Origin of the sequence: Nonomuraea sp. NPDC046570, assembly GCF_040645915.1 — a bacterium.
GTDB lineage: Bacteria > Actinomycetota > Actinomycetes > Streptosporangiales > Streptosporangiaceae > Nonomuraea.
The window spans coordinates 1-55,313 of sequence record NZ_JBEYZF010000016.1; the positions used below are offsets into that span (position 1 = coordinate 1).

General features: G+C 69.5%; 57 protein-coding genes (1 of these 57 running past the window's edge). 19 read left to right on the top strand and 38 right to left on the bottom strand.

The genetic code is table 11. The annotated features are described in order from the left end of the window. Positions 1 to 83: 83 nt before the first annotated feature. Entirely contained in the window at positions 84 to 350 is a 267-nt protein-coding gene (locus ABZ911_RS24180; RefSeq protein WP_358059885.1) for a hypothetical protein, read from the bottom strand. Positions 351 to 391: 41 nt separating this feature from the next. Beyond that, positions 392 to 871, bottom strand: a complete 480-nt coding sequence (locus ABZ911_RS24185) for a hypothetical protein (RefSeq protein WP_358059888.1) — start codon at positions 869 to 871, stop codon at positions 392 to 394. An 884-nt stretch (positions 872 to 1,755) separates the two neighbouring features. Between ABZ911_RS24185 and ABZ911_RS24190 the strand changes: the two genes are divergently transcribed. Both ABZ911_RS24190 and ABZ911_RS24195 read left to right on the top strand, forming a co-directional pair. Next, on the top strand, positions 1,756 to 2,598 hold the full coding sequence (locus tag ABZ911_RS24190; RefSeq protein ID WP_358059891.1) for a hypothetical protein: 843 nt from the start codon (positions 1,756 to 1,758) through the stop codon (positions 2,596 to 2,598). A 294-nt stretch (positions 2,599 to 2,892) separates the two neighbouring features. After that, positions 2,893 to 3,435, top strand: a complete 543-nt coding sequence (locus tag ABZ911_RS24195; RefSeq protein ID WP_358059894.1) for an SMI1/KNR4 family protein — start codon at positions 2,893 to 2,895, stop codon at positions 3,433 to 3,435. A gap of 254 nt (positions 3,436 to 3,689) precedes the next feature. Here the strand turns inward: ABZ911_RS24195 and ABZ911_RS24200 are convergent, their stop codons facing one another. Together ABZ911_RS24200 and ABZ911_RS24205 are read right to left on the bottom strand one after the other, a co-directional pair. Then, positions 3,690 to 4,889: an SMI1/KNR4 family protein gene (locus ABZ911_RS24200; protein ID WP_358059897.1), complete on the bottom strand. Its 1,200-nt coding sequence runs from the start codon at positions 4,887 to 4,889 to the stop codon at positions 3,690 to 3,692. A 467-nt stretch (positions 4,890 to 5,356) separates the two neighbouring features. Further along, a complete protein-coding gene (locus ABZ911_RS24205; RefSeq protein WP_358059900.1) occupies positions 5,357 to 6,799 on the bottom strand; it encodes a hypothetical protein in 1,443 nt (480 codons plus the stop codon). Between the two features lie 193 nt (positions 6,800 to 6,992). Between ABZ911_RS24205 and ABZ911_RS24210 the strand changes: the two genes are divergently transcribed. Continuing rightward, positions 6,993 to 8,252, top strand: a complete 1,260-nt coding sequence (locus ABZ911_RS24210) for a carotenoid oxygenase family protein (RefSeq protein ID WP_358059903.1) — start codon at positions 6,993 to 6,995, stop codon at positions 8,250 to 8,252. A gap of 11 nt (positions 8,253 to 8,263) precedes the next feature. Beyond that, complete coding sequence (locus ABZ911_RS24215; protein ID WP_358059906.1) at positions 8,264 to 9,154, top strand: GntR family transcriptional regulator; 891 nt, start codon at positions 8,264 to 8,266, stop codon at positions 9,152 to 9,154. Between the two features lie 48 nt (positions 9,155 to 9,202). Here ABZ911_RS24215 and ABZ911_RS24220 read toward each other — a convergent pair whose 3' ends face one another. The 4 genes from ABZ911_RS24220 to ABZ911_RS24235 form a co-directional block, all read right to left on the bottom strand. Then, entirely contained in the window at positions 9,203 to 9,577 is a 375-nt protein-coding gene (locus ABZ911_RS24220; protein WP_358059909.1) for a hypothetical protein, read from the bottom strand. 137 nt (positions 9,578 to 9,714) lie between these two features. Beyond that, positions 9,715 to 10,344, bottom strand: a complete 630-nt coding sequence (locus ABZ911_RS24225) for an HNH endonuclease family protein (protein ID WP_358059912.1) — start codon at positions 10,342 to 10,344, stop codon at positions 9,715 to 9,717. A 582-nt stretch (positions 10,345 to 10,926) separates the two neighbouring features. After that, the gene (locus ABZ911_RS24230) at positions 10,927 to 11,763 is read right to left on the bottom strand and encodes a hypothetical protein (protein ID WP_358059915.1); all 837 of its coding nucleotides are present in this window, start codon (positions 11,761 to 11,763) and stop codon (positions 10,927 to 10,929) included. 174 nt (positions 11,764 to 11,937) lie between these two features. Continuing rightward, positions 11,938 to 13,500, bottom strand: a complete 1,563-nt coding sequence (locus ABZ911_RS24235) for an alpha/beta hydrolase (protein WP_358059918.1) — start codon at positions 13,498 to 13,500, stop codon at positions 11,938 to 11,940. Positions 13,501 to 13,778: 278 nt separating this feature from the next. Between ABZ911_RS24235 and ABZ911_RS24240 the strand changes: the two genes are divergently transcribed. The 4 genes from ABZ911_RS24240 (at position 13,779) to ABZ911_RS24255 (ending at position 17,815) form a co-directional block, all read left to right on the top strand. Continuing rightward, positions 13,779 to 15,005 (top strand): histidine kinase, encoded by a 1,227-nt coding sequence (locus ABZ911_RS24240; protein WP_358059921.1) that lies wholly within the window; start codon positions 13,779 to 13,781, stop codon positions 15,003 to 15,005. Further along, positions 15,002 to 15,664, top strand: a complete 663-nt coding sequence (locus tag ABZ911_RS24245; protein WP_358059924.1) for a response regulator transcription factor — start codon at positions 15,002 to 15,004, stop codon at positions 15,662 to 15,664. Before ABZ911_RS24240 ends, ABZ911_RS24245 begins: the two co-directional genes overlap by 4 nt. A 62-nt stretch (positions 15,665 to 15,726) precedes the next feature. Next, the gene (locus ABZ911_RS24250; protein ID WP_358060399.1) at positions 15,727 to 16,554 is read left to right on the top strand and encodes a DUF72 domain-containing protein; all 828 of its coding nucleotides are present in this window, start codon (positions 15,727 to 15,729) and stop codon (positions 16,552 to 16,554) included. 64 nt (positions 16,555 to 16,618) lie between these two features. Continuing rightward, positions 16,619 to 17,815: a cytochrome P450 gene (locus ABZ911_RS24255; protein WP_358059927.1), complete on the top strand. Its 1,197-nt coding sequence runs from the start codon at positions 16,619 to 16,621 to the stop codon at positions 17,813 to 17,815. Between the two features lie 12 nt (positions 17,816 to 17,827). On the opposite strand, the gene ABZ911_RS24260 is transcribed toward ABZ911_RS24255, so the two are convergent. The 15 genes from ABZ911_RS24260 to ABZ911_RS24330 form a co-directional block, all read right to left on the bottom strand. Further along, positions 17,828 to 18,466, bottom strand: coding sequence for a GPP34 family phosphoprotein (locus ABZ911_RS24260; protein WP_358059930.1), 639 nt, complete (start codon positions 18,464 to 18,466; stop codon positions 17,828 to 17,830). 8 nt (positions 18,467 to 18,474) lie between these two features. Continuing rightward, positions 18,475 to 19,860 (bottom strand): APC family permease, encoded by a 1,386-nt coding sequence (locus tag ABZ911_RS24265; RefSeq protein WP_358059933.1) that lies wholly within the window; start codon positions 19,858 to 19,860, stop codon positions 18,475 to 18,477. 315 nt (positions 19,861 to 20,175) lie between these two features. Beyond that, positions 20,176 to 21,123, bottom strand: coding sequence for a hypothetical protein (locus ABZ911_RS24270; protein WP_358059936.1), 948 nt, complete (start codon positions 21,121 to 21,123; stop codon positions 20,176 to 20,178). A gap of 670 nt (positions 21,124 to 21,793) precedes the next feature. Further along, complete coding sequence (locus ABZ911_RS24275; protein WP_358059939.1) at positions 21,794 to 22,321, bottom strand: phage tail protein I; 528 nt, start codon at positions 22,319 to 22,321, stop codon at positions 21,794 to 21,796. A 3-nt stretch (positions 22,322 to 22,324) separates the two neighbouring features. Further along, complete coding sequence (locus tag ABZ911_RS24280; protein ID WP_358059941.1) at positions 22,325 to 24,298, bottom strand: putative baseplate assembly protein; 1,974 nt, start codon at positions 24,296 to 24,298, stop codon at positions 22,325 to 22,327. Continuing rightward, entirely contained in the window at positions 24,295 to 24,705 is a 411-nt protein-coding gene (locus ABZ911_RS24285) for a GPW/gp25 family protein (protein ID WP_358059944.1), read from the bottom strand. Before ABZ911_RS24285 ends, ABZ911_RS24280 begins: the two co-directional genes overlap by 4 nt. After that, on the bottom strand, positions 24,702 to 24,986 hold the full coding sequence (locus ABZ911_RS24290) for a PAAR domain-containing protein (RefSeq protein ID WP_358059947.1): 285 nt from the start codon (positions 24,984 to 24,986) through the stop codon (positions 24,702 to 24,704). The genes ABZ911_RS24285 and ABZ911_RS24290 overlap by 4 nt, the downstream gene beginning before the upstream one ends. Next, entirely contained in the window at positions 24,986 to 26,668 is a 1,683-nt protein-coding gene (locus ABZ911_RS24295) for a VgrG-related protein (protein WP_358059950.1), read from the bottom strand. The genes ABZ911_RS24290 and ABZ911_RS24295 overlap by 1 nt, the downstream gene beginning before the upstream one ends. Next, the gene (locus ABZ911_RS24300) at positions 26,658 to 27,413 is read right to left on the bottom strand and encodes a LysM peptidoglycan-binding domain-containing protein (protein ID WP_358059953.1); all 756 of its coding nucleotides are present in this window, start codon (positions 27,411 to 27,413) and stop codon (positions 26,658 to 26,660) included. The genes ABZ911_RS24295 and ABZ911_RS24300 overlap by 11 nt, the downstream gene beginning before the upstream one ends. A gap of 2 nt (positions 27,414 to 27,415) precedes the next feature. Beyond that, positions 27,416 to 27,853 carry a phage tail protein gene (locus tag ABZ911_RS24305; protein ID WP_358059956.1) on the bottom strand — a complete coding sequence of 146 codons (438 nt, stop codon included), beginning with the start codon at positions 27,851 to 27,853 and terminating at the stop codon, positions 27,416 to 27,418. A gap of 2,949 nt (positions 27,854 to 30,802) precedes the next feature. Continuing rightward, on the bottom strand, positions 30,803 to 30,961 hold the full coding sequence (locus ABZ911_RS24310) for a DUF6760 family protein (RefSeq protein ID WP_358059959.1): 159 nt from the start codon (positions 30,959 to 30,961) through the stop codon (positions 30,803 to 30,805). Further along, positions 30,958 to 31,368 carry a hypothetical protein gene (locus tag ABZ911_RS24315; protein ID WP_358059962.1) on the bottom strand — a complete coding sequence of 137 codons (411 nt, stop codon included), beginning with the start codon at positions 31,366 to 31,368 and terminating at the stop codon, positions 30,958 to 30,960. Before ABZ911_RS24315 ends, ABZ911_RS24310 begins: the two co-directional genes overlap by 4 nt. Next, positions 31,365 to 31,808, bottom strand: a complete 444-nt coding sequence (locus tag ABZ911_RS24320; protein WP_358059965.1) for a phage tail protein — start codon at positions 31,806 to 31,808, stop codon at positions 31,365 to 31,367. The genes ABZ911_RS24315 and ABZ911_RS24320 overlap by 4 nt, the downstream gene beginning before the upstream one ends. Before the next feature lie 15 nt (positions 31,809 to 31,823). Beyond that, positions 31,824 to 33,386 carry a phage tail sheath subtilisin-like domain-containing protein gene (locus tag ABZ911_RS24325; protein ID WP_358059968.1) on the bottom strand — a complete coding sequence of 521 codons (1,563 nt, stop codon included), beginning with the start codon at positions 33,384 to 33,386 and terminating at the stop codon, positions 31,824 to 31,826. Between the two features lie 178 nt (positions 33,387 to 33,564). Continuing rightward, entirely contained in the window at positions 33,565 to 33,960 is a 396-nt protein-coding gene (locus ABZ911_RS24330) for a RidA family protein (protein ID WP_358059970.1), read from the bottom strand. Positions 33,961 to 34,096: 136 nt separating this feature from the next. On the opposite strand from ABZ911_RS24330, the gene ABZ911_RS24335 reads away from it, so the two are divergent. Beyond that, a complete protein-coding gene (locus ABZ911_RS24335; RefSeq protein WP_358059973.1) occupies positions 34,097 to 35,071 on the top strand; it encodes a WYL domain-containing protein in 975 nt (324 codons plus the stop codon). Between the two features lie 19 nt (positions 35,072 to 35,090). Here the strand turns inward: ABZ911_RS24335 and ABZ911_RS24340 are convergent, their stop codons facing one another. The 4 genes from ABZ911_RS24340 to ABZ911_RS24355 all read right to left on the bottom strand — a co-directional run bounded on the left by ABZ911_RS24340 (position 35,091) and on the right by ABZ911_RS24355 (position 38,849). Then, complete coding sequence (locus tag ABZ911_RS24340; RefSeq protein WP_358059976.1) at positions 35,091 to 35,801, bottom strand: fasciclin domain-containing protein; 711 nt, start codon at positions 35,799 to 35,801, stop codon at positions 35,091 to 35,093. A gap of 125 nt (positions 35,802 to 35,926) precedes the next feature. Then, on the bottom strand, positions 35,927 to 37,651 hold the full coding sequence (locus ABZ911_RS24345; RefSeq protein WP_358059979.1) for a hypothetical protein: 1,725 nt from the start codon (positions 37,649 to 37,651) through the stop codon (positions 35,927 to 35,929). After that, entirely contained in the window at positions 37,648 to 38,229 is a 582-nt protein-coding gene (locus ABZ911_RS24350; RefSeq protein ID WP_358059982.1) for a DUF4255 domain-containing protein, read from the bottom strand. Before ABZ911_RS24350 ends, ABZ911_RS24345 begins: the two co-directional genes overlap by 4 nt. Then, positions 38,226 to 38,849 carry a response regulator transcription factor gene (locus ABZ911_RS24355; protein WP_358059985.1) on the bottom strand — a complete coding sequence of 208 codons (624 nt, stop codon included), beginning with the start codon at positions 38,847 to 38,849 and terminating at the stop codon, positions 38,226 to 38,228. Before ABZ911_RS24355 ends, ABZ911_RS24350 begins: the two co-directional genes overlap by 4 nt. A gap of 210 nt (positions 38,850 to 39,059) precedes the next feature. On the opposite strand from ABZ911_RS24355, the gene ABZ911_RS24360 reads away from it, so the two are divergent. Beyond that, entirely contained in the window at positions 39,060 to 39,482 is a 423-nt protein-coding gene (locus ABZ911_RS24360; RefSeq protein ID WP_358059988.1) for a hypothetical protein, read from the top strand. Between the two features lie 18 nt (positions 39,483 to 39,500). Beyond that, positions 39,501 to 39,773: a hypothetical protein gene (locus tag ABZ911_RS24365; RefSeq protein ID WP_358059991.1), complete on the top strand. Its 273-nt coding sequence runs from the start codon at positions 39,501 to 39,503 to the stop codon at positions 39,771 to 39,773. A gap of 6 nt (positions 39,774 to 39,779) precedes the next feature. Here ABZ911_RS24365 and ABZ911_RS24370 read toward each other — a convergent pair whose 3' ends face one another. From ABZ911_RS24370 to ABZ911_RS24395, 6 genes are all read right to left on the bottom strand, one after another. Continuing rightward, entirely contained in the window at positions 39,780 to 40,841 is a 1,062-nt protein-coding gene (locus ABZ911_RS24370; protein WP_358059994.1) for a helix-turn-helix domain-containing protein, read from the bottom strand. Between the two features lie 43 nt (positions 40,842 to 40,884). Then, positions 40,885 to 41,868: an alpha/beta hydrolase gene (locus ABZ911_RS24375; RefSeq protein WP_358059997.1), complete on the bottom strand. Its 984-nt coding sequence runs from the start codon at positions 41,866 to 41,868 to the stop codon at positions 40,885 to 40,887. Between the two features lie 149 nt (positions 41,869 to 42,017). Further along, complete coding sequence (locus tag ABZ911_RS24380; RefSeq protein ID WP_358060000.1) at positions 42,018 to 42,761, bottom strand: class I SAM-dependent methyltransferase; 744 nt, start codon at positions 42,759 to 42,761, stop codon at positions 42,018 to 42,020. 108 nt (positions 42,762 to 42,869) lie between these two features. Then, complete coding sequence (locus ABZ911_RS24385) at positions 42,870 to 43,403, bottom strand: hypothetical protein (protein WP_358060003.1); 534 nt, start codon at positions 43,401 to 43,403, stop codon at positions 42,870 to 42,872. A gap of 3 nt (positions 43,404 to 43,406) precedes the next feature. Next, positions 43,407 to 44,081 carry a pentapeptide repeat-containing protein gene (locus tag ABZ911_RS24390; protein WP_358060006.1) on the bottom strand — a complete coding sequence of 225 codons (675 nt, stop codon included), beginning with the start codon at positions 44,079 to 44,081 and terminating at the stop codon, positions 43,407 to 43,409. Positions 44,082 to 44,091: 10 nt separating this feature from the next. Further along, entirely contained in the window at positions 44,092 to 44,754 is a 663-nt protein-coding gene (locus ABZ911_RS24395; protein WP_358060009.1) for an AIM24 family protein, read from the bottom strand. 129 nt (positions 44,755 to 44,883) lie between these two features. Between ABZ911_RS24395 and ABZ911_RS24400 the strand changes: the two genes are divergently transcribed. Both ABZ911_RS24400 and ABZ911_RS24405 read left to right on the top strand, forming a co-directional pair. Continuing rightward, positions 44,884 to 46,104 carry an ion channel protein gene (locus tag ABZ911_RS24400; protein ID WP_358060012.1) on the top strand — a complete coding sequence of 407 codons (1,221 nt, stop codon included), beginning with the start codon at positions 44,884 to 44,886 and terminating at the stop codon, positions 46,102 to 46,104. Continuing rightward, complete coding sequence (locus ABZ911_RS24405; protein ID WP_358060015.1) at positions 46,101 to 46,898, top strand: MBL fold metallo-hydrolase; 798 nt, start codon at positions 46,101 to 46,103, stop codon at positions 46,896 to 46,898. Before ABZ911_RS24400 ends, ABZ911_RS24405 begins: the two co-directional genes overlap by 4 nt. Here the strand turns inward: ABZ911_RS24405 and ABZ911_RS24410 are convergent. After that, positions 46,895 to 48,130 (bottom strand): HAMP domain-containing sensor histidine kinase, encoded by a 1,236-nt coding sequence (locus ABZ911_RS24410; protein ID WP_358060018.1) that lies wholly within the window; start codon positions 48,128 to 48,130, stop codon positions 46,895 to 46,897. The genes ABZ911_RS24405 and ABZ911_RS24410 overlap by 4 nt on opposite strands. Then, complete coding sequence (locus ABZ911_RS24415) at positions 48,127 to 48,798, bottom strand: response regulator transcription factor (RefSeq protein WP_358060021.1); 672 nt, start codon at positions 48,796 to 48,798, stop codon at positions 48,127 to 48,129. Before ABZ911_RS24415 ends, ABZ911_RS24410 begins: the two co-directional genes overlap by 4 nt. Before the next feature lie 123 nt (positions 48,799 to 48,921). Between ABZ911_RS24415 and ABZ911_RS24420 the strand changes: the two genes are divergently transcribed. Continuing rightward, a complete protein-coding gene (locus ABZ911_RS24420) occupies positions 48,922 to 49,347 on the top strand; it encodes a hypothetical protein (protein ID WP_358060024.1) in 426 nt (141 codons plus the stop codon). Positions 49,348 to 49,446: 99 nt separating this feature from the next. On the opposite strand, the gene ABZ911_RS24425 is transcribed toward ABZ911_RS24420, so the two are convergent. Then, positions 49,447 to 49,959: a hypothetical protein gene (locus ABZ911_RS24425; protein ID WP_358060027.1), complete on the bottom strand. Its 513-nt coding sequence runs from the start codon at positions 49,957 to 49,959 to the stop codon at positions 49,447 to 49,449. A gap of 157 nt (positions 49,960 to 50,116) precedes the next feature. Here ABZ911_RS24425 and ABZ911_RS24430 point away from each other — a divergent pair, with 157 nt between their 5' ends. Together ABZ911_RS24430 and ABZ911_RS24435 are read left to right on the top strand one after the other, a co-directional pair. Beyond that, positions 50,117 to 50,647 carry a peptidylprolyl isomerase gene (locus ABZ911_RS24430; protein ID WP_358060030.1) on the top strand — a complete coding sequence of 177 codons (531 nt, stop codon included), beginning with the start codon at positions 50,117 to 50,119 and terminating at the stop codon, positions 50,645 to 50,647. 106 nt (positions 50,648 to 50,753) lie between these two features. Beyond that, positions 50,754 to 51,641 carry a rhomboid family intramembrane serine protease gene (locus ABZ911_RS24435; RefSeq protein ID WP_358060033.1) on the top strand — a complete coding sequence of 296 codons (888 nt, stop codon included), beginning with the start codon at positions 50,754 to 50,756 and terminating at the stop codon, positions 51,639 to 51,641. A gap of 46 nt (positions 51,642 to 51,687) precedes the next feature. Here the strand turns inward: ABZ911_RS24435 and ABZ911_RS24440 are convergent, their stop codons facing one another. Then, positions 51,688 to 51,933, bottom strand: a complete 246-nt coding sequence (locus ABZ911_RS24440; protein WP_358060036.1) for a cell division protein CrgA — start codon at positions 51,931 to 51,933, stop codon at positions 51,688 to 51,690. Positions 51,934 to 52,079: 146 nt separating this feature from the next. On the opposite strand from ABZ911_RS24440, the gene ABZ911_RS24445 reads away from it, so the two are divergent. From ABZ911_RS24445 to ABZ911_RS24455, 3 genes are read left to right on the top strand one after another with little or no spacing between them, the layout of a single operon-like run. Beyond that, positions 52,080 to 52,691, top strand: coding sequence for a class E sortase (locus ABZ911_RS24445; protein WP_358060039.1), 612 nt, complete (start codon positions 52,080 to 52,082; stop codon positions 52,689 to 52,691). A 1-nt stretch (position 52,692) separates the two neighbouring features. Then, on the top strand, positions 52,693 to 52,851 hold the full coding sequence (locus ABZ911_RS24450) for a hypothetical protein (protein ID WP_358060042.1): 159 nt from the start codon (positions 52,693 to 52,695) through the stop codon (positions 52,849 to 52,851). Then, complete coding sequence (locus ABZ911_RS24455; RefSeq protein WP_358060045.1) at positions 52,848 to 53,453, top strand: gamma-glutamyl-gamma-aminobutyrate hydrolase family protein; 606 nt, start codon at positions 52,848 to 52,850, stop codon at positions 53,451 to 53,453. The genes ABZ911_RS24450 and ABZ911_RS24455 overlap by 4 nt, the downstream gene beginning before the upstream one ends. Positions 53,454 to 53,618: 165 nt before the next feature. Here the strand turns inward: ABZ911_RS24455 and pknB are convergent, their stop codons facing one another. Continuing rightward, positions 53,619 to 55,313 carry the 3' portion of a Stk1 family PASTA domain-containing Ser/Thr kinase gene (pknB, locus tag ABZ911_RS24460; protein ID WP_358060048.1) on the bottom strand. The gene runs 156 nt beyond the window's last position, so the window shows 1,695 of its 1,851 coding nt (coding positions 157–1,851); its start codon lies off the right edge, out of view; the stop codon is at positions 53,619 to 53,621.

Sequence of the window (55,313 nt, forward strand, 5' to 3'; positions counted from 1 at the left end):
CGCCGTCATCTGGCACAACTGGAACACCGGCGCACCCGTGAAACGGTCCCTGACCGCCTACGATCACTAACCCGAATTTCACATCAGCGATCTAGGGGGTGGTTCCACCCGGCATCGTTCATGGCCCACAGGCCGGAGGCTCTGAGCGTGTCGTCCTCTCGCACCGCGGTTGCCTCGTCGAGCCAGCCCATGGCGAGCGACCGCTGATGGAACAGTTGGTAGGCGTCGTGCTCAGGATCATGCCAGGGGTGCGGGACCAGCTTGCCGTAGAGGGCAGCGAACATGGTGCCCGCGGTCCGACGGTCCGCGGGCACCATGCCCGGCTGTGCTGTGACGCCGCGCTCCGGCATGCTGGGTTCCCCCTTGTCTCACAGCTGCGACGTCCCTCACATTAGTTCACCAGGCAGTTGACGTTGGCTTGGTTCATCGGCCGCTCAGCGGTGTCGATCTCGCCGATCACGTCGACGTCCACGTGGTTACGCCACGACGTCAGCTGGGTGCCGTCGCAGTCGTGGCGTGCCACCGTACGGTTGCTGCTCCCGCCGCCGGGCTTGAGTTCCTTGACCGGCGAACACGCTTTCTGTCGCCAAGTGTTGTCCGTGTACCACTCATAGAGGCAGTTCTGCACGTTAGCACGGTCGTTGCTGCAGTTCCCCTTGTCCCACCACCCGTGACCGGACACCGCCACCCCGGTGCCGGATCGGTGCGGATTGTCCCTCCCACTGACCGGTGTGCAGCCGATCAGTGCTGTTTCCGAATCCGTTGTCGGGCCCTTGAGTGCGGGAATTACCCGGCCGGCGCACCAGGGTGTCGGAATGCCCCAGGCGCGCCAGCGATACCGGATGACCGGGATCGATGCCGCGTCCAGCAAGACGATTCCGTTGGCGGAGATCTCCCGGCCGTTGTTGAGCAGCCGGGTCCGTGTCTTCTTCCACGACAGGGTGTGTCCAGAAAACCCCGTACAGTCCCGAGACGGGCAAACACCCGCGCGAGTTGCGGCCTGGGGGCCGGTCTCGCGCGGGGAACCATGCGGGCCTGGACTAGGCACAACGTGACAGCACTACAGATCGTCGAGCGTGTTCTCATTCTGTCGGGGGCGCGCTCGACGACGCTGAGTCGCACGCTCTGTCGCCGCACGCTCCCGACGCCCCTGTTCTGCAATCTCCCGCGGACTCGGCACCCGTCGCCTCTCATGCCTGATCGCCAGTCGGATCGCCCAGTAGATGAGGAAGAACACCGCCACCGCGGGAACGACCCACGCCACTAAAACGAATAGGGCCTCAGCCATCCCAATCGCCATCTGAACCTCCGCGCAGGGGAGGACAAGCATGCCTGATCGGTCATTCAGCGTCCATTCCCAGGGCGGACCGAGCATGCTCCAAGAGAGGACGTGAGCCTTCGGCGGGGGCGATCCGGCTGCGGGATGATCGCCAAGGGAGTGCTCGTCACTGAGAGGTTGTAGATGGCCGAGGTGGGGCCTGATCATCCCGTCCAGCATCGACTGGAACGCCGCGGCGTCATGGCGCGGTGGACCCGGACACGGCTCATCACGCGGGCCGCCGCTCGCGCGCACGCCGACGACCCGCGCCGAACTCCGCGAACGGTCTCGACGTAGTACAGATTTCAAGCATCGCATGCTCGGCGCCGCCGTCCGCCACGAAGCGGAGCCCGATGGAATGCGCCCGTTACCATCTCGGTTGAGCTTCATCTTTCCGTTGAATGCATTAAAAGCTTAAGAGCAAGGACAAATGCCCCATGAGACGATGGGCTGCCCTGGCGGTCGCCGTACTGATCGCGTCCGTGCCGGTTGCCGCGAGTCCCGCCGCCGCGCAGGCAGGTGCTCCCGATCCGGCGCGCGCGCTCAAGCGGCAGTTCCGGAACGAGCATGGCGTTCGAATTTCCGAGACCAACCGCTACTTCTTCGGAAAGAAGTCGAAGGTCTCCGGGGGTGGGATCCGAATCATCGGTAACCTCCAGTTCGCCCCATCGGGTCCAGTGGCTGCGGATTTCACCTGGTGGGACCCGTCCAAGAAGTCGGGCCCGTACCGTGTGATCCGCGTCGGCAAGGACGTGTACGACGACAGTGCCATGCATCCCGGGCCGGTTCCGGAAGGCAGGAAGTGGGTCCGGTTCCCGAACAAGCACCGGGGACGCATGGGCCGGGACATGGCCCTGGATGCCAGCCTGCAGCCGATCAACGTGTACGACTCGTCGATGCTGAAGGCCGTGCTGAAGCGCTCGACGAGCAAGCCCGTCTCCGGCGGTTTCCTTTACCGGGGCACCATAAGCCACAAGGAGCTGAGCAAGGTTTCCAAGGGCGCCTTCATGAACTGGACCTCAGGTCAGCCCATCAACGGGAAGATCTCTTGGCAGCTCTGGGTCAACCGTGACGGTCTGCTCAAGCGCCTGATCACCACTGACACTGCGGGAGAGGGAAAGGATCCGCTGGTCAGGCGGAGCGACACGCGCTACACCGACTGGGGATCCCGCCTCGTCATCACCGCCCCGCCCGCCGACGAGGTCATCGATGAAGACGAGCTGTTGGAGTACATCAGCATGCAGAACCAGCCCATTCCAACAGACGCCAAGAACACTTAAGGCGCCCTGGCGGTCACCAGAACAGGCCCCGTGAGCAGCACGACCGGCTCGACCTGACGGTGCCATGGCTCGGCGCAGGCTGGCGGAGGGGTCCGGCCGGCGCAGCCCGTCCGCTCCCAAGCCAGCGAGACGAAACGCTCGACGATTGCAAACCACCGCAGCCAGTACGACAACCAGTGCGACGCGGTCGAGTTCGCCGAGGGGAGATGGTGCAGATGCGAGGCGGTCATCATCCTCCATTGCAGCAACGCAATCAGATCGGCTACCGGATGTGGAGTGGTTTAGTCTCTCAGGATGACGGACACACCTGGACATCTGGCCCTACCCATCGCCTTGGCCAAGGTGGCCAAGGTTGGCTTTGAGTGGGAGTGGGACGAAGAAACCGACGAGGCTCACGGTTGTGATTTCGAGCTATACGAACGGTTCGAGGCGCCGGAGAGGACCGCGTGGTGGTTTCGCCTGTGGACCGGCAACGAAGAGGTCGATGGCAGCGATTTCCGCTTTTTCGGCACTACCGGGGGAGGTGACTATGTCGGTTTCTGGCTTGTTCGGCCTGATATGTCAATCACCGAGCAGCCTGTCGTCTACCTCGGTTCCGAGGGTGAATGCGGCGTGATAGCTCGCGATCTCGGTGATCTGCTCCGGTTGTTTGCGGACGGTTTGGGCCCGGCAGAGGCATTCAGCGACCCAGATCGTGAGACGCAGCCAAACGAGGCATTCCAGGCGATCGCGGAGCGGTACGCGCCGGGGAGGCGTGGTTCTGCGGCGGAGATCGTGGCGGGGGCGCGAGAGGAGTTCCCGGGCTTCTCGGAGTTCATCAAAGCGATGTGCCGGTGAGTGAAGTCCGCGCCGTGGGCGCACGCAGAATGCCATGCATGTCAAGCCAGGCGATCCACGTCCGGCTGCGGCCCTGCCGAATGATGCCCCAAGGCCATGCCCGACAGCCCTCGTGCTGTAACAGCTGAGAAGTACAGCAACGCATCCACCGGCACACTCGGAGCAACCGGTAACAATCTCGCCGCCAAGTAGGCCCGGGAATCCCGAAGCTCCGGCGAGGGAGCCCACGGCCTGGGGATTATCGTTGAGCTCGATTAACTGGTGGCGATCGCGTCGAAGCGGGGCGCGTCGGTGGGGTATCCCCAGCGGCGGCACTCCCAGGCCATGCGCCGGGCGCGGAGCCGTAGCGCGGTCGGGGCGCGGTCGGCGGGAGACAGGTAGCTTTTCGATCCGAGTCCTCTCCCGAGCGGGGCGTCGGCGCGCAGGACTTCCTCGGCGGCCGAGGGGTTGCCGGTCAGCAGTCGCAGGAGGGCGCGGCGTACGTAGCCGAAGTCGTCGTCGGGGCAGTACGCGATGTGCTCCTCGGTCGCCGCACGCGCGTCGTCCAGCCGGTTCTGCGTCAGGAGCAGCTCGACTCGCAGGCGGCGCAGCCGCGCGCTGTCGAATGGCCAGCCGCACCGCGGGATCGCGTGTTCCACGATGGTCAGGGCGTCGGCGCCCCTGCCTTCCTCGCGCAAGAGCACGGCCTCCGCGAGCGCGATGCGCACCTCGTAGTCCGCCGGAGCGCCAACCGCGCGGGCTTGGGCGAGGAGGTCGCGCGCGTCGTCGTGGCGGTGTTCGTAGAGGGCGGGGTAGGCCCGCCTGAGCAGCCGTAGGACCCTTACCTGCGGCCGTTCGTCGCCACCGGCGGGCGGCTGTGGGAGGAGGCTGAGCAGCCGCCGGTCAACGCTCCAGCCGGTCTCGTCGTGCGCGGTGGCCTCGATCCGGTCACCTAGCACCTCTCGCAGCGATCCCTCGAGCCAGTCGTGGTACCACGCGCCGAACGACTCGGCCTCGGGGGCCAGCGCCTCACCGACGCACGTCCAGTCGCCCCAGACCTGGCCCGCGGCGGGGCCGTTGACGACGAGGTGAGAGCGGTAGCCGCAGCCGTGCTCGGCGACCGCCAGCAGCCCCTCGAACGCGGCTTCCATGACGTCGTCGTAGCCCTCGTCGTCCAAGTCGGGCGGCTCCCACTCCTCCATGAACGGGAACGGGTGGAACCGCGCCCAGGCGTCGTCCGGCCGCAACCCGTGAACCCCGTAGTACGGACCGGCGCCGCCGTTGCCGAGCCGTGTCAAGAACGTGCGGTAGTCGGCCGGCAAGCGCACCCCGATCCGCGCCTCAATGGCCTCCAACGCGGCCTCGTCGAGCGGCGGCATGAACCGGTAGCGGTGCTCGCGGGCGCCGAAGAGGCCAAAGTCCGTGTCGTACTCACGGAGCGCGTCGATGCCGCGCCGGATGACGTCCAGATCCACAGCGACACCCTACTTGGGGCGGCACTGGTGCAATACGCATAAAAAGGGGCTGCGGATGTGAGGATCCCCAGGTCAGCGCGATGTGCTGTGTGGCCTTGATTCTCAGGAGCTTGCTTCAAGTTCGGCGCCGGTGCCTCGATCCGCGAGCAGACGACCTCCCCGCGTGCGGCTGGCTAACCTTCCCTAGTGAGCTTCGGCAATTTGCCGTAGGGCGCGTGCCCTCTCGGCATCAACGTCGAACGCCGCGCCCCCGCCAGAGGATCCGCAGCCCTGCCCCACCGCTGGGTTGCCGAACTAACTCTCGGCTGCCTCGTGCTTCACCGCCGCCTGACCCGTGACTGCGAGACTCGGCCCGCCCACTCCGGAGCCATGATCCACATCACTGTGATCGACCTCGTGACTCACCGGCGAATCCCCCTCAACCTGGCGAGCCCCAACCAGCCAGAGCTCCTGGAATCGAACACCCACTAGGGCTCTGACGTGGGAGAAATCGGGAGGCTGCCGCTCGATGTGCGGGGTGACCGGGTGAGCCAGGTGGGGGAGGCGAGGGCCGCGACCGCAGCGCTGAGTACAGGCAGTCCGGCGATCAGAATGGCGATCGCTGTCCATGGGGTCTCGAAGGGCGGTCGTGGGGGCGGATCCCAGTCGATCGAGGTGGTCAGGGGCCATGCCAGGCACAGGCCGATGAAGCATCCGGCGGTGGCGCCGATCGCCGTACCACATGCCGCGCTGACGGCTGCTCGGCAGGCGGTGAGGAACCGCAGGGCAACGGCTGAGCCGCCGCTGATCCGTAGCAGGATGCGCTTCGAGCCCGCCGCGCGGGTTGCGGCCAGTGCGCCGGCGAGGGCGATGAGAATCATTACCGCAACGACGTACCGCCATTCGGTCGCTGCCTGATATCCACGCTCAACGTAGGTGACGGCGGTTCCGCTCAGTCGGCGGTCGAGGCGCTCCTGCTCGGTTGCCGAGACACGATAGTGCGAAGGGTCGATGATGAGCCGCTCGGGCTGCGGTCTGAATCCAAGGCTTATCGCTGCCTCGCGGGGAATGAAGAGTCTGCCGAAACGAGGATCAGGGGATCTGATAGTGATCACCGGGATGTTCTCACCTGAGGGGGAGTCGTCTGTCCCGGCGGAGGTGTACTCAATCCGTACAGAGGCAACTTCCTCCTCGTCTGTCGAAACCAGCACGGCTGTGCCCTTGTCATAAGGCGTCGACGGCTTCCCGGTGAGGTAGCGCAGCAGTGCCTGGTCACCGATGTATGGCTCAGTCCAGATGATGTCGGGGCTCGACACGGCGAGGTGGCCTGGCCCGGTGTCAGAACCGGCCTCTGTAATGGGTACGCCGGGTAACTCGTGCTGGACGGCCGCCCTCACGGTGGCCGCCTGCTCTGCGGAGAAGACCTCCACGACGAGTGCGCCTGGTCGGGCTTCGGGGTAGTAGTTTGCCCTTCCGTGCGCCGTCACGGCAGGTGCGATGATCATCAGTGCTGTTGCGACGGCGGTTCCGACCATCGTCGTCGCCACTCCCGCGGCAGTTCGGGCGGGTATACCACCCACATGGCGGGCGGCCGGCCGGAACACTCGCGGCAGATGTACGGCGTTGCGCCCGAGCACGCCCAGCAGCCATGGGACGAAGGGGCCCAACCCGAGAATCAGCAGCGATCCGCCGTATATGCCCGCCAGGACGGTCATCACCGACCCGAAGTCGTCATAGTGCGTGTCTTCGCGCGTGGACCACGCGGTGAGTGCCACCACCGTGATGCCGACCATCGCCACGGCCGTTCCCCGGGCCATGGAATCGGCGCGGTTCTGCCGGACACGGGAGGCCGATAGCCTCGCGAAGAATATCGAGCCGCATACGAATGCTGCTGGGATGCCCAGGACTACCACTTCGAAAAGCACAATCATGAATCGTACGGAGAAATGGTACGTAGTAGTGCGCGATGTCACAGGGAATGGAACGACCTTGTGGGCAGCGCGGCACCGGCCTTCTGGGTTGCAAGGCGCGACCGCTCAGCGCGGTTCAGTCTGCACTAGTACACAGCATGGCATTTCTCCTCGCACTCGTAGGCTCAGGCGGGCTTCTGCGTACGGTGTCCACATGAGATATCTGGAAGGGCCGTTCGCGCCCGTCGCCGAAGAGGTCACCGCCTACGATCTCTCCGTTACCGGGCGGATCCCGGTCGAGCTCAATGGGCGCTACGTGCGTAACGGGCCCAACCCGCTGGGCGTGGAGGACCCCGTGGTGCACATCTGGGGTATGGGTCAGGGCATGGTGCACGGGGTGCGGCTGCGTGATGGCCGGGCCGAGTGGTACCGCAATCGCTTCGTGCGCACGCCGGGCTTCGCGCCCATGGTGCACGTGATCGAGCACGCCCAGCGTACGTTCGCCATGGCGGAGGGTGGCCTGGCGCCCGCCGAACTGGACGAGGAGCTGAACACCGTGGGCGGGTGCGAGCTGGGCGGGACCGCGGAGGGGTTCACGGCGGGGGCGCACTCCAAGCACGACCCGCTCACCGGCGAGCTGCATTCGCTGTCGTACATGCTGGGCCGCGACTTCGTCCAGTACATCGTGACCGACGTCGGGGGGAGTGTCGTTCAGACCACCGCCATCCCCATGACGCGGACGCCGTTCATGCACGACTTCGCGCTCACCGAGAACCATGTGGTGGTGTGGGACACGCCGCTGGGCCTCGACGGGTTCGACTGCCGGTGGCTGCCGGAGCATCCGACGCGGGTGGGCGTCATGCCGCGGACCGGGGGTGAGGTGCGCTGGCTGGACATCGACCCGATCCATGTCAGCCACACGCTCAACGCCTACGACGACGGCGACTCGGTCGTGGTCGACGTGGTCACAGCCGAGGGGCCGTTCGATCCCGCCGATCCCGGGGCGATCCGGCCTGTGCTGGACCGCTGGACGATCGGGCCGGACAAGATCCATCAGCGGCGTATCGACGACCGGCCGCAGGATTTCCCGCGGGTGAACGAGGCGCGTGCCACCCGCCCGTACCGATATGGCTACTCGGCCGCGACCGCCCTGTACGGGATCCCGTTCGCGCCCGAGGGCATGCCGCCGGACGACGCCTTCACCAACGCTCTGGTCAAGCATGACTTGGAGCGGGGGACGGCCGAGGTGCACGGGTTCGGCAAGGATGAGGCGGTCGGGGAGGCTGTGTTCGCCGCCGCGGGGCAAGGGGAGGATGAGGGGTACTTGCTCACCTACGTGCATAATCCTCTCCGGAACGCCAGCGACCTGGTGATTCTCTCGGCTCAGGACTTCGCCGGCGAGCCCGTCGCGCGCGTCCACCTTCCTGTCAGGGTGCCGCTCGGCCTGCACGGCAACTGGCTGCCTGACCGCTGAGGCGTGGCAGCATGGGCGTCGTGAACGATCCGCGACCGCCGTACCTTCGGATCGTCGCCGACATCGAGCGGCGCATCGCCGATGGAGAGCTGCGGCCCGGCGATCCCATCCCCACCACCAGGGCGATCGTGCGGGAGTGGGGCGTCGCGATGGCGACGGCCACCAAGGCGCTGGCCGCGCTCAAGCAGGCGGGTGCCATCGAGTCCGCGGCTCGGGTCGGCTCCGTGGTCGCTCGGCGGAGACTGCCCTCGCGTTCGGCCGGGGGTCTCGAACGCGACCGCGTCGTCCGCGTGGCCATGGAGATCGCCGACGCCGACGGCTTGGCCGCGCTGTCCATGCGGGCTGTGGCGGCCAAGCTCGGGGTCGCCACCATGGCCCTCTACCGGCACCTCGAGGCCAAGGCCGAGCTCACCCAGTTGATCGCCGACGCCGCGTTCGCCGAGATCGATTATCCGGAGCCGCCGCCGGGATGGCGTTCTCACCTGCGGGTGGCCGCGCAGCTTCAGTGGGCGGCCTACCAGCGCCATCCCTGGTTGCCGCGGCTGGTGTCCATCACGCGGCCGGTCGCGTTGCCGGGGCAGCTGGCGTACGGGCTGTGGACCCTGCGCGCGTTCGACAGCCTCGGCCTGGATTCGAGCACCCGGCTGTACGTCTACGCCACGATGGTCAACTATGTGCGGGGGACGGCGGTGAACATCGAGAGCGAGGCCGGTGCTGAGCTGGACACGGGGATGACCAGCGTGCAGTGGACCACGGCCCGGCTTCCCATCGAGGGGCCGCTGATCGCCCAGGTCGCGGAGCCGGGCACGGAGCTCGATCTGGAGTCGCTGTTCGCCTTCGGACTTGAACGCCTGCTCGACGGCGTGACCATCGTGGTCACGCCACGGGAGAATCGCCGGTGACCTTTACCGAAGTCGGCACGCCCGCCCGCCGACTCCGCCCATCCTTGGTCAGACGGTCTTGCGGGCCACGAGGCAAGCGTGCTGCCGTTCCTGTCCCTCGCCGGGCTCCTCCAGTAGTTGCGCGGTGACGGCCAGCCGGGCCTCGGCGAGCAGTTCGGCGATGCGGGCGGGCGGCAGCCGATGGACGCCGATGGACACCGGGTGCCCGTACGCGTGCTGGAGATGCCGGTACTCATCGCCGACGTGGGTCCCCAGCAGCAGGTGGCCGCCTGGTGCCAGCGTCCGGTGGAACTCGGCGAACGCCGCCAGCATGGCGCGGGTCAACGGCATGGACGCGAGCGCGTCTCCGTAGAGCTTCGCGTAGTCGACGGCGACCGTGTCATAGGACGCCCGAAGGAGGGTGAGGTAGGAAGGCTCGGTCATACGGGTCAACGTAGCCAGTTGCTCAGCACCACTCGCATTTCTCCACTCCCCGACTACCGATGGTTCCCGAACTGGCGAGACACGCACTGAAGGCTGTGGGCATCGGCCTGGCGGGTCGATGCCCACAGGGTCGTGGATCAGCAGGTCGCGAGCATGTCCTCCAGTGCTGTCTTCTCGGCGGTGTCGACGGTGAGGTCCCAGTACCACTTGACCTGGATCCATGCCCGTGCGTACGTGCAGTCGAAGGAGGGGAGCGGGGGTTGCCAGGTGGACGGGTCCTGGTCGCTCTTCGACTGGTTGACGTTGTCGGTGACCGCCCACAGTTCGGGGCCGCCGAGGTTGTTGGCGTAGGCCTGGCGTTCGGGGGTGGTCCAGGCCCAGGCGCCGGAGGTCCAGGCCTCGGCCAGGGGCACCATGTGGTCGATGTCGATGTCGGACGCGGCGGTCCAGGTGGCGCCGTCGTACGGGCTGAACCAGCTGCCGGAGACGGCGGCGCAGCTGGAGTTGGTCACCACGCCCACGCCGTCGCGCTTGAGTACGGTCTCGCGGGTGTTGCAGGTGCCGGAGATGGTGATCCAGTGGGGGAACAGGTTGCGGTCGTAGGTGGAGTGGTGGGATTCGGCGGCGACGGTGAGTTGGTCGAGGCGGGTGGCCGCGGTGGCGGGCGAGGGGATGTTGGGCGGGGTTGCCGCTGCTGTGCCGCTTGTCAGGGAGAGGGAGAGGAGGGCTGCCAGGGCAGCCGCAAGCACGGTGACGACTCGTCGCATACGAGTGGCCCCTTCTGTCCTGCCTCGGCCAGGGGGACGCTCCTGGACGTAGACGAGGCAGGGTCAGACGGACCATCCCAAACCACTTAAAAGCCGCAAATATCAGGGTTTGACAAGCAGTCAAGGCGTTATTGGGCGGATCGTGCCGCAAATGGTGCTAAAAGACCTAGCTGTACTGGAAACTCTCCTGTCGTGAGAACTCGAGGTCTTGGTTGCGGGCGCCCAAACGATCCGTGAAGATCTGTCGCCGCACTTCTGGGGCATAGCGCGCCGTCTGAAGGCTGCGGACTGTTCTTCCGTACGGCACATTCGGCGATGCGTACTATTTCTCCGTGGCTGAGGCGATCAGGATGCTCATTGTGTGCGGCTCTGTGGTATTCGCGGCGTGATCAGCCCCACGCAGCTGCCACGCTCGCGTAAGTCGGCGTCACCTGGTCTGGGGATCTACCCTGTCGCTGATCGGCATCGTGGTGATGGCGCTCACCGCGTGGTTCACGCACGAAGACCAGCACTCTCGCCCCGTATGACCGCCCGGTCGGCTGCCACCGGGTGAACCTCGGGGTCAGTGGTAGGGGCTGTCTTTCAGCTGTGAGCCAGCTCCCATACGCCGATCGGGCGGAAAGTCGGCAGCACGGCGAGCAGTTCCGCCTCCGACGCCGTGTCGCTTCCGACCTCGACCAGGGCATTGCCGTGCGTCGCGAGCACCGTCGTGCGCATGGTCTCGGTACGGATCCAGATCCCGGCCGACACTTTCCGGCACGTGGTGGGCGTGCCGTCCAGCACCGAGTCCGCGATCCGGTCCTCGCAGGCCGACTTGGGGGTCGTCCCGCGTTTCGGTTCGACGGAGATGATCAAGTCCGAGTGGTCACGCTGCCGCTCGTACGAGAGGGAGAGGGATGCGTCCTCGCCGTCGGCGCGGGTGAGACGGTACCCCGGCAGGTCGGGGGCGATGACGGGCACTCCCGCGCGGGCCATCACCTGAGTTCGCGCCGCCAGGGCGATGACGTCCTGCGTCGACCATGCGGCTATGTAGGCGGCGGCGATCACCCCGAGCGCGGACACGCGGGCCGCCCTGTGCATCGGCATGGCCAAGCCTGCCGCAAAGGCGTAACTGCACGCGCCGATAGCCATCAAGATGAGGCCGCCGCGCCACTCGCCGAATTCCATGATGGTGGAGAACGAGAGGTGGGAGTCGGCCCCGACGAAGAACGCCACGGCGCCGAACGGGCCCAGCGCCGCCACCACACCCCAATGAGGCAGCCTGCCTAAGCGACACAGCAGCATTCCCAGGGGGAAGGGCCCGAACAGCAGAGCCACCAGAGCAAGGAGGTCGTACTCCCCGCGGGAAAGGCCAAAGATGGCGGCCTCGGCGAGGCCGACCACAGCGCCCGCGATAGCTGCCCGGATCAAGGCGTTCATATCTGATCATGGTGGTTGATCGACTTCGGTTGTCAACCCGTAGCGCTCAGGCGGGACGAGGGACCTGAGCCACTACGGACCGCCCGGCTCCATGTCAACGCCTTGATCGCCGTGCCATTAGGGCGGATAAGACGTCGGAAGTGGGACGCTGAGGGCCGAGGACTTCGAGGTGTGTCAGCTCTTGTCGGTGGGCGGAGTGTTGGGGCAGGTGGTGTCGGTGGTGGGCAGGATGCCGTCGATCAGGTAGCGGTTGACCGCGTTGTCGATGCAGTTGTTCTGCGGGGCGAAGAGGCCTCCGTACACGGTGTGGCGGAAGGCGCCGCGCAAGGTGACCAGGCGGGAGCCCGTCAGGGCTCGGTGCGCGGCCTGCTGGCCCGGGTAGGTGGCCCCGGGGTCGCCGGTGGCGCCCACCATCAGGACGGGGACGTTGTTGCGGACCCGGGTGGGGGGTTCGGCGGGGGCGGTGGGCCAGAACGTACAAGGGGTGAGGTTGCGGGTCAGCGCGCCGAAAAGGGGCTCGTCGACGCGGTGGGCCTGGATGTCGCGGTAGTAGGTGTCAGGGTCGCGGGAGGCCGCCCGGTCCGCGCAGGAGAGCGCGGTCTGGACGCTGGCGGATCCGTCCGCGTCCGGGGAGGAGTGGCCGGTCAGGACTTGTTCCAGGACCGGGGTGGGGGTGACCTTGATGCCGCGGGCGGCGTCGCTGAGGACCCGGAGGTCGGCGGCGAAACTGGCGTATGCCTCCGGGCTGTCCCCGGCGGTGACGTTGAACAGGATCAGCGGCAGTACGCGGGTGTCGACCTGGTGGCGGCCGACCTGGAGCGGGCCGCGGGTGACGGCTTGGTTGACGCGGTTCACGGTGGCCAGGACCTGGGCGGTGGTGGCGCCCAGGCGGTAGCGGTCGTGGTGTCGGGCCGCCCAGGTCGCCCAGTGGTTCATGACCGCGGTCAGGGCCGGGCCCTGCGTGCTGGTGAGGTCGGGGCCGTACAGGTCGGGGTTCAGGGTGCTGTCGAGGACGACCCGGTCGGCGCGGTGGGGGAACAGTTGCAGGTAGACCGCGCCCAGGTAGGTGCCGTACGACGAGCCGAGGTAGGAGAGTTTCGGCTCGCCGAGGGCGGCCCGGATGACGTCCATGTCGCGGGCGGTGTTCCGGGTGGAGGCGTGCGGGAGCACCTCGCGGTGGACGGCGCAGCGGGAGGCCAGGTCTTTGGCCAGGGCCGCGCTCTTGTCGAAGGTGCGCCGGTCCGGTCCGGCGGAGCCGACGGCGACGCTGGGCCACTCGCAGTTCAGCGGGGTGCTGCGCCCGACGAATCGGGGGTCCATCCCGATCAGGTCGTAGCGGGACGCGACCGCGGGCTCGGCCTGCTTGACCTGGAGTGCGAGGTACATCGCGGGAACGCCGGGGCCGCCGGGGTTGTACAGCAGAGTCCCCCGCCGGCGTACCGGATCGGTGGCCTTCAGCCGGGACATCGCGACCTTGATGGTCCGACCGCTCGGACGGCTGTAGTCCAGCGGCACGGTGACCTCGGCGCACTGGGCCTTCGCCGCGTCCAGTTGTTCGCCGGTCGGGTCGTCGGGGCCGGTCTGACAGCGATGCCAAGTGATCTTCTGCTGCTCGAACCGGGCCAGCCCGCCGTCCTGGGCGGGGCCGCGGGTCATACCGGCGGCCGGCTGCGCACCGATCAGGGTGGTGCCCACAAGGGCCGCCATCGCGGCTCCGGCCATCTTTCGTCCACGCATCGGATCTCCTCTTGCACACTGTCTCGGACAGGACCGGTCGCGGCGCACCGTGACCGGGGTACGAAGCTAAGCCGCGCGGCCAGTCCGGCGCGTCCGTCCCCAGTCGGGTTTCTCGAACCCCTGAGCGACCTGCCGGATATCCGGTGCCTGACCTGCGGCTGGGCGCCTCATCCGGGCGATCCGTGTACGACTCCAGGCTGACGCGCGGGCCTCCTGCCCGCCCACAACGCCGGGTGTGCGCTTGTCGTCCTCCGGCGGGAGCCCAATATGGTGACGCCATGGACCCGGGACGTGTGATGACCGGTGGGGCGGTGGCCGTGACGGAGGCGGCGCGACCGGTACGCGCCTTGCCGCGGGTGGGTGCCCGGTTCCCGGCAGTGGCGTTCGACGCGTCGCTGGCGGCGGTGCTGTTCTTCGTGGCCGTCGGCCTCAACGACAAGGTCTACCAGGGCCCCGCAGGGCCTCTGATCCTGCAGGCGGCCCTGGTGGTGCCCCTGGTATGGCGGCGCCGGGCGCCCCTGGCGGTGTTCTTCGCGGTGGCCGCCGCGGCCTTCGTCCAATGGCTCGTCGGCATCCAGTTGCTGGCCGATGTGGCGCTGCTGATCGCCCTGTACACGGTGGCCGCGCGCTCCACCTGGCGCCACACGCTCATGGCCGCGGGCGTCCTGGAAGTCGGCATCCTGATGGCCTCCACGCGCTGGGCGGCCCCCGACGGTTCGTTCCTCCGCTCGGCCGTCTTCCTGACCGCGGTGGCAGTCGCCGTCGCCGTCACCGGGGTGAACACCCGGATCAGGCGCGCCCACCTCGCCTCTCTGGAGGACCGCGCGGTTCGCCTGGAGCGTGAACGCGACCAGCGGGCCAAGCTCGCGGTGGCGGACGAACGGGCTCGTATCTCCCGTGAGATGCACGACGTCGTCACCCATAACCTGTCGGTCATGGTCGCGCTCGCCGACGGCGCGGTTTTCGCGCAGCACCGCTCACCCGACAAGGCGACCGCCGCCATGCGCCAGATCTCCGGTACGGGGCGGCAGGCCCTCACCGACATGCGGCGTTCCCTGGGCGTCCTGCGGGCCGACGAGCCGGACGCGTCGCGCCACCCGATGCCCGGCATCGCCCAGCTGGAATCCCTCGCCGACCAGATGCGCGCCGCCGGGCTGGCGACCCGCTTCGACCTGGAAGGCGACCCCGCCGCCGTCCCCGCCGCCGCGCAACTCACCGCCTACCGCCTGGTACAGGAATCCTTGACCAACACCCTCAAGCACACGCCACCCGGCACTCGCGCCGAGGTCCGGGTGCGCTGCGCGCCCGAGGCCGTCACCCTCGACGTCACCGACGACGGCCGCGCCATGCGAGCCGTCGGCGCACCGTCCGGGCAGGGCATCCCCGGCATGCGCGAGCGTGCGGCCGCTTACGGCGGGACCCTGGAGGCCGGCCCGCTCCCGGGCGGCGGCTGGCGGGTCTCGGCGCGCCTCGACCTCGGCATGGCCGGAGAGGGGGACGCATGACGATCCGCGTCCTGCTCGTCGACGACGAACCCCTGCTGCGCATGGCGTTCACCATGGTCCTCGACGCCCAGCCGGACATGGAGCCGGTCGGCGAGGCCGGGGACGGCGCCGAAGCCGTACGGCTGGCACGGCGGCTGCGCCCCGATGTCGTCCTGATGGACGTGCGGATGGCCGGTATCGACGGGATCGAGGCGACCCGCCAGATCACCCGGAGCTCCGGGCGGACCCGGGTCCTCATCCTCACCACCTTCGACCTCGACGAGTACGCCTTCGCCGGACTCAAGGCAGGCGCGTCCGGCTTCCTCCTCAAGAACGCCCTGCCGCAGGAACTGCTGACGGCGATCCGCAGCATCGCCGCGGGCGACGCGGTGGTCTCCCCGCGGATCACCCGCCGCCTGCTGGAGAACTTCGCCCACCAGCTCCCCGCTGGCAGCGTCCCGGCGAGTGACGAGCGGTTGGAACGGCTCACGCCCCGGGAGCGGGAGGTGCTCGTCGAGGTGGCCCGCGGCCTGTCCAACACCGAGATCGCCGCCGGTCTGCACCTCGCGGAGGCCACCGTGAAGACGCATCTGGGCCGAATCCTGCTGAAGCTGGAGCTGCGCGACCGGGTGCAGGCCGTGGTCTTCGCCTACGAGAACCGCCTCATGCGTCCGGCATGAGGGCTCGGTCTCCTGTCGACCTTGGGTAGCGTCGGGGCATGCGGCTTCATGTGGGATGCGCGATGTGGGCTCACGCGCGATGGCAGGGGCGTTTTCTGCCCCATCCGCTTCCTCCCGGGGAACGCCTGAGGTCGTACGCGAGCTGGTGCAACGCGGTGGAAGGCAACACGACGTTCTACGCGACCCCGGCGAAAAGCACGGTGGAGTCGTGGGCGGGGCAGACCACCCCCGACTTCCGCTTCGTCGTCAAGCTGCCCAAGTCGATCACGCATGAGCGCCGCCTGACCGGCGTCGACGAGGAGCTCCGGTCGTTCCTGGACACGATCGAGCCGCTCGGGCCGCGCACCCACGCCCTCTGGATCCAACTGCCGGGGTCGTTCGCTCCGACCGACGTCGGCGCCCTCGCGGGTTTTCTTCGCGGCCTCCCCAGCTCGCACCGGTACGCCGTCGAGGTCCGGCACCGCGCGTTCTTCGAGGACGCGCGGTCCGAACGGCTTCTCGAAGGGGTTCTCGCCCGCGCCGGCACCGAGTGGGTCCCGTTCGACACCACCGCCTTCTTCCAGAGCCCTCCGACCAGCGACGCCGAACGAGACGCGTGGGCGAAGAAACCGCGCATGCCACGCCGGTCGGCCGCTCTCACCGACCGTCCGATCGTGCGCTACCTGGGCCGCGACGCCACGGAACGCACGATCGAGGGCTGGCGGGAATGGATCGGCACGGTCACCGAATGGCTGCGCGAAGGCCGCTCGCCGACCGTCTTCATCCACACCCCCGACAACGCCGACGCCTTGACGCTCGCCCGGCGCTTCCACGACGACGTGCGCACCCGGCTACCCGAGCTCGAACCGCTACCGGAGCCCCTGCCGACCGAGCCGCTGACCCTCTTCTGACCGCCCGCCGGGGCGACTTTTGTCAGATCTTGTACGGCGCGCACCCACCCGCGACCATAGGCATGTGAACCCACAGGCCTTCTACCGCGCCCCGTACCCCGTCTACGCCGAGGCCCGCAGGACTCGCGGGCTCACCTTCCTGCCCGAGCTGGGTGCCTATCTGGTCAGCAGGCGCGAAGACGTGCGCGAGGTGCTGAGCAAGCCCGAGCAGTTCTCGTCGGCGGGCGCGCTACGGCCTGACTACCTGCCCAGCCGGGCCGCGCTGACTGAGCTGATCAAGGGATTCGGTGGTGTGCAGGCCGTACTCACCGCCGATGGTGACGCGCATCGGCGGCTGCGCAGGCCGCTCACCAGGGGGCTGTCTCCCGCCAGGGTCGCCGCCGCGCTCCCGTTCGTCACCGAGAGGGCTGAGGCGCTCATCGGCTCGTTCGCCGGTGACGGCCAGGTCGAGTGGATGGACGGGTATGCCAGGCCGCTGCCCGCCGCCGTGATCGGTCACCTGGTCGGCCTGGACCCCGCCGACACTCCGGGCGCGATTCGCGGCGCGCAGCGAGCGGAGGAGCTGCTGTTCACCGAGCTGACCGAAGCCGAGCAGGTCGACGTCGCGAAAGAGATCGTGGACGTGCAGTGCCTGCTCGACGGCTACGCTCGCGCGCGCAGGAAGGACCCGCGGGACGACCTGCTCACGGAGCTGGTCCGGGACCTGGCGCCCGGATCCGGCGACCTCACGCTCGACCAGCGCAAGGAGATCGTCTCCAACGTCCAGAATCTGCTGCTGGCCGGCCACCTGACCACGACCGCACTGCTCGGCACGGTGGTGCTGAACCTGCTGCGCGACCGCCGCCAGTGGGAGCTGCTGTGCGAGCAGCCGCGGCTCGTCCCCGCGGCGATCGAGGAGGCGGCCCGGTTCGAGGCGCCCATCCAGGGCTTCCGGCGTACGGTCACCACCGGGGTGACGCTGAGCGGCACCGAACTGCACGAGGACGATGTGGTCTTCGTCTCCTTCGCCTCGGCTGGTCGCGACGCGGACGCCACCGCGCGCCCGGACGAGTTCGACATCACCCGCCCGGCCTTCCGCCACCTGTCCTTCGGGTACGGCCCGCACGGCTGCCCAGGCTCGCAACTCGCCAAGGAGCAGGTGCGGATATCCCTGGAAATCCTGCTGCGCGAGCTCCCCGGCCTGCGCCTGGCCCACACCGACATCACCATGGCCCCCACCCTGATCCACCACTCTCCCGAGGCGCTCTTCCTCACCTGGTGACGGCGAAGCTTCCTACCGGTACACGGCGACGGCGGCCTCGCCGACCAGCGCGTCGACGATGCCGACGAGCTCCTTGACCACGGGGGAGTGCTCGGCGGCGATGGCCCGCAGGCGGCCGATGAGCTGGCTCGACGGCTGGTCGAGGTAGAGCTCCCCTTCCACCTGCAGCACCGCCACCAGGCCGCAGAGCGCGGCGGACAGCGCGTCCGCCTCCCTCCAGCCCTCCACGGCGAACCGCACCCTCGCCGACGCCCGCACCACCGACGCCAGGTCGGCGAGTTGGTAGCGGGTGTACGGCAGCATGCCGAGGAGACGACTGGTCACCGGGACCAGCACGCCCGAGGCGACGAGCTGGTGCCGGGTGCGGTCGTAGACGTCGTCCGCCACCTTCTTGATCCAGTAGGTGACGTCCCGGTTGGCACGGTCCCGCAGGATCAGAGTGGCGAGCCCATCGATGATCGGGTCACCGGTACGGGTACGGTCGGTGACCGTGGCCCGGCCTTGCACGACGGTGACGCGGTCGCTCAGCGCCAGCTCGACCAGGACCGCTCCGGCCAGCCCGAGGGCCATCGAGGGCCGATGGATCAGCGGCTTGCCCGACTCATGGTGGGACATGAGGAAAAGGTCCTGGTAGAGCGGCAGTCGGTCCATGGCGCCACTCACACCCGCTCTTTCGACCTGGCGTCGACCGGCAGGGTGGGGCGTCGGCCGATGGCGTACAGGCCGCCCAGGACGATGGCTCCGACGGCGAGCCAGATCAGGCCCACGAGCTGCGCCAGGATGTTGGCGTGGATCACGACGAAGATGAGGATCGCCATCCCGATCAGCGGCGCGATCAGGTGCGACCAGTAGTCGGTCGACCCCCCGCGCATCACGTAGTGCACGATGACGGAGACGTGCAGGACGATGAAGGCGACCAGCGCGCCCATGTTGATCAGGCTGCTGAGAACGTCGACACCGTCTTTGCGGGTGGACATCCACAACCCGAGCCCGATGGACAGCGCGGAGATGAACAGGATGGCGTTGGCCGGTACGGAGTTCTTGACCGAGATCTTGGCCAGGAAGGACGGGAGCTGCCGGTCCCGCGCCATCGCGTACAGCAGGCGCGACACGGCGACCTGCGCGACCAGGGTGTTGGCCACTCCCCAGGAGATCGCGGTGGCGGTCGAGGTGAGGTGCCGGAGCCACTCACCGCCGGCTACGGCGGCCGCGTCGTAGAACGCGGTGCCGCTGCCGCTGACCAGCAGGGCGTCAGGGTTGGGCACCAGCAGGGCGGCGACCCAGACCTGGGTGATGAACAGCACGCCGGCCAGGATCAGGGCGATGCGCATGGCCCTGCCGACCTGGGCCGAGCCGCCGGTGGACTCCTCGACCAGCATGCTGATCCCGTCGAAGCCGAGGAAGGACAGGACCGCGACCGAGACGGCGGCGAACACCACCGGCCAGGAGAAGGTGTCCAGGTTGAGCAGCGGTGAGAGGCTGAACCCGCGCCCCTTGCCCAGGAGGAGAGCCCACACGCCGGCCGCGAGGAACAGGCCCAGGACGATCAGCTCGGCGACGATCATCACCTTGGTGAGCTTGATCGTCACGCGGATGCCCCGCAGGTTGATCACCGTGTTGACGGCCACGAAGACGACCAGCCATGCCCACACGGGCACCAGCGGCACGCTGGCGTTCATGGCGATGGACGCGACGAGGTACAGCAGGCTGGGGACGAGAAGGTAGTCGAGCAGGATCGCCCACCCGGTCATGAAACCGACGGGCGCGGCGATGCCCCGGCCCGCGTAGTTGTACACCGACCCGGACAGCGGGAACGCCTTGACCATCTGCGCGTAGGAGATCGCGGTGAAGAGCAGCGCGATCATTCCCACGAGGTACGCCAGGACCGGCATGCCGCCCGAGCGGGAGTAGACCAGACCGAAGATCGCGAAGGGGGCGATCGGCACCATGGAGATGAGGCCGTAGAACACCAGGTCGACCAGTCCGACCCCGCGGCGTAACTCCTGCCGGTAACCGAACCGATCGATGTTCTCCTGTGGGTTCACGACAGCCTCCTATGTGGTCATGCATCGGTGCGTGGGGGCCGGCCGCCAACTCGGGTGGGAACGCGGACACAGGCGAGGTGTGTTGAGCGATCCTGACGTAGCGTCGGGTCGCGTCGCAAGAGGTAGTCCATGTCCGTGTATTTACGCTTATGCCCCCGACTCGGGCTGCAGGTGACGCCCACGGGCATGGTGCCCGACCTCCGCGGACAGCGGCTCCAGGATCACCAGCGGGATGTCGCGGTCGGTCTTGGTCTGGTAGCTCTCGGGACCTGAACAAAGGTTCAAGTCAAGCTCTCGCGAACGCTGCACCAGGTGCTATGGCGAGGACGGCGAGAAGGAGGTGACGACGAGCCAGAGGGCCCCGGCCAGGACGACGATCAGAATGGCGAGGTCCTTCGGCTGTCCGGGGATCTTGCCCCGGAGCGGGCGAACGGTTCCAGGCCCCTGCCGACTCCAGGTGGCCAGCAGGACCAGGAGGGCCGCAAGGAGCAGAGGCCATTTGATCAGACTGACGAGACGCACCTGGAGTTCGCTCCCGTATTGGCTGACGCACGCCACCACATCGAGCAGGGCGAAGAGGAGAAGGAGTCCTCCGGCCGCGATGCCGCCCAGCCGTCCCCACCAGCCCTTCGCCGCAGCGCCCAGTGCGACGATCACGATCGGCAGGCCGATCGTCTCGGCTTCCGAGGCCCATCTCGCGAAGCCGTACCAGAAGGGCTCCGGAGCCTCGACGAGGTGGCCGGGCAGTTTGTCGATCGTGGCGGGTAAGCGGGAGGTCGCCGCCGTCCATGCCGCGGCGGCGGACGCGATCACCCAGATGACGACTCCGTGCCGCGCGGGGGGCAGCGGTGAGCGGGCCGCCAGGATCAGTGACACCGCGGCCACCGGGTAGCAGAAGATCAGGGGCCAGGGCAGCGTGACGGGAAGCGCGTGTCCGGTGCACGGGTCGGCGGCGGGCAGGAGAACCGCCGTGAACAGCCCGAGAGCGAGTACGGCGCCGACCGCCGAGACGGCGAGAAGCGTGGCCCGGCGCGGCCCGCGCAGCAGGAGAGCGGCCAAGAGGACAGGCAGCAGGAGTTCCGCCCAGAACAGCAGCTCCCACGATGCGCTCTGCGGGGCGTAGGGGCCGGAGTTCGTTCCGGAGCAGAACCAGCCGGTGCTTTCTCTGCCTATGCCGAAAGCGGTCAGGATCACCGGTCCTGACGCGGCCAGCACCGCGCCGAAGCGAAGCGCCGCTGTTTCGGCGGATTGCGTCCTTGGCACCTGAGCCTCGCTCCAGAAAAGAGATCAACTCAGGGAGAGTACTGGAGAGCGGTCATGCCCTCAGAACGCGGGCCGCTTTTCAAAGACTTAAATATCGCCGCTGCCAAAAGTGTCGGTGGAGGGCGTTAAGATCGCCGACCATGTCAACCATTCGTGAGCTCCTCTTAGGTGTCTTGAGCATCGGGTCTGTGGCTCTTGTCGCTGGTGGAGTTCGGGCTGCGGGAAACAGGGCCTGGCGCCACCTCGGGCGGCCATTCACGATGGCTCTCGTGGGAGTCAGCTTCATGCTCTCCGCCGGTGTCGTCGCCCTCGCCGAGCTACCAGACTGCGAACTACTGCCTTCGGCGGGAGCGCGCCGACTCCAGGTAGCTTCCGGGTGGCACGGACGCGATCGTAAAACCGTGCAGCCGCGCCTCTCTGGGCGCGGCTTCGTTTGAGGGCTACTCGTCGGGGTTGCGTTCCAGCGGGCAGACCTTCGGGCCTTCGCCGTCTACGAAGGGGCCAGCGCGAGAGCAAGAAAGCCGACGACGATGAGACGAGAGCGCTTCACGAGATCTCTCCTTCTCGGTTGATTCCTCTGCAGTCCTTTCTACGGGGGCAGCGGTTTCGACAAGGTTTCACATCTTCTACGGCGCGACCTCACCCTTCTATTCGTTCGGCGAGGCGGCTGTCAGTCGTACGCGACGGTGACGCGGATGTGGGCGGGGACGCCGAGTTCGAGGACGGCCTGTAGCCATTGGCGGTCGACGGTCGTGTAGCCGGGCAGGTGGATGGTGACTCTGGAGTCCTCCGTGCCGGGCAGGGAGCCGCCCGCCTGGGTGGACCAGGCGGTGCCGCCGGAGTCGGTGACCCGCGCCTCGATGCCGGTGAGGGTGTGTACCAGTCTGGCCAGCGCGGACAGGGTTCCCCGCTCGCGATGCAGCGACACCGCGGCGGCCACGAGTGCCCGGCGCTGAGCTTCGCTCATCTGCTCGCCGAAGCCGATGGCCACCCACCCGGCCAGCCACGGCAGCAGGTCCGGCGGGGTGAGCGCGGGATCGAGGTAGCTGTCCAGGCAGTCCAGCGTCGTGAGCACGGGTGCGAGCACCTCGTCGAACGCCTGGGTCATCTTCTGCGCCATCTCGTCGTCGGCGTAGATGGCGGGCAGTTGCTCGCCGAGCGGGTGGGCGGTGGCCAGGCGGCGGACGGCTCCTCGCATCGCTCAGTGCTCCACTTTGATCTGGTGCCCGTAGGAGAAGACCAGCGCGTCGGACTCCAGGGCGATCCGCTGGACGGGCTCGCCGCGCTGCCCGGTGACCGGGTCGGCCTCGAACAGGAGGATGTCGTCGACGAGTTCGACTCCGTCCACCCGCTGCAGCACGGCGTGCACCTCCCCGGACTGCACCGGATGCCCGAACGCCCAGCCGGTGCCGTACTGGCCTCCGATGATGGGATTGAGGTAGGCGTACAGGGCGGACTTGGCGCGGGCGCGTACCGCCTCGCGGGTCGCGCCCGCCCTGGCACGCAGCTCGGCCACCACGGTGACACCCTGGTAGTAAGGCGGCTCGACGAGCACCCGCGCCCCCAGGCAGCGCCGCGCGTCCAGCTCGGCAACGATCTTCCGAAGCGTCTCCTCCGTCGGCCGCAGATTCTCGAAGAGCATCTCGTCGTACGGCACATGCGGCACGATCAGCACCCGCACCCCCTCGCTGGGGCGGTCGTCCGGCCCCTGCACGGGCACGCACCGGATCCTCGCCACCTCCGGCGCCACCCCCCGCGCGAGCTGCTCGTAGTCCTCCGCGGTGACGGCGCGGTCCCGGATGCGCAGTTGCAGCGGGCCTCGTGCGGCGGCGTTGGCCACCGACTCGGCGTCCACGCCGCCGAGCGCGGCCTTCCTGTTGATGACGCTCGTCACGAACGGCACCGGCTCCCGCTGCACGGTGAGCACGTGACGCGCCACGTTGCCGCCCTGTCCGCCGCCGGTCAGGTAGTGCGGCACCTTGATGAGCGCGCCCTTCTCGGGTACGTCCCCGTAGCGGCGCAGCGCCCCGTCCTCCTGCCGCACCGCGGGCCCGAAGACGATCTCACCCGCGACCCGGTCCACCATGACGTGGCGGTCGCCGGGCCCGGAATAGGCGAAGGTGTCCACCTCGGTCCACTCCTGCGGGCCGCCCCGCGCGAGCACCCGTACCACCAGCTTCTCGCCGGTGGAGACGATGGGCGGGCGCAGGACGGCGAGCCGCTGCCCGGGAACGCCCTCGGCCGTGCCGAGGATCTCGTCCGTCACGATGTCGCAGTGGTAGGCGGGGACCGACCCGCCGATGGTCCTGGCGGTCACCGCCGTGATGCGCGGCGTGGCGGTGTACTCCGGCTGGCCCTGCCTCGACTCGACCACGCGGCACCGGAGCCAGCCGGCCTGGTGCTCGCCCACCACGGAGAGCCCGTGGTCGCCGGGCACGTGCACCTCCACGTCGCCGTCCGCGGTCAGCCCGCCCGTCGTGTCGGGGCCCACCTCGCAGGCCGCCCACTCGCCGGTGCCCGCCTTCCAGTACTGCCATTCGAGCGGCGGGTCGCGGGGGTCGACTCCCGGCCCGGCGATCTCGCAGTCGAGCCTGAGCAGGACCGTGCACCGGGGCACGGCCGTGGAGAGCCCGAAGTACACCGCGTCGCCCTGGCGGGGGGAGTCGCTGAAGCAGCCCACGCCCGTCCCTTCCGCGAGCTGGGCGCCGCGGTACACCGGAGCCGACCTGGCGGCCCCGGTGTACAGGTGGGCGAGCGAGCACGGGACGATCACCAGGTCCTCGACGGTGGTGAAGACGACGGGCTTGTCCGCGGGCGGCTCCCCGTTGGCCGTGTACGGTTCCTGGCCGGCCACGTGCGTGCCCTTCGGGACCGTGACCGGTTGCGGCCTGGCCGCCGACAGCCGGAACGTGAGGTCGCAACGCGCCGGGGTCGGCGGGAAGAGCCGTACCCCGATGAGGTCCAGGTAGCGCAGGTAGTGCAGGTCGGTGACCCGGTTCAGGCGGTAGAGCAGCTGCTCGACCATGAACGCGAACGCTTCGATGAGCGTGATCCCCGGATCGGAGACGTTGTGGTCGGTCCACGCCGCGCAGCGCTCCTGGACCAGGCGCCTGGCCTCGTCCACGAGATCCTGGAAGCGACGGTCGTCGAGGTCGGGAGCGGGTAGCGCCATCATGCTCCTTCGTGCGGCGGGATGACGTAGAACGGGAAGACGAGGTTGCGCGGGTCGTTGTCGCCGCGGAGCGCGTAGCGGATGTCGATGAGCAGGATCCCCTCGTCCACGCGGCCGAAGCCCACCTGGACATCGTGCAGGTCGATGCGCGGCTCCCAGCGTTCCAGCGCCAGCCGTACCTCGTAGGAGATGAGTCCGGCCGTGCCCGCGTTGGCCGGGGCGAAGACCAGGTCGTGGATGGCGCAGCCGAACTCGGGGCGCATCGGGCGTTCGCCGGGGGAGGTGCCCAGGATGAGGCGGATGCTCTCCACGATCTCGCGTTCGGCCGTGACCAGGGCGATCGACCCCGTCTGGTCGGTACGCACCGGAAAAGCCCAGCCGGCGCCGATGAAGTCCCTGTTCACGGTCATCCTCCGATCGTCACCGTGGGACAACCCACGACGATCATGGCTCCGCAGCCGGTACGGTCGCCGACCCGCGCGGCGGGCAGCCCGCCGATGAGCACGGTCGGGCAGCCGGGCCCGGCGATCGGCGTGGGCGGGTGCGGCGTCGTCGGCGAAGGGAACGAGCAGGCGTGCATCGTGGTGAGCGTCGCCGCGGGCAGCCCGCCGATGAGGACGTTCGGCACGCCCGGCCCGGTGATGACGCCCGGGTGATCCGTCATGTCGCCCACTCGTGCCGCGAACCCCATCAGTTGATCCTCACCAGTGTGCCCTGGATCGCCACGTCGGCCTGGCCGGTCACGCTGACGCGGGCGCCCTTGACGTCGAGCGGCCCCATGCCCGCGTCGACGGTGACGCCGGTGCCCTTGAGCTCCAGCGATCCCATGCCCGCGTCGACGGTGACGCCCATGGCCCCCTTGATCGTGAGCATGCCCGTCTTCGCGTCCAGCCGTACGGTCAGCCGCTTGTCGCCCGAGGCGAGCAGGATGCCGCCGCCGGTGGCCGAGTCGACGAGCTCCAGCCGGTGACCGGTCCTGGACACCAGGGCGCGGACGTTCACCTGCCCGCTGAGGTCGTCGATCACCGGGGTGGACAGTCCCGGGGGCGCGTCCCGGCCGTTGTAGAGCCCGCCGAGCACGTACGGGTGGTCGAAGTCGCCGTTCTCGAAGCCGACGAGCACCTCGTCGCCGACCTCGGCGGGCAGCACCGATCCGCGGTTGCCGCCCGCGCCCGCCGCCAGCACGCGGGCCCAGCCGCTGGTGTAGCCGTCGGCGAGCCACGGCATGCTCAGCCGCAGCCGGCCCTGGCCCGCCGGATCCTGCACGTCGCAGACGATGGCGGGCACCAGGCCCGCGCCGCCGGGCGGCACGGGGCCGGGGGAGCGGTCGGCCGACACGGTGAAGGCGGTGGTGTAGCCGGTGGCGGGGGAGAACGCGTGGCGGGTCGCGGACAGCGTGTACTTCCCCTCGAAGGGCGCGCCCACATTGTTCAGCGCGATCAGGGTGCCGGCGCGCAGCCCGGGATCCCCTCTGACCACGCCCTCCAGCTCGGCCGCGCCGCCGCCCAGATCGGCGGCCAGCGCCCCGGCCGCCGCCGCCGCGTCCGCCTGGGTGCGGTACCGGCTGTCGCCGGCCAGCAGGGGCGGCGCCCCGAACCGGGTGCCCAGCGCGACCGGGTCGGCGCCCGGCACCTGCGCCTCGGCGGCCCGGGGGGTGGCCACGGCGGTGATCTCCTGCTTGTTCTCGAAGTCCCAGCCGCGTACCTCGACCTCGGGCACCTGCCCGCCCGCCGTGACGGTCGCCCGCAACGACAGCAGCGCCTCGCCCGCCGCCACGGTGACCGCCGCCCCCGCGGGCGGCGCGGGCCGCCGAAACGACAGCTTCCCGTCCACCACCCGCACCCGCGCCCCGGTACGGCGCGCCAGCCGGGCCAAGAACTCCCAGTCGCTGACGCCGTCCTGGTTGATCTGCGTGTCCGGCCGGCCGCCGACGCCTGGCAGCGGGTCGATCTCCCCGGCCTGAAGCCCTGCCCGGGTCGCCACCTTGCGCACGATGTCCGCGACCGTCATGTCCGGGTAGACGGCCACCCGCCGCCCCCGCATCAGCCGGTGCGCCTCGTCCATCCCGCGCACCTCGGCGAAGGTTCCGTCGGACGCCACGTCGAGAGCCACCGACGTGACCTCGCCGTTCATCAGCGGCCGGGGGCCGCCCGGGTCGGAGGTCTGCACCCTGAGCCGGACCTTGGCGCCGATCGCGAACCGGCCCTTGCCCAGCGCCACGCCGCCGTCGTCGCGGAAGCGCAGCACGAACACGTCGGGCAGGCAGGTGCTGTCCTCGACGTACCCGGACGCGAGCAGCACCGCGACCTCCTCCGGCAGCGGGCTGCCCTCGACATCCACCAGCAGACCGCCGGTGAACAGTTCAGCGGCCACCGGTCAGCTCCTCCATCGCCGGGACCAGCAGCCGCGTGCCGGGCCGCAACCGCATCGGGTCGTCGATGCCGTTCGCCTCGGCCACCGCCCGCCACAGCCCGGGGTCGCCGTACGCCCGATGGGCCACCGCCGCCAGCGTCTCACCCGCCACCACCACGTGGACGCCGAAGGTGCCGGGCGCGCCCGAGGTCGGGTTCTGCCTCGGCGGAGGCCCGGCGATCTCCTCCATGGTCACCGAACAGACCGCCCTGATCGGCAGACCGCCCGGCGTGAACAGCGTGAACCTGGCCGTGACCTCGCTCACGAACGCGGTGAACCCGTTCAGCAGCCCCCACCGCAGCACCACCCACGGCGGGCACGACTGGGCACTGGCCAGCGTCTTGTCCGTGGGCACCACGCAGGTGAACAGCTTCTCCACCGCCTTGGCGACCTTGTCGTCCATGGTGTCGGTGGCGTCGAAGAACATCTCCAGCGTCAGCTTGCACGGGTCCGGGCCCTGGAACTGGGGGACGCCGCTCTTCCTGGTGTTGCGCTGCAGGCTCCGCCGCCAGCGCGCCGCCTTGGTGAAGGACAGCTCGTTCGGGTTGAACTGGAAGGCGATGGTGTCGTAGCCGGTGCCCGGCTTGCCGAGGCCGCCGCTCGGCGGGTGAAGCAGCTCAAGGTAGGCGCGTTCGAGGCTGGGCGGCGGGCCCTGGCCGGGAGCCCCGGCCGGCGCGGAGGCCGTGAACGCCACGGGCGACGTCATGGTCAGCCTCCCCAGCCCGGTCCGAAGAACCCGTGATGGGCCAGCTCGACCGTCTCGGTGGCGGCCCTGGGCGTACCGGCGTCGAACCTCGGCCCCGTCCACCTGACCGGGACGACGTCCCGCAACCCCCAACTGGTGATCAGCTCGCCCGCCAGGGTACGGGCCTCGATGGTCGCCGTCCTGCGCGCCACCCCGTGCACGGTGCCCGCGAACCACTTGGTGACATCCTTGCTGGCAGCCGTCACCGAACGGGACAGGCGCACATTGGAGTACTTCACCCTGGTCGGCAGTTGCCAGACGTACCCGTTGTTGCCGCCCTCCTCGCGCTGCTCCATCTCCACCTCGCAGCCGAGCCCGTCGCAGCTGTCGAACGTCCCCAGATCATGCCCATCGATCTTGAGGACATAGCAGACCGCAACCGCAACCTCTTCCTCCGCCATCCTTCACCCCCCTTTTTTTTGCCGCAGGTCCGCAGTCAGTGGCGGGTCCGCAGTCAATGGCAGGTCCGCCGTCAGTGGCAGATCCATGCCAGTGGCAGGCCCATGCTCAGTACCGCAGGTCCATGGACAGCCCTCGCCGCTCCCGCTCCAACCGCAGCTCGGCCCTCAACCTCCGCAACAACGGTTCATAAACCGCCTCCACCAACTCATCCACCTTCAAACCCCCCTCCCGCTCGCCCCCCACCACCCGCCCAACCCGCGCCCCCTCCTCACACCCTCGCCCCACCCGCACCTCACCACCGCCTTCCCGCTCGATCTGCCCCAGCCCCTCCGCTCCTCGCACCGCCCACCCCTCACTTCCGGGCCCATGCACCACACATCCGTCACCCTCAGGCCCATGCAGCGCACACCTGTCACCCCCGAGCCCATGCACCGCCCCCTCGGGCCCTTGTGCACGCGCTTCCCTCCCAATCCCTCGCACTGCATGCGCTTCGCTCCCAAGCCCTCGCACTGCACGCGCCTCGCCCCCGAGTCCTCGTCCCGCACGCGCCTCGCCCCCAGATCCCTGTACGGCAGGCGTCCCATCCCGGGTTTCCCACACGGTCCGTGCGACTGGCGCTCGCATGTCCTCCGGCCCGGTCGCCGGTGCCGGAGCGGCTGCCGGAGCGGCCCACTCCTGCCGCCGTGGTTCCGCTGGCTCGAACCCGGAGAGATGATCTTCCGCCGGAGAGGGAAGAGGGAGCCCCGCGTGCCCCGCTTCCCCTGGCCAGGTCGGAGTCCGCCGCGCATCGCCATCCCTGCTGGCGCTCGTACCCGATCGGCTCCTGGGGTCTCCGAACAGGCCCGGCGTGAAGGAGCCCAGCCTGGGCGTGTGCGAACCGAGGGTGGGGGAGTTCGTGTCCCAGCCAAGGGTGGGGGAATCCATGTGTGAGCCAAGCGCGGAGGAGTCCCTGTGTGGGCCCGGAGCCGGGGAATCAGGGACATCCGACCTTGGAGGATTCGACGCAGAGGCACCCAGGCTTGGGGAGCCTGGTGTGGTGCTCAGCGTGCGGAAGTCCGGGGTGGTGCCCCGCGCAAGGGGGTGTGGTGTGGTGTCCTGCGCGAGAGAGTCCGATGCGGTGTCCCGGGCGGGGAGGTCCGGGGTGGTGCTTTGCCCCGGGAAGTCCGGCGTAGGGCTGTCTGGGCTTAGCGGGTCTGGCGTAGGGGGGCTTGGTCTTGGGGAGTCCGGTGGGAGGAACGCCGGGGAGATGACGCGCTGACCGGGGGATTCAAGCGTGCTTCCCGTGTCGATGGTGGTGCCAGGTGTGTCGATGGCGGTACTCGGCCGCTTCGGTGCGGCGGGAGTGGGTGATTCGCCACCGGTTGCGTCCGGCGTCGGAGCGAGAGGGGACTGCCGTACAGGCTCGGCGGTGAGCGGTTCGCCCAGGCCCAGCGGGCGCGGCCGGGAGGGGGCGCCGACGGGTCGCGGCACGACCGGATGGCCGAGCCCCTCACCAGGCGAGCGCTCAACCACATCCCAAACCGCCCCACCAGGACCCGCCCCACTCGGGTTTGTCGGCGTGCTGAGATTCGCTCCACTCGGGTTCGCCAGCGTGCCGAGGGGCGTGACATCAGGATTCGTCGGTGTGCCGAGAGCCGTCGTGTCAGGGTTCGCTGGCGTGCCGAGGGTCGTCGCGTCGGGATTCGCCGGCGTGTAAGGGCTCGTCTCACCTGGCCTTGTTGGCGTGCTGCGGCATGCCACATGCGGGGGCGTTGAGGTGTCGTGGGTTGTCACGTCGGGGTTTGTTGAGGTGTCGTGGGTCGTCACGTCGGGATTTGTCGAGGTGATGAGGGGCGTCACATGGGGGTTCGCCGGTGTGCTGGGGTTTGTCACGCCGGGGGGTGTCGATGCACCGAGGCGCGCCCGACCAGGGAATGTTGGCCTATCGAGGTGTGGCTTACCGGGGTTTGCCGACTCGCCGGAACTTGCCTCGTCGTGGTTTGTCGCGCTCGGATTCGTCGACGTGCCAGGTTCTGCCACACCCGGGTTCGACGTGGTCGAACCGGTCGCGTTCTCGGGTCTGGTCGTCGGGGCTTCGGTGGCCGCCGTGCCGCCTGGCAGCGCTGCCTGGCCACTGGGCGCATTTCCGGCTTGCCCGACTTCTGAGGCGGCGCGGCCGGGACCCTGGGCAGGGGCGGTCACCTGGCTGGGCGCGTCATCTACTCCGGTGGCCTCGATGGACGTGGTGCCCATCGCGGTGCCCATGGACGTGGCGTCCACGGGCAGGGGCCTCACGGACGGAGTGCTCACCGAGGCGGGGTCCATGGGCGGGGTGCTCACGGACGGGGTGCTCATTGAGGTGGCGTCCATGGAAGTGGTGTCGGTGGTGAAGGAGTCGATGTCAGTGGGGGAGTCGAGGGTGGTGGTGGTACCGAGGGTGGGAAGGGTGACGGATTCGAGGGTGTGGCCCGGGGGCTTCTCCTCTGTGGCGGCAGGCGGGAGTGGTGGGGCCTGCCGTACCGGATCGGTGTGTGGTTCGGGGCGGGTGGGATTGGGGCCTGCCGGCTTGGGGTTCGGGGGTGGGGGCCGGTGTGTGGCGAGGTGGGGTGGGTGAAGGGCTGGGGTGGGGAGGGTGGGTGAGTGAGGGCTTGGGGTGGCGAGGTTGTGGATGAGGCCGGAAGGGGCGTCGGGGGTGATCTGGTGGGTGAGGGGGGCGAGGAAGGATGGGTTGTGCCAGGTGGTGAGGGTTGCGGCGAAGCGGGTGGGGTGGATCACCTGGGGGTGGGGGGCGAGGATGCGGGTGATGGGTGGCAGCGTGCGCCACTCGGCGTGCGGGGTGGGCGTCGGGTTCCAGGAAGCCTGAGAAGGCATGGAAGGGCGGAGGAGCTGGGAGGCCCAGGAGGTCCAGGAGGTCCAGGAGGTCCAGTGCCAGGAGGGGCCAGAGGGGTGGGGGGTGTGTCTGGGGCGTGTCATTGGGGGCCGCCCTGTGAGGGGCCGAAGGTGGTGATCTCGGTGATGAAGCGGCGGCGGTCGGCGTGTTCCAGGTCGAGGATGTCGTTGAGGGGCCAGTGGAAGTGGTACGCGACGTAGGCGATCTCCCCGTAGAGACGGTCCGGCGCCTGGGTCACGATTCCCCCAGGCGGCTGCCCGAGAGGTCGACCTCGAACCCGTGCCCGCAGCCGGGGCAGTCCACGGCCGCGCGGGCGTGGCCCTCGCTGTTGACTCGGCGGTACAGGTCCTGCAGGAACGCCAGGTCGGCGGCGAAGAGGTTCTCGATGATGCCGGGGTGCACGTCGGTGACGCCGCCCAGGCGGGTGACCACCCGGCCGAGGAGTACGACGGTGAGGTAGGCGGCGTTCTCCCGTACCCGGTCGTCGCGTAGCGGGACGAGTTCGTCGCGGGCGGTGGCCAGGCGCATGACGCCGTCGCGGTGTAGAGTGCCGGACTCGTCGAGGTAGCCGCGCGGCAGCCGGAAGGCGAATTCGGTACGCAGGGCGGGGGATTCGGCGACGGCCGTCGATCGCCACATGCTCACTCGACCTCCATCTGCTCGTAGGTGACGATCAGGGTCTCGGTGAGCACGCTGGTGTCGCCCGCCTTCATGGCGCTGATCTCCAGGCTCTTCGGCCAGGCGTTGATCATCTTGTAGCGCTTGATGGGGTTGTTCTCGAAGTCGTAGACGATGATCGCGCCGCCCTTCCGGGCGTTGGTCATCCGGCCGAACTGGGCCTCTTTCGCCCACTTCTCGAAGCTGTTGTCGGCGGTCAGGCCCCGGGTGAGCGTCACCTCACCGGCTTTGGGGCGGCCGGGCAGCTTCTTGATGACGTACTTGCCGTCGGCGGTGTTCTGCCGCAGTTCGATGACGTCCTGCTCCATGCGGAGCCCGGACACCTCGCTGATCTGCTTGATGACGATGCCGTCGACCTCCAGGCCGAAGGAGTGGGCGACCGCGCTGTCGAGGTCGGGAAGTGCCATGGGAGATCTCCTGCGTTATTCGCTGACGAGGCTGGTGCCGCTAGCCATCTGGGCCAGCTTGAAGACGACGAACTCGGCCGGTTTCACCGGCGCGACCCCGATCTCACAGGTGACCAGGCCGTTGCCGATGTTCTCGGCCGGGTTGGTCTCCCGATCGCACTTGACGTAGAAGGCCTCTTCGGGGGTGAGCCCGAACAGCGCGCCCTTGCGCCACTCCACGACGAGGAAGGCGGCGATGGTACGGCGGATCCTGGCCCACAGGGCGTCGTCGTTCGGCTCGAAGACCACCCACTGGGTGCCGTTGAGGATCGACTCCTCCAGGTAGTTGAACAGGCGCCGGACGTTCAGGTAGCGCCATTCGGCGTCGGCGGAGAGGGTGCGCGCCCCCCAGACGCGGATCCCCCGGCCGGGCAGGACGCGGAGGCAGTTGACGCTGACGCCGTCCTTGTTGAGCAGGTCCTGCTCGTTGCGGGTGAGCTGGGTCTCCAGCGCGATCGCGCCGCGGATCACCTCGTTGGCGGGGGCCTTGTGCACTCCGCGGGTCGCGTCGTTGCGCGCCCAGATCCCGGCCAGGTGGCCGCTCGGCGGGATGCGCGTGATTCCCGAAGTCGCCGGGTCGAAGACCTTGATCCACGGGTGGTAGACCGTGGCGTACATGCTGGAGAAGTCGCCCAGGCCGCCCCGCCAGTCCAGCACTTCCTGCGCGGACAGCCCCGGTGGCACGTCGAGGATCGCCATCCTGTCGGCCATCAGCGTGCAGTGGTCGACGAGGGCACCCTGTACGGCCTTGACGCCGTCGGCGTCGATGGTGCCCTGTTCGAAGGCGCTCATCAGGTCGGGCATCGCGATCATCGTCACCGCGTCGACCGCTTCGAGCCCGCCGAAGCCGCTGCGCTCGTCCACGTCCCCGAGGTAGTCGTCCGGGGTCACCTGGGCGGGCAGCCCCTCTCCCGAGATCGCCGGCGCGGGCGGAGCCTTCAACGTGACGCTCTGCGGGTTCGGCTTGGCCAGCTCGGTGCCGGCCTCCTCGACCGTGATCAGCCGGGACTTGGACGCCACGGTGGTGATCACGTTGTCCCTGCCGCGTTTGATCGAGACGTTCTCGAAGGTCTCCTCGACCTTGCCGCCGCGCTTGACCGTGAGCGTGAACCGGTCCTCGGGCGGCTGTTCGCCCTCGGCGGCGGGGGGAGCCTCGGTGACCTCGACGCTGATCTCCCCGCGTCCGGTGCCTCCTGAGGGCAGTTCCTTGGCGACGATCCGGAAGGGGCCGAGTACCGCCTGCGGTTCCGGGGCGGGCGGCGTGGCGCCGTTGGAGCCGTTGGCGCCGATCCGGACCACGTAGCAGGCGGTGCCGCCGTTGAGGAAGTACCCGTAGACGGCGTGGGCGAGCCGGCAACCGTCGACGAACTCCCCGAACTCCTTGGTGTACTGGCTCCAGTTCGTCACCAGTGTCGGCACGGTGGGCCCTGTGGGCGCGAATCCAACGAAGGCGGCGACAGCCGTACCCACGCCTTCTATCGGTCTGGACCCGGCGGGTACCTCTTCGATGTAGACACCCGGTGACGAGTAGTCGGCCATCGGCCCTCCTTGGCAGTGTGGCTATGTCGTGTCCTCCCCTGTGTGCCGCCGCTGGGGCAGTCTGATCGGGCGGTCGTCGGGGCGGAGCCGGAGGGTCGTCGGGTCGCCTCTTCGGGCAGCGGGTTAGCCGACTACTCGTGCCGCCTCCGGCAGCCCTGCCGGAGGCGGCGAGGTCGCATCACGCGACGGCGGTCCCCTCAAGCTCGACCATCAGGTCGGGGATCGCCAGCCGTGCGACCCCGAGCATCGTGGTGGACGGTGCCACCCCGGCGGCGCCCAACCGCGACGCCAGCACGCCGTAGTGCTCGAAGAGCCGATCGGCGTCGGTGGTGTAGACGTTGAGCCGGACGAGGTTCGCGAGGGACATGCCGGCCTCGCCGAGCACGGCCTCCAGGTTGTCGAGGCTCAGCGCCAACTGCGCCGCCATGTCATCGGTATGCTGGGGCTTGCCGTCGCCGCTCATCGCGGTCTGCCCGGCGCAGTACAGGGTCCGGGTGTGCCCGGAGACGATCTCACCCTGGTTGTACCCCATCTCCACCGACCACGCCCACGGGTTGACTGCCGTTCGCTCCATTGCCACATCAGCTCCATTCGATTCGTTGATTACGTACGTCCAGCGGCTCGGTAGCCACCGTCTTTTCCGTCGTGTTGATGAGCCTCTCAGCGAATACACGACATCCTGTGTCGTGTATTTTCGGTAAAGTTTTCGTATGCGCGCCGACCGGTTGGTCTCGCTGGTGCTGCTGCTGCGGCAGCACGGTCGGCTGTCCGCGACCGCGCTGGCCCGCGAGCTGGAGGTGTCCACCCGCACCGTGCTGCGCGACATCGAGGCGCTGTCCGCAGCCGGCGTCCCGGTCTACGCCGAGCGCGGCCGGCACGGCGGTTTCGCGTTGTTGCCCGGTTTCCGGACCGAGCTCACCGGACTGAACCACGACGAGGCCCTTGCCCTGCTGGTCGCCGGATCGCGGCGCGGCGCGCAGGCATTCGGCCTCGGCTCGGCGCTCGCTTCGGCGATGCTCAAGGTGGTTGACGCGCTACCCGAAAGCTATCGGGACACCGCGGCCGACGCGGCCGAGCGATTGCTCATCGACCCGGAGACCGACCTCCTCTCGCGTCGACTGGTCGCTGAAGAGGCGCCTGACACCATCGTGGTCGAGGTCCTGCACGCGGTGCTCGCCGGACACAAGCTGCGCATCCACTACGCGGCTGTGGACCAGACCCCGAAGTGGCGCACGGTGGACCCGATCGGCCTGGTCACCGTACGCGACCGGGGCTACTTGCTGGCCACGAGGTCTGGCGCGGACCGCACCTACCGGCTGTCCCGGGTCTTGGCCGCCGAGGAACTCGCCGAACCCGCACAGCGCCCAGACCGGGTCGATCTGGACCGGGCCTGGCAGGAACGCAGCACCCAGTTTCGGACCGGCGGCGACCAGGTCACCGTGCTGGTACGGGTGAACCCGGCGCGGCGGGAGGACCTGGTGGGCACCGCGCTGGCCGTCCTCGCCGAAGAAGCCGACTCAGACGGCTGGCTGCGGCTGGAGGTGACCTTCCAAGATCCGAGACACGCCGAATGGGCGCTGTGGCAGCTCACCACGAACGCGGAAGCCCTGGCCCCGCAGTGGTTGCGCGACTCGCTGCGCAACCGCGCCGCCGCGATCGCCACCCGCTACGGAGTGTCATCCTGAGAGCCGCTCCGGCATTGGGTCAGCCGGGCGGACGCAGGACGGCGTCGAGGAGGTAGACGGTCGCGTTGGCCGTCTGGATGTTCGGGCACAGCACCTCGGCGTCGTCGTTCACGGTGATCTCGCCGCGGGTGGCCTCGGTGGTGATGGTGCCGGTCTGCATCGTGGTGAGCGTGGCGTCGGCCAGGTCCGCCGGGGACTTGCGGCCTTGGACCACGTGGTAGCCGAGGAAGCCGACGAGCGCCTCACGGTCGTCGAGCAGCTTGTCCAGCCTGTTCGTCGGGACCTTGTCGAACGCGTCGTTCACCGGTGCGAACACGGTGATGTCGCGGGAGGAGTCGAAGGTGGCGGTGAGATCCGCCTGCTTGATGGCCGCGACGAAGGACGACAACTCCGGAATGCCGGACAGGGCGGTGACCACGGGCTGCCCGGCCATCGTGGTACGGCTGCCGGCCCCCGACGACGGAAGGAGGTCGCAGCCCGAACGCGGGGAGGTGCGGGGCGGGGCGGGATACGGGCGGGGCTTCCTGGTCCAGGTCGGCCAATGCGTCGTCGGCGTGTGCGAGGTGGGAGGGGTCGTCGTCGGTGTGGAGTCCGGAGTCGTCTCGGGCGTGGTCTCCTCGTAGGGCGGCTTGGGCGAGGGATTGGGCTCGGCCGAAGTAGGAGGTTCGGGTGGTGAGGAGGTCAGGGTCACCGCAACGCAGACGCAGGTGAGGAGAACTCTGTGATCCATGGGTTGCCGCCCCCCGAAACGAGTCGTCACCTGGAGGCTGCCACCGGGCCTCGGCCGGGGCCAGCGCGAGGCATGCCGCGGAACGGGCGGAGTTCACCACCCTTCAGACGGCCCGGAAGGGCGGTTCATCCCCTCCTACGGACGATGAGGTAGTCGAAGTCCGTGGGCAGGTAGGTGATCCGGTCGGTGAACCACTCCACGGTGAACGCGCCGTCACCCTGGTCCCCCACGCACACGCCGGTCATGGCGACCGCGGACAGCTCGTCCTGCGTGGCGTCCGTGGTGAGCAGGACGATCCCGGAACCGTCCGCCAGCGGGCTGCGGATCCGCACCGGATCTCCGTTCGGGGTCACCGCGGTGGTCGTGTTCACCCCGGCCAGCGAGGGGTCGCCGGAGTCGATGACGAGCCAGTTGAACGAGATGTCCCTGGGCACCGGCGCCAGGTCGAGGGTGGCGACCCTGAACGCGCCGTCGCTCTTGGCGTCCACCCGGAGGCCGGTGATCGTGCTGTCCAGCGGCTCGGTCGTCTCCACGGTCAGCAGGATCACCGATCCGCCGGTGGCCGTCTCCGCCGGAACGTCCAGCCGGTTCTCCCCCGGCGGGATCGTCCCCGACCCCGCCTCGTACGGCAGGCCGCCGATCGTCCCGCGCGGCTTCTTCACCACGAGGTAGCCGAAGCGGATCCCCTCCACCCCCGACCCGTCGACCGTCTGGACCGAGAAGGAGTCATCGCCCCGGCCGGTCACGCCGAGGGATCCGGCGGGCCGCAGGTCGCGGGTGCGCGGCTGGCCGGTCTCCGTCGTGGGCAGGGCGGCCCCGGTCAGGTCGGGGGTGACGAAGATCTTCGAGTCGCCGGTCAGGCCGGGCGCCTGGACGGAGGCGTACCCGCCGCTGAGCGTGCCGTCGCCCGCGGCGTACGGCTCCCGGGTGGGCGGTGGCGGCGCCGCCTGCTTCGGCTCCTCCCGCAGTGCGTTGACCGCGACGATCGCGACGACGGCGAGGAGCGCCAGGCTTACGACCGCGACCACGGCCTTCAACGCCCACGGCGGGAACACCGGCAGGATCGTCCTGGTGCCTTCGGCGTGGATCGACAACTCCCCGTGGTCCATGCTCGCCACCACGGAGAAGGGGACCTCCCGAGGCTCCCCGGTGAGGGAGGGCCGCGCCGAGACGCGCAGCGGCAGCTCGGTGCGGCCGGGGTCGATCAGGACGTCGGCCTCCGGCAGCGAGAAGCGCAGCGTGTTCTCGGCGTCGGTGGCGTTCAGCCGCGTCCGGTGGGCCAGATTGCCGCGGCTGATCAGCGCGATCTTGTGCCGGGTCCGCCAACGGCCTCGGGCGGTCTTCGGGGACAGCTCGACTGAGAGGTCGTCGAATCCGCTGACGGCGCAGGTGCCGTCCGCGACCGCCGAGACGCCCTCGTTGACCAGGGAGCGGGCCAGCACGGTGAAGCCCGCCGTACCCGCCAGAACGGATGAGGAGCGCGGCGGGGTGAGGACGAGCGCGCCCTCGGCCGTGGCGCCCGGCGGGATCACAAGCTCGGCCGGCTCCACGCTGGCGAACTGCGCCGCGTCCCCCTGGACCAGGACCTTGACCTGCTCGACCCGGGTACCTCTGTTGCGCACGGTCACGGTCGCGGAGACCTGCCGGCCGGGCGTGACGGAAAGGGCCCGCTGGGACAGCCCGACGGCGATCTCGGCGTGCTGCTCCGGCGGGGGCGGCTCGGCGGCCTGCGGCCGGCGGGTCTCCTCCGGCCGGTCGTTCCTGTCCCAGGCGAGGTACTCGCCGCACTCGACGCAGAACCTGGTGCCGTCCGGGTTGATGTCGCCGCAGTTCGGGCAGGTGATGCTCATTCCAGTCCTTCGGTGCGTACCGCGAGCGGCGTCGTGACCGGTGGTGCCACGGGCTCCGGGGGCTCGGTCATGATCGGGGCGCTGATCACGACGTTGACGAACGGCCGCAGGCCCGCGTCGGAGGCGGCCAGCACCTCCGCCAGGGCGCGGTCGTCGGGCGGCGGCAGGGCGACCGCCATCGTGACGGGTAGCCCGAGTTCCGCCAGCGAGCCCGTCAGCCGGTCGGTGGGGAGGGCGTCCCGGGCGAGCAGCGCCCGCAGGATCGCGTCCAGCAGCCGGTGCTCCTCCTCCGGCTGCCGCGCCAGTACGGTCACCAGGTACGACAGCCTGATGTAGCGCGGCGGGCGACGCCTGGCGGTCACGGTGCCGTCCGGGCTGTACTCGTTGACCGTGCCCTGCCGGCGCCTGCCCAGGTCCTCGCGAATGTCATAGAGGTGCAGGTGCACCGCCGGGGTGTCACCCTCCCGGCCGGGCGCGCCGAGCGACACCTCGGTCTTGGAGCGGGGCAGCGCCTCCCGGCGGATCAGCTCCCGCAGCGCGTCGTCGACCTCGCCGATCATCCCGCCCGTCCTGCTCACAACAGCCCGTTGCGTAGGGCGTAGGCGACCGCGTGGGCGCGGTTGCGGAGATGGAGCCGGCTGGTGATGTCGTGCAGGACGGTCTTCACCGTGCGTTGCGAGTAGGACAGGGCGGTGGCGATCTCCGCGGTGTCGTACCCGTCCGCGACCAGGCGCAGCACCTGGACCTCCCGCTCGGCCAGACCGGCGAAGTTCAGCCCGCGCGGGGTGAGCAGGTCGCCCTGAACCCGGCGGACCTGGGTGAGCAGCCTGCCGAGCAGATCCGGCGGCATGGTGCCCGCGCCGGCGGTGACGGACTTGATCACCGAGACGAGCCGGTCGGGGCTGGCCTCGGCCCGCCGGACGACGCCCGACACGCCGATCTCGACGATGGCGAGCAGCCCGCTGTCGTCCACGGACCCGGCGACGACCACCAGCCGCAGGTCACTGTGGCAGCGCAGGGTGCGCAGGACGCCCAGGGTGTCGGGACAGACGGTGTCGGCGACCACCAGCGCGACGCGGGCCGTCTCCGGGCGGTCCGTCTCCAGGATCTCGACCTCGGGTCGCTGCTTGAGCTGGCTCAGAACCCCGGCGCGGGAGATGGGGTCGTGGGCCCGCACGACCACCTGGATACGCTCCATCCGATCTCCATTCGGCACCCGGTCGACTGGCTGGGCGGATACCTCCGAAAATCGCATATCCAGCATTCCGAATGCGGACGTACCCGCCTGGAAAAGGCCAGAGTTCGTCCAGCAAACCTTTACCGCGCGACGGCGTGAATGTCGTGATTTCTCGCGGGACCCGGATCTTATTCTCCGTCGTGGAGCACAAGTCCAAGATTGGAGCCGGACATGGCATCTCTGAGCGTCGGGGCCATCACCCGGAACGTGACGGTGAGGTCCATCAACGACACCACCTCCTCCGGGCTGGGCAGCGGGTTCAACGTCGGCAACACGGCGCCCGTGACCGGGCGGGCGCTGTCCACGCCCGGCGTCCCGCTGACGGTCCAGATATCGGCGGAGAACGACCGGGGAGACGGCAACACGTGCACCTTCGTGGTCGCCGACCCGTCGGGGAGCGGACTGTTCCTCGGCGAGGCGTCCCTGACCTGGCCGGAGGGCGACACCAGCGTCGGATGGGTGGAGTTCAGCAACTTCCCGATCCAGGCCGACGGCGTCACCCCGGTGGGCGACTGCGACTACGCCATCTCCCTGAACCACGACACCGACGTTTCCAGCGGCACGCAGGTCGGCGTCCGCGTCTTCACGCTCTGACGGCAAAAGGAGAAGGACATGGACCAGGAACCGGATCTGGAGACCCTGCCCGATGTGGAGATCCCCGGGCGGCTGCCCGAAGAGGGGGACGTCGCGGTCACCCAGCTTCCCGTGTGGGAGACCTGCCTGCTGTTCCGCGGGCGCCCCTGGCAGACGATCCCGATCTCCGCGGAGTCCCCGGAGGACGCGGCGCTGATCATGGACGCCTTCGTCGCCAAGATCAACGCCATCCTCGTCCAGCGGCGCTACCCGCCCGGGACGTGCACCTGGACCGCCAACGCCTGCCCCTGAGTGATGTCAGGGGTCCGGAGGACTGACCTCGAGGTGGCGGTGCAGGCGGCGGAGGGCGAAGGCGAGTTGTAGGCGCAGGCGGCCCTGGGGGGTGCGGACGTTCCAGCCGAGCAGGTGGTCGGTGTGGGTGAGCCGGTCCTGCAGGGTCGAATGGTGCACGGTCAGGGTCGTCGCGGCGGCGCGGAGGCTCGGGGCGAAGGCGACCGCGTGGAGGGTGGTGAGCATCCAGGGCGCGGCCGTACCGGCGTGGTCGAGGGCGCGGACGTCGGGGACGGGCTCGGTGGCGGGGCCGACGGCGGCGGCGAGGACGGCGAGGCCGCCGAGGTCGTCGGCGTACACCACGCGCGGGCCGGGGTCCTGGTCGGTGCCATCGGCGGCCAGCCGCAGCGCGACGCGGGCCGCGGGCCACGATCCCGGCAGGTCGAAGATCGGCACAGCGGGTCCGATCCCGGCCCGTCTGCCGCCGAACAGGGCGGGTGCATCCCGCGTGGATCCGTTTCGCCTGTCGGGGAACGCCGGCGATCCGGCAGGTTCGATCCTGGCCGGGCCGCCTTCCAGCGCGACGGCGTGGGCTGAGACGGTGTCGCGCAGTCCCAGGCGGCGGGCGGCCCGGAGCCGGGTCGGTTCGGGGGCCGAGGCGTCGAGCAGTACCTCGACCAGGGCGGGGTCGTCGGCCGGCGGGGTGGCGGGTGCCCGGCCACGGGTGCGGTCCAGGACGTCACGGGCGGCCGCGGCGGCCCTTTCGAGCACCATGGAGTCGACCGGTCCGGCGGGCCCGGCGCGTTCCAGCCACAGCTCCGCCGTCCCGCCGGGCACGGGTGCGCTCGGCCAGCTCTCATCCGGCGCACCGGAACCGTCCTCGCGCCGCCCGTCGGCCAGCACGCGTACGTACACGCGGCGGTCGGCGTCGACCAGCCGCGCCGGGCAGCCGGCCAGCACCGCCGCGCCGCGGACGATCGCCTCCAGACCGGCGCGGGCCTCCACGAGCCGGTCGAAGTACTCGATGGCCCGGAGTGCGGCGCCCGCGTCGGGGTCGAGCGCGGTGAGCCGGCCGACGAGGTCTTTCACCAGGCCATCCTGCCTCGGCGCGGGGGTGACGGGCCAGCCCCGGTCAGGTTCCGAGCAGGCGCCGCAGCCAGCGCGTCCGCGCGGCCCTGGCGTCCTGGGAGACGGCGGCCTGCGGGGCCATCCTGTCGAAGCCGTGGAAGCCACCCGGCCATACATGCAGCTCAGCCCGGCCGCCCGCCTGCCAGATGCGGTCGGCGTAGGCGACGTCCTCGTCACGGAAGGTCTCCGCCGAACCGACGTCGATGAACGCGGGCGGCAGTCCGGACAGGTCGGTGGCGCGGGCGGGCGCGGCGTAGGGGGAGACGTCCGGGCCGCCGCGCTCGTCGCCGAGCAGCGCCGTCCAGCCGGTTTCGTTCGAGGTACGGTCCCAGACGCCGAGGCCGGCCATCTGCACGCTGGAGGGGGTGTCGTTGCGGTCGTCGAGCATGGGGCACAGCAGCATCTGCCCGATCAGCGCCGGGCCGCCCCGGTCACGGGCCAGCAGGGCCAGCGCGGCGGCCAGCCCGCCACCCGCGCTGGCACCGGCGACCAGCAGCCGGCCCGGGTCGATGCCTAGCTCGCCGGCGTGCTCGGCAGTCCAGACCAGGCCCGCGTAGCAGTCTTCGATCGGGGCGGGGTGCGGGTGCTCGGGCGCCAGCCGATACTCCACCGAGACGACCACGAGTCGCAACTCCTGCGCCCAGTCGAGCATCTCGGCCATGCCGGTGCGCTTGTCGCCGACGATCATCCCGCCGCCGTGCGTGTGGTAGATCGCCCCGAGCGGCGTGGTGACGCCCGAGGGACGGCAGATCAGCAGGGAGACGCCAGACGGCCCGGGAACCGTGCGCTCCTCCACCTCGAACGCGCCACCCCGGCTGAGCTCCTCGTCGGTGGGCGGCACCATCCCCGGAATCCCCTGACGCAGCGCCGGGATCATGTCGGCGGTGAACGCGGACGGCAGGCCCAGTACGGCAAGCGCCGCGGCCAGCTCCGGGTCAAAGGGCGGCGGCGGGCCGACGGACGAATAGGAGGGCAGGTTCGTGGTCAAGGAAACCTCCGCTGTCGAGAACATCGCGCACGTAGCCATCGTGAGCCGCCGCCGGCCGATCGATCGAGTGCCACGCGGCGGCCATTACCCGCCATCTGGCGGATTCGGGGGAGATTTCGCCCAGCCCGCCGCCTGGTTTCTGAGCCGCCTCACCCGCGCGACGCGATGAAGATCAGCTCCCGGCTGCCCGAGTCGGCGGGCAGCCGGTCCCAGTCGCCGTAGACGTGCTCCACCAGGAATCCGGCCTCGGTGAGCGACCGGGTCAGCGTCTCCCGGGAGCGGAACCGCACCTCACCGGTGGACACCAGCTTCTGCCCGGAGGAGGCGAAGTGGTAGTGGATCTCGAACCGCACCCGGTCGTACTGGACGTCGATCAGCCGCTGCCATACCTCGACCCTGCCGAAGGTGGCGTCGTAGATGTGCCGGCGGGAGGCCTGCGGCGTCCAGGTGGTCCAGGGGCGCATGTGCGGGTTGCGGCTTTCGAACGCGATGCGTCCACCGGGCCGCAACGACCTGTGGATGGCGGCGAGCGTCCGCCGCCAGGCTTCGTCGTCGACGATCACCTGGGCCACGTGGCCGGTCAGCAGGGCCAGGTCCGCACCCAGGTCCCCCAGCCGGCTCGCGTCCCCTTCCAGCCACTGGACGAGGTCGCCGCCCGGACGCAGGCGGGCGACGCCGAGCATGGCGGGCGACGGGTCGACGCCGGTCATCTGGTGGCCGCGTTGCGCCAGCTCGCAGGTCAGCAGGCCGGTGCCGCAACCGGCGTCGATGATCGACGAAGCGGACAACTCAGTCGCGAGCCCGATATAGAACGAGGTGTCGGCGGCGAACGGATTCAGCGTGTCGTAGAGAGCGACAAGACGAGGGTCGGTGTACTCCTCAAAAATGGCCACGGCGGCAACCGTAGGGAGTGTGACCGGCGGCCGTCGAGTCACGTTCGGGTACGCGTCCGGCCGCCACTGGCAAGCGGGGAGTCGAACCCCGCCTTGTACGCGTAGCGGCTAGTGGAATCCGGGTGTGAACCGCCAGCCGGAATAGGCGCCGGACAGCCGCGGGAGGTGGCCGTCCCAGCTCGCGGCGGTCAGCGGCGCCGCGTCCCGGAGGGTGACCCGGCCCGACCGGATGTCGAACCCCCAGGAGAAGCCGAGCATCGCGGACACCTCCCGGGTGACCATCGTCGGCGAGAAGCACAGAAAGCTGTGCGCCACCCAGGCCATGTCCTCGTGCAGATCGCGCGAGGGCGCGTCGAAGAGCGTCGGCCGCACCCCGAACCACGCGTACGGCACGTCCAAATCCCTATAGAAGCCCAGCGGATCGGGAGCGAAGCCGCTCCCGGCGTCGGTGCTCTCGACCAGTTGCACCCACCCCATCACCGAGGTGTATCCACGACCGGCGTGCTCGATCACGGCGGTACAGGTGGCGAGGTCCCGGGCGCCGTCCGGAAACCGGCAGCCGAGGCCGACGGCGTCGTCGTTACGGGCGACCTCGACGTCGACCGTCCCGTCGACTCCGCGCAGCCGGAAGGGTAAGCGCATGCCTCACTCCTCGATGGTGATCCCCATCGCGCCCGCCAGCGCGTAGACGAGTCCCTGGGCGTCCCCGCTCTTGATGATCGCGCCCTGGAAGCTGGTCACGCCACCGATTCCCGGCAGCGTGCAGTCGGCGAACCGGGTCCCCTCCATCTGGGCGCCGGAGAACTGGGCCCTGGTGAGGTCGCAGTGCTCGAACCGGACCCCGCGCAGGTCGGCGTTCTGGAAGTTGGCCTCCGGCAGCACGCAGTCGCGGAACACCGTGTTCTTGAACGTCGAGAACCGGAACCCGATCAGGTCGGCGCGGCAGGACTCGAACAGCACATCCCGGAAGGCGCACTCCGACCAGGTCATGCCGGTCAACCGGCTCGCGGCCACCCGGGTCCGGTGCATCCCGGCCGTCCTGGCCGCCAGGTTCGACAGGTCGCAGCGCTCCATGTCCACGTCGGTGAACCCGCCGCGCCGCATCCGCGTCCCCGACAGCCGCACCTCGACGAGCCGGCAGCTCTCGAAGTCGGCCCCTTCGACGTCGCCGGAGGACAGGTCGACGCCTCTGAGCTCCAGCGAGCGGTAGGTGCCGTCATCCTCCAGCGCGGGCTCCGCGGGGGTGAGCGACGCGGGGATCTTGGGGGCTGCCGGCTCTTTCAACCGCTTCGGCCGTACGGGAGAGGTGCGGGAAGACATGATGCGGAGCCTAGCCCGCGCGTACGACGGGAGGGCCCTCGCTGGCCTGGATGAGCACGAAGCCCTGCCCCTGGAAGGAGAGTTGCATGGCCTCCCCGCTGCCCCGGCCGATCAACGCCCCGGCCTTCATCGTCCGGTTGACGCCCACGTGCAGCCCGGCGCTCCAGCACACCGCGGACTGGCCGTCGGCGAAGGTCGGCAGTTGCGAGGTGTCGAGGAGCACGGGCGCGCCGTGCGCGGTGACCGCCACCCACCCAGTCCCCCTGACCGTGGTGTTGAACAGTCCGCCCGCCGCGATCCCCGCCCCCTGCACGCGCTGGATGTCCCAGGTGAGCTGGGGATCGAAGGCCAGCAGATTGCGCCCGTTGACGGTGAGAGCCTCGTTCTCCAGATAGAACAGGTGGATGTCGTCGGCGTTGTCGGCGAGGTACAGCAGCCCCTGCCCTCGGACGCGCATCAACGGCACGCCTTCGCCGGTCACCATCTTCTTGAGGAACTTCCCGGCTCCGCCGCCCTCGTAGTCGAAGTCCATCTGCCCCTGGAAGGCCACCATGGACCCCTGCCGGGCGAGCACCTCGTGCGGAAGCTGAACCCGCAGCATCTTGGCGTTCTGCAGGACGAAGTTACCGGGAACCGCCTGGGCGTCCAGGTTCCCGAAGAGCGCGCTGCGCATGTGGTCCCTTCTCTGGCGTAGCCGACATGGGTACAGACGAACAGCCCGGGGTGTCCGTTCCCTCCCCGGATAGGTGATCTTGGTTGGTTCATTGCCGTCTCCCTGACTCCGCGAGGGTAGGAGTGCGGGGTGACGAAAGCCCGCGCGCTGCTCCCACTGGTGCTTCCCGCACTCGTCGTCGGCGTCGGGTGCAGCCTCGTCCTGCTCGTGATCAGCTTCGCCGCCGAGTCGTTGCAGCACCTCATCTGGCCCGACGGGTCCCCCGTCTGGTGGCCGCTGCTCATCCTCACGCTGACCGGCCTGGCGGTGGGCCTGCTGATGTGGAAGATCCCGACAGGCCCCGACCCGGCCACGGAGAGCCTGGTCGGCCCGCCCCTCCCGGTACGCGTCATGCCGGGCATGCTGCTCGCCTCGATCCTCACGCTGGCCGGCGGGGTGAGCCTCGGCCCGGAGAACCCGATCACCGCGGCCACCATCGCGTTCGCGGTCGCCCTCGGCGGTCGCCTGATGCCCTTGGTCGGCGCGCCCGTCTGGCTGGCGCTGGCGGTGGCGGGAACCGTGGGCGCGATGTTCGGCACGCCGGTGGCCGCCGCGCTCATCCTGTCCGAGATGGCCCTGGGCAGCACGTCGGAGCCGCTGTGGGACCGGCTGTTCGCGCCGCTGATCGCGGCGGGCGCGGGCGCGGCGACGACGGTGCTGCTCGCGGCACCGCTCCTGTCCGTCCAGGTCCCCGACTACCCGGGGGTACGGCTCGGCGACCTGCTCACCGGCGGCCTGGTGGCGGCGGTCGCGGCCGTGCTGGGCATGGTCGCCGTCTATGTCTTCCCGCACGCCCACCGCCTGTTCCACCGCGCCTCCCACCCCGTGCTCAGGCTGACCCTCGGCGGTTTGGCGCTGGGCGTGCTCGGCGTGATCGGCGGCCAGATCACCCTGTTCAAGGGCCTGGAGGAGATGAAGGAGCTGACCGAGCACGCGGCGGCCTACACGGCCGGGGCACTGTCGCTGATCGTCGTCGTCAAGCTGACCGCGCTGGTGATCTCGGCCTGCTGCGCGTTCGTGGGCGGGCGGATCTTCCCGACGGTCTTCGTCGGGGTGGCGCTCGGGCTGCTGGCGGCCCGGCTGCTGGGCATGCCGGAGCCGCTCGCGATCGGTTGCGCGGTGCTCGGCCTGGTCCTGGCGATCACCCAGCAGGGCTGGCTCAGCCTGTTCATGGCGGTGACCGTGGTGACGGATCTGGACCTGCTGCCGGTGCTCTGCCTGGCGCTGCTGCCCGCCTGGCTGATCGTCACCGGCCGCCCGCAGATGGTGATCTCCGATGCGCACGAGGAACCGACACAATTGCCTCCATGAACGAGCGATGGCAGGAGATCGGGGACCGCGTCTACGTCCGGCGGCACGAGTCGTACGACATGAACGTCAGCCTGGTCGTCGGCGACGGGCACTGCCTGGTGCTCGACACGCGCATGTCCCACCGGGAAGGCGCCGACCTGGTCAGGGCGATCAGGACGATCACCCAGGACCCGTGGACGGTGGTCAACAGCCACGCCCACTTCGACCACTACTTCGGCAACGCGATGTTCCTGCCCGCGGAGATCTGGGCGCACGTGCGGTGCGTCGAGGAGATCCAGCGGAGCGGGACGGAGCAGCGGGCCGCCGTCGCCGAGTTCTCGCCGCCCGAGCGGCGCGAGGAGGTGGAGGAGGTGCAGATCGTGGCACCGGACCAGACCTTCACCGACCGGGCGGCGCTCGACATCGGCGGCAGGACCGTGCACCTGCGCCACTTCGGCCGGGGGCACACCGACAACGACATCGTCCTGCACGTGCCCGACGCGGGCGTGATCCTCGCGGGCGACCTGGTCGAGGAGGGCGCGCCGCCCTCCTTCGGCGACAGCTACCCGCTGGACTGGCCGGGCACGCTCGCGGCCGTGCTCCACGAGCTGCCGGGCGAGGTGATCGTCCCGGGGCACGGCGCGGTGGTCGGCCGGGCCTACGCCGAGACCCAGCTCGCCGACCTCGCCCTCACCGCGGAGGTGGCCCGCAGGGCGTACACCGAGGGGCTGCGGCAGCACTTCCGCGAGATCCCGTACCCGGAGGAGGTCGCCAGGAAGGCCATCGAACGGGCCTTCCTGCAACTGGACGCTTAGATCACCCGCGTCAGCGGGAATCTCGCCACGAATCCGCCGTCCACGGCCGCCAGCGAGCCGCCGTGCACCACCGCGATGTCCCTGGCGATCGACAGGCCCAGGCCCGAGCCGCCCACGTCCCTCGCCCGGGCCTCGTCCAGCCGGGTGAAGCGGTCGAACACCGCCTCCCGGTAGGCGGGCGGCACCCCGGGACCGTCGTCGCGGACCTCCAGGACCGCCTGGTCGTCCTCCGCCCTGACGAGTACCTTCACGGTCGCGGTGGCGTGCCGTACCGCGTTGTCGACCAGGTTCGTGACCAGTCGGTCGATGTGGCCGCGTACGCCGTGGACCACCACGTCGGGGGCCACGTCCAGGGTGAGCTCCACTCCGGGCCTGCTCCTGGCCCGCAGGGACTCCTCGGCCGCGGCCTGACCGAGGTCCAGCTCCGCGGCGCGCAGCGGCTCGCCCGCGTCCAGCCTGGCCAGCAGCAGCAGGTCGCCGGCCAGCGACTGCAGCCGCTGCACGTCGGTCAGCGCCTCGACGGTCAGCTCGCTCGGCTCGGCCAGCTCCAGCCGGGCGCGCAGTGTCGCGATCGGGCTGCGCAGCTCGTGCGCGGCGTCGGCGACGAACCGTTTGTGCGTCTCCACGGCGGACTCCAGCCGGTCGAGCGTCCCGTTCACGGTGCTGGCCAGGGCCGCGATCTCGTCCCCCGACTCCGGTACGGGCACCCGCTGGTGCAGGTCGCGCGCGGTGATGTCGGCCACCTTCCGGCGGATCGCGGCCACCGGCGCCAGCGTCCTGCCGACCGAGAACCAGGTCATCGCGGCGACCACGAGCAGCAGTAGCGGCACCCCCGGCAGCAGCACGCGGTTCAGCGTGTCCAGCGCCTCCTCGGCCCCGGCCAGGGAGGCCCGCCCGGAGATCCGCAGGTTCTCGCCGGCGGTCGTGGCGACCTCCATGGTGGCCACCGCGTACTCGCTGATCGGCGCCCAGCTCACGGTGCCCGCCGGCTCGGTGGTGGACATCAGCACGTCGGGGTCGAAGACGACACCGGGACGCGCGGGCCCACTCTGCACGGCGGTCTGGGCGTACGGCAACGCGGCGATCACCTTCTTGGCCGCCTCCGCGTCCGCGCTGGCCCGCAGGCTGCCGCGCAGCGAGGACACCAGGGCCAGGGCGGCCACGCCGAGAGCCAGGGCGACGACCAGGGTGGCGGCGAGGGTGGCGCGCAGCCGTACCGACGAGAGGTTCACGCGGCCTCCAGCCGGTAGCCGGCACCGCGTACGGTCACCAGGGTCGTCCGGCCGAACGGCAGGTCGATCTTGCGGCGCAGCGCGCTGATGTAGACCTCGACGATGTTCGGGTCGCCGTCGTAGGAGAAGTCCCACGCCTGGGCCAGCAGTTCGCTCTTGGAGACCACTTCACCCGCCCGGCGGGCCAGCCCGTGCAGCACCGCGAACTCCTTGGGGGTCAGCCCGATCTCGGTCGAGCCCCTCCGGCAGCGTAGCCCGGCGGGGTCGATGACCAGGTCGCCGACGGTGAGGCTGACGGGCCGCTCGGTGCCGCCGCGCCGGACCAGCGCCCGCAGCCTGGCCAGCAGCACCACATAGGAGAACGGCTTGGCCAGGTAGTCGTCGGCTCCGGTGTCGAGCGCCTCGGCCTCGTCGTACACGCCGTCCTTGGCGGTCAGCATCATGATCGGCGTCCAGTTGCCCGCCTCGCGCAGCCGGGTGCAGACGGCGTAGCCGTTCATCCTGGGGAGCATCACGTCCAGGACGATCACGTCGTAGGCGTTCTCGGTGGCCATCCACAGGCCGTCCCGCCCGTCGTAGACGACGTCGACCGCGAAGCCCTCACCGACCAGGCCGCCCTTGACCAGGTCGGCCAGCCGCTGCTCGTCCTCCACCAATAGCACTCGCACGCGCTCCAGCGTGCCCTACCGCACCTAAAGCCAACCTGAAGATCATTTCGGCTGCGTTCAGGGTGGCTTCAGGTTCGCCCGGCCAGGCTGCTGATCGCACCCTTTCCCAACGAAGGAGAGTTCATGTTCAAGCGACGCGTGGTCATGCTGCTGGCCGCCGGACTTCTGGCGACGGCGGGACTGACCGGCTCGGCGATGGCGTCTGAGGACGTCCCGCCGGCCGGGGTGAAGGCCGTCTGCACGACGAGCGACGGCAAGACGTTCGAGGTCACGGATAGTGTGCCGGCCACCGTCATCGCGGATGCCGAGGGCGCCGCGGCCGTTCAGGTGGAGCGGATCGATCGGGTCGAGGCCATGCCCGCTGAGACCGTCACCCCGGCCACGACCGTTTCCGCCGGCGAGATGGTTCAGTCGGGGCCCGCGACGGCGGGCGGTGAGGGCGTCGCCACTTTCGAGATCGACGCGGCCGCGCCCGGCGAGGGCCCGTCGGTGACCGGCGTGGACGGGAAGCTCAAGGCGGTCACGATCACTTGTAGGTCGTCGAAGTAGCGGGGCCGCCTGCCGTACCGGACCACGGGGGACCGGTGCGGCGGGCCCCGGCACGAGGAACGCGCGCTCCCTCATGGGAGCGCGCGTTCTCGAGGTGGTTCAGGACAGCTTGCGAGATGTCTCGTTCGCCTTGTCGGCCACCTTGTTCGCGACCTTGTCGGCGTCTTCGGAGACCTGGCTCGCGCCCTGGTCCGTCTTTTCGCTGACCCACTGAGAGGCATCCGAGGCGGAGTCCTTCATGTGGTCGGTCCACTGCTGTGCGTTGCGACGGTAGAACACGTAGCCCGCCGCGCCCAGAGCCAGTCCGGCGAGCAGGATCATGATCGGCCACCGCCGGGACTTCGCCGGGGTGGGATACATCTTTTCCGCCGCCTGTATCAGCAACGCGCTGACCCGCGGGGCGATTTGATCCTCGACCCGGTGGGCTGCGTGGTCTAGCCTTGGAGCAGCCCAGTAACGGGCGTCTTCGATTCGATGAGCGGCGGCCACCTTGGCCTGGCCCGCCATCGGTCCGAGCCGGTATCCGGCCCGTCTAGCCTGGGCCTTCATCCGGCCCGTCCACGTGTGCGGCATATCGAGCACAACGCGGTTCCTTCTCAGTGTCAGGGACACGACAACCTCCCCTGTCGTTGGGGCCCCGCAGCGTGACCTTCCCGGTACGGAGCCGCTCAATCCTGGCGCGCCATGGGAGGATGCTGCCCAGGCCCAACGGCCTTATCCATCAAAACACCACAAAACCAACCCTGTGCAACAGAGGGGGCAGCGCCTCGTGGCTGAGAAGCTGATCGCAAACCTGCAGACCAACCGTGGCACGATCAAGGTCGAACTCTTCCCGAACCAGGCGCCGAAGACGGTCCGCAACTTCGTGGAACTCGCCGAAGGCACCCGGGAGTGGACTCACCCGGCGACCGGTGAGAAGAGTCACGACAAGTTCTACGACGGCACCATCTTCCACCGCGTCATCAGCGGATTCATGATCCAGGGTGGTGACCCGCTGGGTCAGGGCACCGGCGGTCCGGGATACCAGTTCGACGACGAGTTCCACCCGGACCTCTACTTCAACCGCCCCTACCTGCTGGCCATGGCCAACGCGGGCATCCAGATGGGCCGGGGTACGAACGGCTCGCAGTTCTTCATCACCGTCACCACCACGCCGCACCTCAACGGCAAGCACTCCATCTTCGGCGAGGTCATCGAGGGCAAGGACGTCGTCGACGCGATCGCCAAGACCGCGACCGACCGTCGTGACCGCCCGGTGGACGAGGTCGTCATCGAGTCGGTGACGATCGAGCGCGTCTGAGCGCGGCATCCTGCGGGGACCTGCGGCGACGCGCAGCAGGTCCCCACAGGCCATAGGCTGGCAATCCTGTGGACAACTGCACGGTCGAAGGGGTCACGAGCGCGTCATGACCAGCCAGCCGCCCATCCCGCCCTCGCAGCCCGACCAGCCGGCCGAGGCTGTGCCGACCTGCTACCGGCACCCCGGCCGCGAGACCTGGGTGCGCTGCCAGCGCTGCGAACGCCCGATCTGCCCTGACTGCATGCGCGACGCGGCAGTCGGCTTCCAGTGCCCCGAATGCGTCGCAGAGGGCAACAAGTCGGTACGGCAGGCCCGCACCACGTTCGGCGGTGCGGTCGTGGCAGCCCCGCGGGTGACCTGGGTTCTGCTCGCCGTCAACGTCCTCGCCTACGTGGCCGAGCTGCTGAACCCGCAGTCCGTGATCAGCAGGTTCTCCACCAACTCCTACCTGATCGCCTACGAAGGAGAGTGGTACCGGCTGATCACCGGTGCCTTCCTGCACGCCCCGCCGCCCTCGTTCTGGCACATCCTGTTCAACATGTGGGCGCTGTACGCCATCGGCCCCGAGCTGGAGCGCCGCCTCGGCCACACCCGCTTCGCCGCTCTCTACCTGCTGTCCGCGCTCGGCGGATCGGTGGCCGTCTATCTGTTCGGCCTGGCCGCCGTGGGCGCCTCAGGAGCCATCTACGGCCTGTTCGGCGCCCTGTTCGTGGTCAGCAAGCGGCTCGGCTACGATCCGCGTGGCGTGCTGTGGCTGATCGGCCTCAACGTGCTGATCACCTTCGTCGTGCCCAGCATCAGCTGGCAGGGTCACGTCGGCGGCCTGATCACCGGTGGCGTGCTGGCCGCCGCGTTCGCCTACGCGCCGGAGAAGAACAGGAACACGGTGCAGCTCGGCGCGGCCCTCGCGGTGCTCGCGCTGCTGGTGCTGGCGGTCGCGGTGCTGCCACCCTTCGCCGTGCTCGCCGAGATCGCGAACCCCACCGGAGGGTGACCCCGCCGCGTCCTTCCCCAGGTTGTGGAAAAGGCTGTGGAAAGAACTAACGCCAGCGGGTGGAAAGCACCACACCGAAGATGATGAAAACAAACCCGATCAGCAGGTTCCAGTTGCTGAGGTCACCGATGAAGGGTGCTTCGGGGGCCACGTAGTAGACGGCGATCCACAGGATGCCAATGATCCACGAAACCACCATGGTCGGCGCCAGCCACCGCGGGCTGACCGTGAGCTGCTGGGACTTCTGCGGCGGGGTGTAAACCGCCTTCTTGCGAGCCTTGGGCTTGGGCACTGGGATAACTCCTGCTGGGGGCCTGGGCCATCCGGATCGTCCACAGGCTCTCTCGTTAGCGTAGTTCAAGCGAGGCCCAGGATAGTCGCCACGCGCAGGTCATGGCGATCCCCGACGGCCGATCAGCTCATCCGTAACCTGATCGGGTGAGGGCACTGCTACGGACCTTCGGCGAGTTGAGCATCACCGCCGGGGTCGTTCTCGCGCTCTTCTGCGCATATCTGCTCTGGGGGACCGGCGCCTACACCGAGCGCCAGCAGCGCCTGCTGGAGCGCCAACTGGGCGCGGACGGCGGGGCCGGGCAGGCGGCGATCACACCGGGCCGGGCGATGGCCCTGCTGCGCATCCCCAGGCTGGGCCGCGACTACCGGTACGCCGTGGTGGAGGGCATCACCCCCGACCACCTGAAGAAGGGCCCCGGCCACCACCCGGACTCCGCCCTCCCCGGACAGATCGGAAATTTCGTGATCTCGGGGCATCGGACCACCTATGCGGCGCCGTTCAACCGGATCGACGCGCTCGAACGCGGGGACGAGATCTTCGTCGAAGCCCGAGGCGCCCGCTACACCTACCGCGTCACCGCCCAGGAGATCGTGGCCCCCACCGCCGTGGACGTCCTGGCCCCCGTCCCCGGCCGCCCCGGCCGCCCCGCCCTCCAGGCCGTGATCACCCTGACCACCTGCCACCCCGAGTACTCCGCCGCCCAGCGCCTCATCGTCCACGGCGTCCTCACCTCCACCCAACCCCGGAAGGCCTGACATGTACGGCTGGCTCTGGCGTCACCTGCCCGGCGGCACGGGCACCCGGATCCTGCTGACCGCGTTGCTGATCGCGGCGGCGGTGGCCGTACTCTGGTACCTGGTGTTCCCCCTTCTCGAACCCGCGGTGACACTGGACGAGGTGACCGTACGCACGTGAGCGACATCCTGGTGGTGGACAACCACGACAGCTTCGTCCACACCATCGTGCAGTACCTGCGCGAACTGGGCGCCGTGTGCGACGTGCGCCCGCGCGACGAGGTCTCCGCCGGGGACGCCCTCGGGTTCGACGGTGTGCTGATCAGCCCCGGGCCCGGCACCCCCGAGGCGTCGGGCGTCAGCGTGCCGCTGGTGCGCCTCGCCGAGCGCGAGGGCCTGCCGCTGCTCGGCGTCTGCCTCGGGCACCAGGCCATCGCGATCGCCTACGGCGGTGTCGTCTCGCGCGCGCCCGAACTCATGCACGGCAGCACCAGTCCCATCGTCCACGACGGCACCGGCGTCTTCCGGGGGCTGCCGTCGCCGGTGACGATGACGCGCTACCACTCGCTCGCCGTGGTGCCGGAGAGCGTCCCCGGCGTCCTGGAGGTCACCGCGCGCACGCCCGACGGCGTCGTCATGGGCCTGCGGCACCGCTCGGCGCCGATCGAGGGCGTGCAGTTCCACCCGGAGTCGGTGCTGTCCGACCACGGCCACCGGCTGCTGCGAAACTGGCTCGAAGAGATTCCTGTAACGCGACGGCTGTCCGGGACGACTACTCATTGAGCGTCCCCGCCGTTGCCCCCGAGCGGCGGGGGCGCTTCTTCGCATCCCAGGAATCCGCGCCCCCTAGAACGCTGCGCCCGCTCCTCAGAACTTCGCGCCCCTTGAACTTCGAGCCTCCGGAATGCCGACGGCCTCCCCCGGTATGTCGGGGGAGGCCGTCGCGTGCTACTCGTCGCCGCCGAACTCGTCCGGCGGTGGCTCGCTGCCGATACCGCCATCGTCCACCGGCGGCTCCGTCGTGGGCTCCTGCGACGGGAACGTCGGCTCCTCGGTCGGCGTCGTCACCTCGGGCCCGGTCGACACCACCAGAGAGACCGTGGTGCGCGGGTTCTGCTTGCTACCGCCCTCGGGGCTCTGCGTGATGACCGTGCCGGCCGGGTGCTGGTCGCTCGCCTGCTCGACGATCTTCCAGCGGAAACCCTCGGCCTTGAGCGCCTTGATGGCCTCCTCCTGGGTCAGCCCCACGACGCTCGGGATCGGCATCTGCTGCTTCGGCACCATGATCTTGACCGTGCTGCCCTTGGCCGCCTCGGCGCCGGCCTTGGGCTTCATGTCGTAGACCTTGCCCTGCTCGCGGCCGGACATCTCATACACGATGCTGACCTTGAAATCCGCGCCCTCCAAGGTCGTCTTGGCCTCGTCGACGGAGGCGCCGATGACGTCGGGCACCTCGACCTTCTGCACACCCTTGGAGACCAGCAGCGCCACCGAGGAACCCTTGTCGACCTCCGCGCCGCCGTCCGGCTCGGTGCTGATCACCGCGTTCTTGGCGACCTCGTCGCTGTACTCCTCGGTTACCGTGAACTTCAGGTTCAGCGCAGTGAGCTGCTGCTTGGCCGCGTCGAGGGTCTGCGTCTTCAGCGTCGGCACCTTGACCTTGGACGCCGTGGGCGTCTCGTCCGAGCTGAGGAACTTGTAGCCGATGCCGACGAAGGCGCCGATCACCAGCAGCGGGACGAGGATCCAGGCGAGCGTCTTGGCGATGTTGCCGCCACCGCCACCGCCCGCTCTACGTCGGCCGCCGCCGCGGCCACCGCCGCCGCCGTCCTCGCCGTACTCGTAGGGCTGGATCGCGCCCGTGCGCTGCGTGGCCGGGCCGCCCGCCTGCGTGGCGGCCATCGTCCGGGTGCCCGCGCCGTAGTTGTTGCTCAGCGCCATCGTCTGCGCGTCGACCGGCATGCCGGACATCGCGCGCTGGATGTCGGCGCGCATCTCGCCCGCGCTCTGGTAGCGCTGGGCCGGGTCCTTCGCCATCGCCTTCAGCACTATCGCGTCGGCCCACTGAGGAATCTCGGGGTCGATCTGCGACGGCGGGATGGGCTCCTCGCGCACGTGCTGGTAGGCGATCGCGACGGGGGAGTCGCCGGTGAACGGCGGCTGCCCGGTCAGCAGCTCGTACAGCACGCAGCCGGTGGAGTAGATGTCGCTGCGGGCGTCGACCCGCTCACCCCTGGCCTGCTCCGGCGAGAGGTACTGGGCGGTCCCTATCACCTGCGCGGTCTGCGTCATCGTGGCGGCCGAGTCGGCCATCGCCCGCGCGATGCCGAAGTCCATCACCTTGACGTCGCCCGCACGCGTGATCATCACGTTGGCCGGCTTGATGTCGCGGTGCACGATGCCGCCGCGGTGGCTGTAGTCGAGCGCCCGCAGGATCCCATCCACCAGCTCGGTCGCCCGCTCGGGCAGCAGCCGCCGATCGGCCCGCAACAGGTCGCGCAGCGTGCGGCCGTCGACGAACTCCATCACGATGTACGGCACGGGGGCGCCTTCGGACACGTCCTCGCCGGTGTCGTAGACCGCGACGACCGCCGGGTGGTTCAGCGACGCCGCCGACTGCGCCTCACGGCGGAACCGGGCCTG

Excerpts from the sequence above, each read along its gene's own strand:
- ABZ911_RS24180 (WP_358059885.1), bottom strand. The coding sequence starts at position 350 with ATGCCGGAGCGCGGCGTCACAGCACAGCCGGGCATGGTGCCCGCGGAC.
- ABZ911_RS24190 (WP_358059891.1), top strand. The coding sequence starts at position 1,756 with ATGAGACGATGGGCTGCCCTGGCGGTCGCCGTACTGATCGCGTCCGTG.
- ABZ911_RS24195 (WP_358059894.1), top strand. The coding sequence starts at position 2,893 with ATGACGGACACACCTGGACATCTGGCCCTACCCATCGCCTTGGCCAAG.
- ABZ911_RS24205 (WP_358059900.1), bottom strand. The coding sequence starts at position 6,799 with ATGATTGTGCTTTTCGAAGTGGTAGTCCTGGGCATCCCAGCAGCATTC.
- ABZ911_RS24210 (WP_358059903.1), top strand. The coding sequence starts at position 6,993 with ATGAGATATCTGGAAGGGCCGTTCGCGCCCGTCGCCGAAGAGGTCACC.
- ABZ911_RS24215 (WP_358059906.1), top strand. The coding sequence starts at position 8,264 with ATGGGCGTCGTGAACGATCCGCGACCGCCGTACCTTCGGATCGTCGCC.
- ABZ911_RS24220 (WP_358059909.1), bottom strand. The coding sequence starts at position 9,577 with ATGACCGAGCCTTCCTACCTCACCCTCCTTCGGGCGTCCTATGACACG.
- ABZ911_RS24225 (WP_358059912.1), bottom strand. The coding sequence starts at position 10,344 with ATGCGACGAGTCGTCACCGTGCTTGCGGCTGCCCTGGCAGCCCTCCTC.
- ABZ911_RS24230 (WP_358059915.1), bottom strand. The coding sequence starts at position 11,763 with ATGAACGCCTTGATCCGGGCAGCTATCGCGGGCGCTGTGGTCGGCCTC.
- ABZ911_RS24235 (WP_358059918.1), bottom strand. The coding sequence starts at position 13,500 with ATGCGTGGACGAAAGATGGCCGGAGCCGCGATGGCGGCCCTTGTGGGC.
- ABZ911_RS24240 (WP_358059921.1), top strand. The coding sequence starts at position 13,779 with ATGGACCCGGGACGTGTGATGACCGGTGGGGCGGTGGCCGTGACGGAG.
- ABZ911_RS24245 (WP_358059924.1), top strand. The coding sequence starts at position 15,002 with ATGACGATCCGCGTCCTGCTCGTCGACGACGAACCCCTGCTGCGCATG.
- ABZ911_RS24250 (WP_358060399.1), top strand. The coding sequence starts at position 15,727 with ATGTGGGCTCACGCGCGATGGCAGGGGCGTTTTCTGCCCCATCCGCTT.
- ABZ911_RS24260 (WP_358059930.1), bottom strand. The coding sequence starts at position 18,466 with ATGGACCGACTGCCGCTCTACCAGGACCTTTTCCTCATGTCCCACCAT.
- ABZ911_RS24275 (WP_358059939.1), bottom strand. The coding sequence starts at position 22,321 with ATGCGAGGAGCCGTCCGCCGCCTGGCCACCGCCCACCCGCTCGGCGAG.
- ABZ911_RS24280 (WP_358059941.1), bottom strand. The coding sequence starts at position 24,298 with ATGATGGCGCTACCCGCTCCCGACCTCGACGACCGTCGCTTCCAGGAT.
- ABZ911_RS24285 (WP_358059944.1), bottom strand. The coding sequence starts at position 24,705 with ATGACCGTGAACAGGGACTTCATCGGCGCCGGCTGGGCTTTTCCGGTG.
- ABZ911_RS24290 (WP_358059947.1), bottom strand. The coding sequence starts at position 24,986 with ATGGGGTTCGCGGCACGAGTGGGCGACATGACGGATCACCCGGGCGTC.
- ABZ911_RS24300 (WP_358059953.1), bottom strand. The coding sequence starts at position 27,413 with ATGACGTCGCCCGTGGCGTTCACGGCCTCCGCGCCGGCCGGGGCTCCC.
- ABZ911_RS24305 (WP_358059956.1), bottom strand. The coding sequence starts at position 27,853 with ATGGCGGAGGAAGAGGTTGCGGTTGCGGTCTGCTATGTCCTCAAGATC.
- ABZ911_RS24320 (WP_358059965.1), bottom strand. The coding sequence starts at position 31,808 with ATGGCACTTCCCGACCTCGACAGCGCGGTCGCCCACTCCTTCGGCCTG.
- ABZ911_RS24325 (WP_358059968.1), bottom strand. The coding sequence starts at position 33,386 with ATGGCCGACTACTCGTCACCGGGTGTCTACATCGAAGAGGTACCCGCC.
- ABZ911_RS24330 (WP_358059970.1), bottom strand. The coding sequence starts at position 33,960 with ATGGAGCGAACGGCAGTCAACCCGTGGGCGTGGTCGGTGGAGATGGGG.
- ABZ911_RS24335 (WP_358059973.1), top strand. The coding sequence starts at position 34,097 with ATGCGCGCCGACCGGTTGGTCTCGCTGGTGCTGCTGCTGCGGCAGCAC.
- ABZ911_RS24340 (WP_358059976.1), bottom strand. The coding sequence starts at position 35,801 with ATGGATCACAGAGTTCTCCTCACCTGCGTCTGCGTTGCGGTGACCCTG.
- ABZ911_RS24345 (WP_358059979.1), bottom strand. The coding sequence starts at position 37,651 with ATGAGCATCACCTGCCCGAACTGCGGCGACATCAACCCGGACGGCACC.
- ABZ911_RS24355 (WP_358059985.1), bottom strand. The coding sequence starts at position 38,849 with ATGGAGCGTATCCAGGTGGTCGTGCGGGCCCACGACCCCATCTCCCGC.
- ABZ911_RS24360 (WP_358059988.1), top strand. The coding sequence starts at position 39,060 with ATGGCATCTCTGAGCGTCGGGGCCATCACCCGGAACGTGACGGTGAGG.
- ABZ911_RS24365 (WP_358059991.1), top strand. The coding sequence starts at position 39,501 with ATGGACCAGGAACCGGATCTGGAGACCCTGCCCGATGTGGAGATCCCC.
- ABZ911_RS24385 (WP_358060003.1), bottom strand. The coding sequence starts at position 43,403 with ATGCGCTTACCCTTCCGGCTGCGCGGAGTCGACGGGACGGTCGACGTC.
- ABZ911_RS24390 (WP_358060006.1), bottom strand. The coding sequence starts at position 44,081 with ATGTCTTCCCGCACCTCTCCCGTACGGCCGAAGCGGTTGAAAGAGCCG.
- ABZ911_RS24395 (WP_358060009.1), bottom strand. The coding sequence starts at position 44,754 with ATGCGCAGCGCGCTCTTCGGGAACCTGGACGCCCAGGCGGTTCCCGGT.
- ABZ911_RS24405 (WP_358060015.1), top strand. The coding sequence starts at position 46,101 with ATGAACGAGCGATGGCAGGAGATCGGGGACCGCGTCTACGTCCGGCGG.
- ABZ911_RS24420 (WP_358060024.1), top strand. The coding sequence starts at position 48,922 with ATGTTCAAGCGACGCGTGGTCATGCTGCTGGCCGCCGGACTTCTGGCG.
- ABZ911_RS24435 (WP_358060033.1), top strand. The coding sequence starts at position 50,754 with ATGACCAGCCAGCCGCCCATCCCGCCCTCGCAGCCCGACCAGCCGGCC.
- ABZ911_RS24450 (WP_358060042.1), top strand. The coding sequence starts at position 52,693 with ATGTACGGCTGGCTCTGGCGTCACCTGCCCGGCGGCACGGGCACCCGG.